Here is a 55825-nt window from a genome sequence, read left to right as displayed (position 1 = left end):
AGGAGCCGACCACCGAACCGTCGACCGAGCTTTCTGAGGAACCGTCTACCGAACCGTCGACCGAGCCTTCTGAAGAGCCGACCACCGAGCCGAGCGAACCGGAAGAGTCCACCGAGCCGAACAAGCCGTCCGAGCCGGCTGAGACTACGAAGCCAGCTGAGCCGACCGAGCCGGGTAAGCCGGGCGAGACTGAAGAGCCTTCGAAGCCGAGCAAGCCGTCTGAACCGGCGAAGCCGAGCAAGGAACCGAACAAGGAAGGCAGCAGCGGCAGCAGCAATGGCAGCTCCGGTAGCTCGAGCAGCAGCAACGGTAGCTCCGCTAGCTCGCAGGGCTCTTCCAACGTCTTCTGGGGCTTTAGCCTGGTCGCGGCCGTGCTGGGTGCGCTTGGCTTGGGCAGCTGGGCAGTCTGGAAGTATGTACCGCACCTGATGATGAAGCCGGTCAAGAACTTCTTCGACCGTATCTTTGGCTAGGCCCTTAACTAGCCGGCACGCCAAGAGCCGCGCGGCGCTGAGATGTTCAGCGTTCGCGCGGCTCTTGTTCTGTGCTTCAGGTAGGTCGGGAACCAGGCTTACTTGTTGCGGTTGTCGACCAGGCGCTTGGCCTTGCCGTCGCCGGAATCGAAGTGCTCGACCAGCTGGATTTCGACGGTGACGCCAATCCGGTCCTTGATCTGCTTGCGCAGCTGGCGCTCGGAGGCGTCGAGGTCGTCGCGGCTCAGGTTTTCGGCGTGCTGGACGACCAGGGTCAGGTGGTCCATGCGGCCGCGCTTGCTCAGCACGCACTGGTAACGGGGGCGCAGGTTGCGGTCTTCGGTGATGATTTCCTCGAACTGCGACGGGAAGCAGTTCACGCCGCGCAGGATGATCATGTCGTCGTTGCGGGCGGAGATGCGGTCCAGGCGGCGCATCGAACGCGCCGTGCCCGGCAGGATGCGGGTCAGATCATGCGTGCGGTAGCGGATGATCGGGAAGGCTTCCTTGGTCAGGGAGGAAATGACCAGCTCGCCGTACTCGCCATCCGGGAGCGGCTGCAGGGTCTCCGGGTCGATGATCTCCGGGTAGAAGTGATCCTCCCAGACGGTCAGACCGTCCTTGGTCTCGATGCACTCCTGCGCCACGCCAGGGCCCATGACCTCGGACAGGCCGTAGATGTCGGTGGCGTCGATGCCGAAGCCTTCCTCCAGCTCGCGGCGCATGCCCTCGGTCCACGGCTCGGAGCCGAAGACGCCGGCGCGCAGGGAGGTCTCCCGCGGGTCGATGCCCTCCTTGCGCATACGGTCCAGGAGGTTGAGGACGTAGGAGGGGGTGCCGAGGATGGCGTCCGGCTCGAAGTCCTTGATGAGCTGGATCTGGCGTTCGGTCTGGCCGCCGGAGGTTGGGATGGCGGTGGCGCCGAGGGCCTCCACGCCGTAATGCGCGCCCAGGCCGCCGGTGAAGAGCCCGTAGCCGAAGGTGATCTGCACCTTGTCGCTCGGGCGCAGACCGCCGGCCCGCAGGGAGCGGGCCATCAGGTCAGACCAGATGCGGATGTCGTTGTCGGTGTAGCCAACCACCGTCGGGCGGCCGGTGGTCCCGGAGGAGGCGTGGATACGAGCGATCTGCTTCTGCCCCACCGCGAACATGCCGAAGGGGTACTCGTTGCGCAGCGTCTCCTTGTCCGTGAACGGGAACTTCGCGAAGTCGGCGAGCTCCTTGAAATCGTCGGGGTGGACGCCGAGTTCATCGAAGGCTCGGCGGTAGTGGGGAACGTTGTAATACGCGTGGCGGAGCTCGTTGCGAGCGCGCTCAGTCTGGAGGGCGATGATTTCGTCTCGCGAGGCGTATTCAATGCCCATTTGGGGGCCATAGTTGTCGGAGAAAATATCAAAAGTTGCAGTCACAGCAGTGCCTTTCGCTTCGGGAAACGTGCAGGCCCACACCTGGCGTCTTCTCGAATGCGCCTATTGGGTTGGAAGTCATGGGTGCCGCGGGAGCGGCGAGCGATTAATTCCTGACTTAACAATCGGTCAGTTAAGTCTTGTGAGGTAGAATACAGGCGATTTTAGTGAGTGGCAACACATTTTGGGGAAATTGTTGTTTCGGTCAATGTTGTTCAACAATCCCCGACCTGGTGTTTTGGCGAGCTTAGCGCGGTGAAAGACCGCCGAAGAGCAGGCGTTCCACGCTGTTGGCGATGTCCTCTGCGCCGAATTTCCCGCCGGGTTCGTACCAGTCGGACACGGAGTTGACCATGCCGAAGGCGAGGCGGGTTAGGGTGGCCGCTTCGAGGTCGTTGCGGATATCCCCGGTCTCTTGGGCCTGCTTGACCATCGGGATGACCGACCGGGTAAGCGCGCGGCGGCGTTCGAGTGCGCGTTCCTCGACTTCGGAGTTACCGCGCAGGCGCAGAAGCAGCGCCACGGATTCGGGATCGCTGCACAGAACGTGCACGGACCCGCGGACCAGCATGGCGATCTGCTCGGCCGGGGTGGCGTCGGCAGCCTGGGCCTCGGCGACCACGTCCTCGAGCTGCCCCATGGCGCGGGAAACGGTCTCCTCGAGAATCTCTTCCTTGGAGGAGATGTGGTGGTACAGGGCGGACTTGGAAATTCCCAGGTCGTTTGCCACAACTCCCATGGACGTCGCCTCGTAGCCGCGGGTGTTGAACGCCTTGATGGCGGCGCGGATTACGTCGGCGCGTGAGTAGCCAGGGCGGCCGCGGTGGGTGTCGGTACTCGTGTCAGTCACGCATTCCATTCAAGCACGACTTAGTCGCAGCGGTTATAGTATGTGTCACCCACACCCGGAAGTTTTCTCTTTGCGCTGGCCAAATAACTCCCAAGGAGAGTAGAAATGTCAGCCAATAACTCCACCCCCTCCCGCTCTACTGCCGCGGAGGAAATGTCGACCGAGGCAGTTGCGCCCGCTCCCGTGCTAGCGCCCGGCGTAGCCGCGAGCCCGGAGTTCGTGCACGTCCGCGAGATGTTCGAAAGCGACCGCGCGACCGCCTTTCTGGGGGTGACCATCACCGAGCTTGACCTGGGGCACTGCGCGGGTGAATTCACCGTGCGCCCCGAGATGTGCAACGGGCATGACACCTGCCAGGGCGGTTTTCTCTACGCCTTCGCCGATTCCCTGTTCGCCGGCGCCTGCAACTCCTACGGCGACGTCGCCGTGGCGGCGCACAATTCCATCCACTACCTCGCGCCGGGCTTTTCCGGACAGCGGGTCGAAGGCGTGGCCACGACGCGTCAGTCCTGGGGCCGAAACGGGATCGTGGACGTCACGCTGCGCGCCGACGGCCGGGACATCGCCGAGTTTCGCGGCACGTACCGGGTCCTCCCTGGCAAGCCGGAGAAGCGGAGCTAGGCCGCGAGGCGATTATCGCGGGGCCACAATGACGGCCCGTTAATTGCCACCTAGATCACACTTGCTATTGACGTAGGTCACATTTTCTCATATACTGACCAACCATTCAGTAGGTAATCCTGCTACTGACACTCTCCCCACCCGAGGAGGAAACCCACCATGACTAACCGTGACCAGGCATTAACCGCAATCGATGGCGCCGCTGACGCGGAATTCGACGTCGCCCAGGCCCAGCAACGCTTCGATGAGATCATCGCGGAGGACTCCCGCATCGAGCCCACCGACTGGATGCCCGAGGCCTACCGCAAGACCCTGACCCGCCAGATCTCCCAGCACGCGCACTCCGAAATCATCGGCATGCAGCCGGAGGCCAACTGGATCACCCGCGCTCCTTCCTTGAAGCGCAAGGCCATCCTGATGGCCAAGGTCCAGGACGAGGCCGGCCACGGCCTCTACCTGTACTCCGCCGCCGAGACCCTCGGTACTCCCCGCGATGAGCTGGTTGACCAGCTGCTAGACGGTCGTGCCAAGTACTCGTCCATCTTCAACTACCCGGCCCGTACCTGGGCGGATATCGGCGCTATCGGCTGGCTGGTCGACGGTGCGGCCATTTGCAACCAGGTGCCGCTGTGCCGCGCTTCGTATGCGCCTTATGGCCGCGCGATGGTGCGTATCTGCAAGGAGGAATCCTTCCACCAGCGCCAAGGCTGGGAGATCCTCTACGAGCTCGCGCACGGCACCGAGGCCCAAAAGCAGATGGCCCAGGAAGCCATCAACCGTTTCTACGGCCCGGCCCTGCAGATGTTCGGCCCGCCGGATGATGACTCCCCCAACAGCAAGCAGTCGATGGCCTGGAACATCAAGCGCTTCTCCAACGACGAGCTGCGCCAGCGCTTCGTGGACATGATCGTCCCGCAGGCAGAAGCCCTGGGGCTGCACTTCGAGGACCCGGACCTGAAGTGGAACGAGGAGCGCGGCCACTACGACTTCGGCGAACTGGACTGGGACGAGTTCAAGTCCGTCATCAAGGGCAACGGGCCCTGCAACGAGCAGCGCCTGCAGCGCCGCAACCAGGCCCACGACGAGGGCGCCTGGGTCCGCGAGGCCGCCGCTGCCTACGCGGAGAAGTACCACCACACCGACTCGGCGCTTTCGGCCTAGCGCCCGGGCGCAGTGAGCAACTAGGAATTAAGGAGTATCCACCCCATGACCGCTAACCAGGGAAACCAGTGGCCCATGTGGGAAGTGTTTGTGCGCTCTTCCCGCGGCCTTTCCCACGTCCACGCCGGCTCTTTGCACGCCCCGGACGCGACGATGGCGCTGCGCAACGCGCGCGACCTCTACACCCGCCGCAACGAGGGCACATCCGTGTGGGTTGTCCCCTCGGAAGCTATCGCCTCGTCGGATCCGGACTCCAAGGGCGGCTATTTCGAGTCGCCGCAGGGCAAGAACTACCGCCACGCCACCTACTACGACAAGTCTGAGGGGGTGCCGCACCTGTGAGTGGATTCGCTGCCGCGGACTCCGCCACCAAGCAATCGCAGGGTGACGGTATTACCGCAGAAGACATTGTGGCCTCCGGCGCTACCGCCGACCAGGACGTGGCCAACTACGCCATCACGCTGGGCGACGACGCTCTCATCCTGGCCCAACGCCTGGGCTGGTGGATCTCCCGCGCCCCGGAGATGGAAGAAGACATTGCGCTGGGCAATATCGCCCTGGACCTTATCGGGCACGCCCGCTTCTTGCTCTCCTACGCCGGAACCGCCTTTGACAAGACCGAGGACGATCTCGCCTACTTCCGCGACGAAGAGGAGTTCTGCTCTTGCCGTCTCGTGGAGCAGGAAAACGGCGACTTCGGCCACACTATCGCTCGCCAGCTCCTCTTTTCCTACTACCAATACGGGCTGTACACCGCCCTGCTGGAGTCGGCCGACCAGACGCTGGCTGCCATCGCGGCGAAGGCGATCAAGGAGGTTGAATACCACGTCGACCACGCCAACCAATGGGTGCTGCGTCTCGGCCTCGGGACTGAAGAGTCCAAGCGCCGACTGACTGCGGGCCTGGAGCACATGTGGCCCTACCTCGACGAGCTCTTCGAGGACTTGCCGGTGCACGAGAAGCTGGCGGAGCGATCCATCGCGGTGCTCCCGTCCAGCCTGCGCCCGCAGTTCGACGAGCGGATCGCGTACGTGCTGGACAAGGCCGGCCTTGAGGTGCCGCAGGTCAAGCAGGCACGCTCCGGCCAGCGAACCGGCTGCTTTTCGGAATACCGCGGCTTCATCCTGGCGGAGATGCAGTCCCTGGCCCGGAAGCACCCGGGCGCTACCTGGTAGCGGGAGGTGACAGTGATGGCTAGCCAGACCCCCACCAACCAGCCGGCGCACCCTCTGCGGCCCGCGGATCCGGAAGCCGCCCGGGTTTGGGACGTGGCTGCCCAGGTCCCGGACCCGGAAATCCCAGTCATTTCTATCGCCGACCTGGGCATCCTGCGGGCAGCGACCTTAGAGGGCGAGACCGCCGTCGTCACTATCACCCCGACCTACTCGGGCTGCCCGGCGATGGAGCACATCACGACCGATATCGTCCGGGCCTTGGAAGAGGCGGGATATAGCTCTTCCCGCGTCGACCTCGTCCTGGATCCGGCGTGGACCACCGACTGGATTACCGAGCGGGGCAAGCAAAACCTCCGCGACTACGGCATCGCCCCGCCCACCGGGCAATCGCGAAAGGCAAATGACGGGCCCATCCCGCTGACCTTGGCCCCGCCGCCGGCCATCGAATGCCCGCACTGCGGTTCGCGCCGCACTCAGAAACTTGCACAATTTGGCTCTACGTCCTGCAAGGCGCTCTACAACTGCCAGGACTGCCTGGAGCCTTTCGACTACTTCAAGGTGCACTAATGACTACTCCCACCACAACTGCCCCGGCCGAGTCGGCCCAGAAGCCGGCCAAGAAGAAGGCGACCTTTCACCCCCTGACGGTCTCTGCGGTGCGGCCGCTGACCGACGACGCGGTGGAGGTCTCCTTCGCAGTCCCGCCGGAACTCCAAGACGACTACGACTACGTGCCCGGCCAGTACGTGGCGCTGCGCGCCACCATCGACGGCAAAGAAGTCCGCCGCTCCTATTCCATCTGCGACGTCCCCCGGGACGGGGTCATCCGCGTGGCCATCAAGCGCGACCGCGGGGGCGTGTTCTCCACCTGGGCGAACACCGAGCTGGAGGCCGGCTATGAGATGGACGTGATGAACCCGCAGGGCGCGTTCACCTCCAAGACCCACCTGACCGGCCTGAACAACCCGGAGGCCGTACGCGAGGAACTAGAAAAACTGGATAACCCCCACCTGGTGGCTATCGCGGCCGGTTCTGGCATCACCCCGATCATGGCTATTGCCCAAACCGTCCTGAACGAGTCGGAGCGGACCACCTTCGAGCTCATCTTCGCCAACAAGGGCGGCGGGGACGTGATGTTCGCCGAGGAGATTGGCGATCTGAAGGACAAATTCCCCAACCGCTTCGCGGTCCACCACGTCCTGTCCCGAGAGCAGCGCGTCAACCCGCTGTTCTCCGGTCGCATTGATGCGGAGAAGCTCCAGACGCTGCTGGACAACGTCATCCAGACCGGTTCGGTCGACGAGTGGTTCCTCTGCGGCCCCTTCGAGCTAGTCCAGCTGGTCCGTGACGAGCTTTCGGGCCGCGACGTCGCGGAAGAGGCGGTGCGCTACGAGCTGTTTACCACCGGTAAGCCTTCCGGCAACCAGGGCCAGACCGGCCGCGAGGTGGAAGCCGACCCCGAGGGCGACAACGTGGACATTGAATTCACCCTGGACGGCCTGTCCGGTTCCGTGCAGTCCCCGGTCTCGGCCAACGAGTCCCTGCTCAATGCCGCGCTGCGGGCGCGCCCGGACGTCCCCTTCGCCTGCGCCGGCGGCGTGTGTGGCACCTGCCGCGCGAAGCTCGTCGACGGCGAGGTCGACATGGCCGAAAACTACGCCCTGGAAAAGGACGAGGTTGAGGCCGGCTACATCCTGACCTGCCAGTCGCGTCCGAAGACCGACAAGATTTCCCTCGATTTCGACGCTTAGTCAACAGCCGGACTACCCACCACCCCAACAGAAAGAGAAGAAAGCAATGTCGATGATCGATTATCACTTTGCCCCGGACACCGGCGTCGCTGAAGTCGTGCTCAACAACCCGCGAGCCCGCAACGCGATGGGGCCAGAGGATTTGGCGGAGCTAAAGGACACCCTCGACAAGGCCGCGCAGGATAAGCCACGCGCGCTGGTGCTGCGGGGTGAGGGCAAGGGCTTTAGCGCCGGCCGGAATATCAAGGGCCTGAACCCGCGCGAGGACGACGCCACCGAGTTCCTCGCCGGGGCGGTTACCCCGGTGCTACGCGCGATTGATGACTTCCCGGCCCCGACGTTCGCGCTGGTGCACGGCGCGTGCCTGGGCGTGGGCCTGGGCCTGGCGCTGGCCTGCGATGTCGTCTACGTGGCCGACGATGCCCTCTTCGGCTCCCCGTTCGCCAACCTCGGCGCCACGCTGGATTCGGGCGGGCACGCCCTCTTCGTCGAGCGGCTTGGTGTCCACCGCGCCATGGACCTCATCATCACCGGCGACCTGATTTCCGGCGCGGACGCGGTGGCCGCCGGCTTGTTCTCCCGCGGGGTCCCGGCGGACGAACTGCTCGAGTTCGGCCGGACCAAGGCCGCCGCCGCAGCGCAGGGCGCGACCCAGGCCTTCCTGGCCAGCCGCGCGTTGGTGGCCAGCATCCGGGACGAGCGCACCGGTTTCTGGGACAGCGTGGACGCCGAAAACCAAGCGCAGGGCCGCCTGTGCGATACCGAAGACTATTACGAAGGCTTTGCCGCGTTCAACGAGAAGCGCCAGCCGGAATTCAAAGGAGCCTAAAATGTCCGATTCTTCTGCATACCTCGTATCCGGTTTCCGCACCCCGGTGGGCCGCTACGGCGGGGCCCTGTCGTCGGTGCGGCCGGATGACCTGATGGCGCTGACCATCAAGAAGACCGTCGAAGAGTCGGGCCTGGATCCGGCCGCCGTCGACGAGGTCATCATCGGCAACGCCAACGGGGCGGGCGAGGAAAACCGCAACGTCGCCCGCATGGCCTGGCTGCTGGCCGAGTTCCCGGACACGGTCCCGGGGATGACCATTAACCGCCTGTGCGCGTCCGGCATGTCGGCTATCGCGCTGGCCACCGCTCTGGTGGAGTCTGGCCAGGCCGAGGTCGTGGTCGCCGGCGGCGTGGAGTCGATGTCGCGCGCCCCGTGGGTGATGGAAAAGCCGACGAAGGCCTTCGCCAAGCCGGGCGCGGCCTTCGATACCGCCATCGGCTGGCGCTTCGTGAATGACAAATTCGCGGCGCAAGAAAAGCTCACCTATTCCATGCCGGAAACGGCCGAGGAGGTCGCCAACACCTTCGGCATCAGCCGCGAGGACGCCGACGCCTTCGCGCTGCGCTCCCACCAACGGGCGCTCAAGGCCATCGCGGACGGCAAGTTCGCCCACGAAATCGTGCCGGTGGAGGTCACCGACCGGAAGGGCAACGTGACCGTGGTGGATACGGACGAAGGCCCGCGCGCTAATACCTCCGCGGAGGCGCTGGCCAAGCTGAAGCCGGTCACCAAGCTCGGCGAGGTCACCACCGCGGGCAACGCCTCCTCGCTTAACGACGGTGCCTCGGCGGTCATCGTGGCCTCGGCCGCAGCGATCCAAAAGTACGGGCTGAAGGCCCGCGCCCGCGTCGTGGCGAACTCTGCCCGCGGCGTGAGCCCGGAAATCATGGGCACCGGCCCGATCCCGGCGACGCGCGACGTGCTGGAGCGCGCCGGGTGGGGCCTGGACTCGGTGGATGCGGTGGAGCTCAACGAGGCCTTTGCCAGCCAGTCGCTGGCCTGCATCCGGGAGCTCGGGCTGGACGAGGACAAGGTCAACGCCTGGGGCGGCGCCATCGCCCTGGGCCACCCGCTGGGCTCGTCCGGCTCCCGCATCACCCTCACCCTGTTGAACCGCTTGGAGCAGGACGGCGGCGCGCGCGGCATCGCCACCATGTGCGTGGGCGTTGGCCAGGGTTCCGCTATCGCGATTGAGAAGGTGTAAAAGACATGCCAGAAGCACTCGAGATCATCCCCGGTGACGGCTTCGTCACCGCCCGCTTAAACCGTCCGGAGGTTCGCAACGCCATCGATGAAACGATGGTCGCGGAGCTTCACGAGCTGTGCCAGCAGCTGGAAAACGATCCGCAAATTCTCATCCTGACCGGCTGCATAGCCGAAACCTCGAAGGGGCCGCGCGGGATCTTCGCCTCCGGGGCGGATATCGCGCAGCTGCGCGAGCGCCGCCGCGCCGACGCGCTGCGCGGCATCAACTCCGGCATCTTCGACCGGATCGCTAAGCTGCCCTCCCCGGTCATCGCGGCCATCGACGGCTTCGCCCTGGGCGGCGGGCTGGAGCTCGCCCTTGCCGCTGATTTCCGGCTGGCCACCCCGCGCGCCAAGTTCGGGCAGCCGGAGGCGGGTCTAGGCATCATCGCCGGCGCCGGCGCGCTCTGGCGACTCAAGGAGACCGTGGGCGCTCCCGTGGCCAAGGAAATCCTCCTGGCGGGACGCATCCTGAGCGGCGAAGAGGCGCACGCGCTGCACCTGGTCACGGAAATTCACGAGCCGGAAGAACTGGACGCGGCGGCCGCGGACTTGGCCGGGCGCATCGCGGCGCTCGACCCGCTGGCAGTGCGCCTAAGCAAGCAGCTCATGGACATGCCGGCGGCGGCCCACCCGGCCGTGGACAACATCGCCCAGGCCGTCCTTTTTGAATCCCCCGCCAAGTTCGACCGCATGCAAGCATTCCTCGACAAGAAGAACAAGAAGAAGGGCAAGTAAATGACTATCCCGAACAAAGTAGGCGTCCTGGGTGGCGGCCGGATGGGCGCGGGAATTGCGCACGCCTTCCTCGCCGCGGGCTCGGAAGTCACCGTCGTCGACATCAATGAAGACGCGGCCCAGGCCGCGCGGGAGCGGGTGGAAAAGGCCATCCGCGGCTCCCTTGACCGTGGCGCTGAAGGAAGCTTTGAATCCTGGGCCGAACGCCTGATCACCAGTACCGAGGTGGGCGACTTTGCCGGCTTTGAGCTGGTGGTCGAGGCGGTCCCGGAGTCCATGGAGCTCAAGCAGGAGGCCTTCGGGAATATCGCGAAGACCGCTCCGAAGGCGGTCATCGCCACCAACACCTCCTCGCTGTCCGTGACTGAGCTCGCCGCCACCGTGGACAACGACGTCATCGGCCTGCACTTTTTCAACCCGGTCCCAGCCTCCAAGCTGGTCGAGGTCGTGGTCGCCGAGTCCACCCCGGAGGTCTTGGTCGCCCAGTCCCGCGAATGGGTCGCAGGCCTGGGCAAGACGGCAGTGGTGGTCAAGGACGCGCCGGGTTTCGCCTCCTCCCGCCTGGGCGTGGCCATTGCCCTGGAAGCCATCCGCATGGTTGAGGAGGGCGTGGCCGAACCGCGCGACATCGACAACGCGATGGTCCTGGGCTACAAGTTCCCCATCGGCCCGCTGGAGCTGACCGACATCGTGGGTCTCGACGTGCGGCTGGGCATCGCGGAGTACCTGGAGTCCACCCTGGGCGAGCGCTTCGCCCCGCCGCAGCTGATGCGGGACATGGTCGCTCGCGGCGAGCTGGGCCGCAAGGCCGGCAAGGGTTTCTACGATTACTCCGAATAAGCCCGCACGGCACTTCGACTTGGTACCGGGTAACGGTGTTAGCGCTTGTCCACTACGGCGTTGGTGATGCGGGCGGTGCACAGCCGGGTGCCGGCTTCGTCCGTGATGACGATTTCGTGGCTGCAGAGCGTGCGGCCTAGCCGGATGGCCGTGGCGGTGGCCGTGACCAGTCCCTCCCGCCCGGAGGCGTGGTGGGTGGCGTTGAGATCCACGCCGACGGCCACTTTTCCCAAGGTAGAGGCGTGGATGACCGCGGCCCAGCTACCTACGGCCTCTGCGAGGCAGGCCATCGCCCCGCCGTGTAGGAGCCCGAAGGACTGGGTATTGCCGCTAACCGGCATGGTCGCCACCACTCGTTCGGGGGACTGTTCGATGACCTCGACGCCCATCTTCTTGTCCAGCTCGCCCAACTCGATTTCCCAAGGCTGGTTTTCCATCCTGACTCCTTCCACTGTGATGTGGGTTATACTACTCTCAAATACTGACCGACCGTTCGGCAACTAATGAAAGGATACTTTCTCCCGTGACTACCGCCAGCAACACTGTCTTTGACGCGACTACCCACAGCCCGGGCGTGGTTCCGAGTTACCTGAATGGTCAGTGGGTCACCCCCACTGATGTCGAAGGGGCCAAGGAGGTGCGCGACTCCTCCACCGGAGAACTCGTCGCCACGGTCTTCGCGGAAGGCCTCGACATCGCCGCCGCGGTTGACTACGCCCGCAGCACCGGCCGCGCCGGGATGCAGGAACTTACCATCCATGAGCGCGCCCTGAAGATTAAAGAGCTGGCGCTCTACCTGCAGGATCACAAGAAGGAGCTGAACGAACTGGCGCATGCCGCCGGCGCCAACAAGCGCGACAACTTCGTCGACATCGACGGCGGTATTTCTACGCTGTTTACCTTCTCTTCCAAGGGGCGCCGGGAGATGCCGAACTCGATGGTCGTCACGGACGGCGAGCCCGAGGTCTTCTCCCCCGACGGCAGCTTCATCGGCCGCCATATCTACACCTCCATTCCCGGCATCGCCGTGCAGATCAACGCCTTCAACTTCCCGGTCTGGGGCATGCTGGAGAAATTCGCACCGGCCTTCATCGCAGGCGTGCCGACCATCGTGAAGCCGGCGACCCCGACGGGTTACATCACCCAGGCCTGCGTCCGCCTGATGGTCGAGTCGGGGGTGCTGCCGGAAGGATCCATTCAGCTCATCTCCGGTTCCGCCCGCGACCTGTTGGACTACCTAGACTACCGCGACCACGTGGCGTTTACCGGCTCGGCGGACACCGCTCACAAGCTGCGCAGCCACGCCAACGTCATCGAGGGCGGGGTGCAGTTCAGCGCCGAGGCGGACTCGCTCAACGCGGCCATCCTCGGCACGGATGCCACCGGGGACTCGCCCGAGTTCACCGCCTACGTCAAGGCCGTCTTCGGGGAGATGACCTCGAAGGCCGGGCAGAAGTGTACGGCCATCCGCCGCGCCATTGTGCCGCACCAGCTGGTCGAGCCTTTCATCGCCGCGCTGTCGCAGCGCTTGGACGATAAGGTCGTCGTGGGTGACCCCCGCGAGGAAGGCTCCACCATGGGCCCGCTGGTCTCCGTGGAGCAGCGCGACGACGTCGCCGCAGCCGTCGGCGCCCTGGAAAACGCCGGCGGCGAAGTGGTCTACGGCGGCGCGGACAAGCTGGAGGGCGCGTTTTTCGCCCCGACCATCCTGAAGTTCGCGGACGCGAAGAATCCCACGGTGCACTCCACTGAGGCCTTCGGCCCGGTCGTTTCCGTCCTGGGCTACGAGACCGTCGACGAGGCCGTCGAGCTGGCAGCACTGGGTGCGGGTTCCCTGGTGGCCTCCGTCGTGACCCACGACCCGGAGCTGGCCACGCAATACGGGCGGGGCATCGCGGCCCACCACGGCCGCCTGCACTTCCTGGACCGCGACGACGCGAAGACCTCCACGGGCCACGGCTCTCCCCTGCCCCACCTCATCCACGGTGGACCGGGTCGCGCGGGCGGCGGCGAGGAGCTCGGCGGCGTGCGCGGCATCAAGCACTTCATGCAGCGCACCGCCGTCCAGGGCACGCCGGATCACCTCACGGCCGTCACGGGCCAGTGGCACCGCGGCGCCCAGGTCAACCGGGTCACCCGTGCGGACGTGGAATCCGGGAAGGGCACCCACCCGTTCCGCAAGGACCTCGCCACGCTGCGCATCGGTGACCAGTTCGCCTCGGATCTACGGAAGGTCACCCTGGAGGACATCACCGCCTTCGCGGAGTCGACCGGGGACACCTTCTACGCGCACACGAACGAGGAGGCCGCCACTGCCAACCCCTTCTTCCCGCGCCGGGTCGCCCACGGCTACCTGCTGGTCTCCTGGGCCGCCGGCCTGTTCGTCGAGCCGGCCCCGGGCCCGGTCCTGGCCAACTACGGCCTGGAGAACCTGCGGTTTATCACCCCGGTCACCTACGACGACTCCATCCGAATCGAGCTGACCGCCAAGCAGATCACCCCGCGCGTGACCGATGACTACGGCGAGGTTCGCTGGGACGCCGCGCTCTACAACCAGGAGGATGAGCTGGTCGCTTCCTACGACGTGCTGACCCTGGTGGAGAAGGAAGAGACCATCTATGCCACGGTTTAACCTAAACTGACACCGCTAACCTGCGGCGACTACACTAAGTGCCTATGACTAACCCGAGTGATTCCACGGATACTACCGCGCACCGCTATACGCCGGAACTGGCTAACCAGATTGAGAAGACCTGGCAGCAGTACTGGGCAGATAATGGCACTTTTAACGCGCCGAACCCGACCGGCGACCTGGCTACGGATGGCGAGTTGCCGGCGGAAAAGCTCAACGTGCAGGACATGTTCCCCTACCCCTCCGGGGCGGGGCTGCACGTGGGCCACCCGCTGGGTTATATCGCTACGGACACCTTCGCCCGCTACAACCGCATGCTGGGCAAGAACGTGCTGCACACTCTGGGTTATGACGCCTTCGGCCTGCCGGCTGAGCAGTACGCCATCCAGACGGGCACGCACCCGCGGACGACCACGATGGCCAACATTGACAACATGCGTCGGCAGCTGGGCGCCCTGGGCCTGGGCCACGACCCGCGCCGCAGCGTGGCCACCACGGATCCGGAGTTTTACAAGTGGACGCAGTGGATCTTCCTGCAGATTTACAACGCCTGGTTCGATGAGGAGCAGGGTAAGGCCCGCCCGATTTCGGAGCTGATCCAGGAGCTGGAGGCGAACAAGCGCACCACCAAGGACGGGCGCTACTACGAGGATCTCACCGCGGCGGAAAAGGCCGAGGCGGTGGACGAGTTCCGCCTGGTCTACCTGTCGAATTCCACGGTGAACTGGTGCCCGGGCCTGGGCACCGTGCTGGCCAACGAGGAGGTGACCGCGGACGGCAAGTCCGAGCGCGGTAACTTCCCGGTCTTCCGCAAGAACCTGAAGCAGTGGATGATGCGCATTACCGCGTACTCGGACCGGCTGCTCGACGACTTGGAGCTGTTGGACTGGCCGGAGAAGGTCAAGTCCATGCAGCGCAACTGGATCGGCCGCTCCCGCGGCGCGGACGTGAACTTCACCGCGGAGGGCCAGGAGATCACCGTCTTCACCACCCGCCCGGACACCCTGTTCGGCGCGGAATACGTGGTGCTGGCGCCGGAGCACGAGCTGGTCGACCACCTGCTGTCCCCCATCCCTTACGACGACGACATCGATGAGCGCTGGACCTACGGCCACGATGACCCGAAGGAGGCCGTGGAGGCCTACCGCGAGGACATCGCCGCGAAGTCCGACCTGGAGCGCCAGGAAAACAAGGACAAGACCGGCGTCTTCCTGGGTACCTATGCCACCAACCCGGTCTCCGGGAAGCAGGTCCCGATCTTCATCGCGGACTACGTCCTGACGGGCTACGGCACCGGCGCCATCATGGCGGTCCCGGCCCACGACATCCGTGACTACGAGTTCGCGCAGACCTTCGGCCTGCCGATCACGGAGGTCGTTAGCGGCGGCGACGTCAGCACCGAGGCGTGGACCGAGGACGGCACCCTGGTCAATTCGGCTAACGATGCCGGGCTGGATCTCAACGGCCTGGACAAGAAGGCCGCCATCGCCCGCACCATTGCCTGGCTGGAAGAGACCGGCAAGGGCGCGGAGAAGATCCAGTACAAGCTGCGCGACTGGCTGTTTGCCCGCCAGCGCTACTGGGGCGAACCGTTCCCGATCGTCTACGACGCGGACGGCCACGCCCACGCCCTGCCGGAGTCCATGCTGCCGGTCGAGCTGCCGGAGGTAGAGGACTACGCGCCGGTCTCCTTCGATCCGGAGGATCGCAACTCGGAGCCGCAGCCGCCGCTGGCCAAGGCCCGCGAGTGGGTCGAGGTCGAGCTGGACCTGGGCGACGGCCCGCAGACTTACTACCGCGACACCAACGTCATGCCGCAGTGGGCCGGGTCCTCCTGGTACCAGCTGCGCTACGTGGATCCGACCAACGACGAGCAGTTCTGCGACCTCGAGAACGAGCGTTACTGGACCGGCCCGCGCCCGCAGGAGCACGGCGCCAACGATCCGGGCGGCGTCGACCTGTACGTCGGCGGCGTGGAGCACGCCGTGCTGCACCTGTTGTACTCCCGTTTCTGGCACAAGGTGCTCTACGACTTGGGCTTTGTCAGCTCCAAGGAGCCGTACCGCCGCCTGTTCAACCAGGGCTATATCCAGGCCTATGCCTACACGGATTCCCGCGGCGTTTACGTCCCGGCCACCGAGGTCGAGGAGAAGGACGGCAAGTTCTACTACAACGGCGAAGAGGTCAACCAGGAATACGGCAAGATGGGCAAGTCCCTGAAGAACGCCGTCGCCCCGGATGACATCTGCCGCGACTTCGGCGCGGACACCCTGCGCGTTTACGAGATGTCGATGGGCCCGCTGGACACCTCCCGCCCGTGGGCGACCAAGGACGTGGTGGGTGCGCAGCGCTTCCTGCAGCGCCTGTGGCGCCTGGCCGTCAACGAGGAGACGGGTGAGCTGGCGGCTACCGATGCCGCCCTGACCGAGGACGATCTGAAGGCCCTGCACCGCACCATCGCGGGCGTGCGCGACGACTACGAGAACCTGCGCCTGAACACCGTCGTGGCCAAGCTGATCGAGTACGTCAACTACCTGACCAAGGCCTACTCGGACGGCGCGCCGCGGCAGGCCGTGGAGCCCATCGCCCAGATGGTCTCCCCGGTCGCCCCGCACATCGCGGAGGAGATCTGGCGCCGCTTCGGCCACGCAGAGACCATCACCTTCGAGCCCTTCCCGGCCTACGAGGACAAGTACCTGGTGGACGATGAGATCGAGGTCCCGGTCCAGATCAACGGCAAGGTCAAGTCCCGCATCCACGTCGCCGCCGATGCCGACCAGGACACCGTTCTGGCCGCCGCCTCCGCCGACGCGAAGATCGCAGATCTGATTAGCGGCAAGAACGTGGTCAAGCAGATCTACGTGCCCGGCCGTATGGTCAACCTCGTCGTGAAGTAGCGGGGAGTCTCCACTAGGGAGACGGGCGGATACTTCCTTTTGGGGTAATCCGCCCGAAAACCCGCGGTGAGGTGGGGTGATCCCGCCGCGGGTGAACTGCGGGGACCGCTCGGAGGGCTTGTTTAGGGCAGGGTCGCCTAAAATATTTTGATGCCCACCCTCAGAGGACTAAGGTTAAGCTGTCCTTGCTTACATGCTTATTACTCTGAAAGGGTTCCAGCACATCATGAAGAAAATCCTGGCCGCTGTCGCGGCGTCTGCGCTGATCTTCGGCGCAGCGGGCTGTTCTAGCGACTCTGCCGACAACGGCTCCACCGGGTCGAATGGCTCGAATGGAGCTTCTCAAGTAAACCAAGACGGCAAGAAGGTGGAGAACGCGGCCCTGACGGTCCACGACGCCGCCGGACGCACCGTCGAATTCGCGGAACAGCCGGAGCGCATCATCCTGGCGGAAGGCCGCAACACCTTCGTCACCTCGATCCTGCAAGACGACCCGTTCAAAAACGTCGTCGCCTTCGGCTCGGACCTGACCAAGGCCGCGCCGAAGTTCGAAGAAAAGCTGTACGAGCTGAACCCGGCGGCCAAGGACCTGCCGGAGATCGGCAACATCGCCAAGGGTGACGTGACCGTGGAAAACCTGCTGGCGCAGGACCCGGACGTCGTCGTCATGTCCCTGGACCACAAGGAGGGCGCGGAAAAGACCGGCTTCCTGGACGACCTGGACAAGGCCGGCATCACCTACGTCTTCACCGACTTCCGCCAGAAGCCGCTGGAGAACACCACCACCTCCGTGAAGCTGCTGGGCGACCTGCTGGGTGAGACCGAGCGCGCCGAGAAGTTCAACGAGTTCTACGACGGCAAGGTCAAGGAAATCACCGACCGGATCGCCGACGTTAAGGACGAGGACCGTCCGGAGGCGCTGGTCTGGACCGCCGCCGGCATGATGGACTGCTGCTCCGTCTCCGCGGACAAGAACTTCGGCGCCCTGCTGGACGCGCTGCACGCCAAGAACCTGGGCGAGGACATCACCTCGGCCGAGAACAACACCCTGACCGCCGAGAAGATGATCGAGATGCAGCCGGAGAACCTCATCGTCACCGGCGGCGAGTGGTCCGACGAGACGGACAAGACTCCGGACGTGCGCCACGTCCAGCTGGGCTATCAGTCCAGCCCGGAAAAGGCGCAGGAGACCCTGGACGGCCCGCTGGAGACCCAGGGCCTGGACCTGCTGGAAGCCCCGAAGAACGACAAGTACTTCGCCGTCTACCACCAGTTCTACGACAACCCGTTCAACGTCTTCGCCCTGGAGGCCTTCGCGAAGTGGCTCTACCCGGAGAAGTTCCAGGACATGGACGCGGCCCAGGACTTTGAGGACTTCCACAAGGACTGGCTGCCGTTCGACTACTCGGGCGCCTTCTTCGCCCAGAACCAGGACAACTAACCTGCGATGGCGTTAATGCAAGCAACAGACGCAACTGGTCACCGCCCGGCCCAGCCTGTCACGAGCGAGGAGAACGCGGGGCTGAAGCAACTGGCCATCAAGGACTACCGCTCGCGGGGGCGCCGGAAGGTGGTGGCCATCGTCGGGCTGTTCTTGCTCGCCTTCGTCGCCTTCGTCGTGGCGACCATCGTCGGCCCCATCGACCTGAGCGTCCACGATCTCTTCCTGGCGCTGACCGGCTCCGACGGGGTGGATCAACGCACGCACACGGTGCTGTGGCAGCTGCGCCTGCCGGCTTCTGTCATGGCGCTGCTGGTCGGCGCGGCCCTCGGCCTGTCCGGGGCCTTCATGCAGACCATCCTGGATAACCCCCTGGCCGAGCCTTTCACCCTGGGCATTTCCGCGGCGGCGGCCTTCGGCGCGGCGTTTTCCATCGTGATGGGCTGGACCATCTTGGCCAACCCGCAGTTCAACCTCGCGCTGCTGACCTCCGTCTCGGCGCTGCTGGCGGTCGTCGTCGTGGCCGCGGCATCCCTCTGGCGGGGCGCCAGCGCGGAGGTCATGATCTTGCTGGGCATCGCTCTGTCCTTCTTCTTCCAGGCCCTGCTGTCGCTGATGCAATACGGCGCCTCCACGGAAGCTTTGCAACAGATCGTCTTCTGGACCATGGGCTCCATGCAGCGGGCCAACTGGACCTCCAATGGCATCATCGGCGTGGTCCTGCTCCTGGCCCTCCCCTACGCGGCCGCCAGCGCGTGGAAGCTCACGGCGCTGCGCCTGGGCGACGACCGGGCGGCATCGTTGGGCGTTAACGTCAAGGCCCTGCGGATTGCGACCCTGGTGGTCGCCTCGGTCTTGGCCGCCGCGGCCGTGGCCTTCGCCGGGATCATCGGCTTCATCGGCCTGGTGGGCCCGCACATCGCCCGCATGCTGGTGGGTGAGGACCAGGCCTTCTTCCTGCCCGCCTCGGTCGCCTCCGGCGCGGTCCTGATGACCGTGGCTTATGCGGTCTCCATCTCGATCGTGCCCGGCGTCGCCATCCCAATCGGCATCATCACTGCCCTGGTGGGCGTGCCCTTCTTCGTTTTCCTCATCTTCTCGCGGCGGAAGGGAAGGAGCTAACCATGGCAATCACGGTTGAAAACCTCACTTTCCGCTACGGCAAGCACACCATCTTGGACGGCATGTCCTTCGGGCCGCTGAAGGAAGGCCGGGTAACCGGGCTGCTGGGCCCGAACGCGGCCGGCAAGTCCACGCTGCTCAACACCATCGCCGGGCTCAAGCAGCCGGCGGACGGCCAGGTGCACCTGACCCGCGGGGAAACCGAGTTGGGCAAGAAAGAGCGCCGCACGGCTATCGGCTACGTGCCCCAGGACATCCTGTCCACCGCCTCTCTCACGGCATTCGAAAGCCTCATGGTCACCGCCCGGCGCAGCCACCGCCCCGGGGTCGAGCCCGTCCAGGCCAGCGCCGACACCCTTGAGCTGCTCGGCATCACCTACCTGGCCGACCGCCTGGTCTCCCAGATGTCCGGCGGCCAGCGCCAGCTGGTCAGCGTCGCGCAGGTCTTGGTGGGCAACCCCGACATCCTGTTGCTGGACGAGCCGACCTCCGCGCTGGACCTGCGCCACCAGATCAAGCTCCTCAAGGTGGTGCGCGGCACCGTGGCCGACGGCGCGCGCCAAGCCGTCGTGGCCATCCACGACGTGAACCTGGCCGCTCGCTACTGCGACGACCTGCTGGTCATCAAGGGCGGCAAGGCCCTGGCCCACGGCACCCCGGCCGAGGTGCTCACGCCGGAGCTCATCGCCGAGGTCTACGGCATCGAGTCCACCATCCTGGATGACGCCGGGACCCCGGTCATCTGCCCGGTGTCGGCCTAGGCCTCCCGGCGGGCCCGCGGGCGCTAGCCAAGACGCGCTTACACTGGAAGGCATACCACTCGTTCAAGGAGGTTTGTATGTCTGAATTGCTCGTCTTGCTGCACCAGAAGGAAGAAATCGTGGCCGTGGATACTGCGACGGGATCCGCGCGCACGGTGGTGGAAAGCACCGGCGGTGGGCCCGACGGTATCGCGTTGGCCGAAGGATATATCTTCTACTCCACGATGGGCACCCCGCGCCCCAACGGCACCCAGGAGGGGGATTATTCCTCCCCGGACGGCGGCATCCACCGCGTCGCCTTCGACGGCACCGCCGCCACCGGCCCGGTCGAAGACCTCGTCGCTACGGATGACGCGCGCTTTACCACCGGCAAGCAACTGATTTACGCCGACGGCGCGCTCTACGTGGGCGACCGCGAAGGCCACAAGGTCTGGCGGGTGACTGACCCGGCGGGCGCTGCCCAGCTGGAGCAGCTAGTGGCCACCGACCCCGCCGGCAGCTGGCGGACCACCCCGGTCGGCGTGGCCGTGCACGACGGCACGCTGTACTGGACGCAAAAGGGCCCGTCGAAGGGCGGCCACGGCAGCATCCACGCCGCCGAACTAACGCAGCTGGGCGCCGACGCCGTCGATCCGGGAAGCACCCTGGTGGACGGCCTGCCCGAGCCCATCGATCTGGCCGTGGTGGGCGACTATATGTACTGGACCGACCGCGGCGCGGAGCCGGACGGCAACTCCCTCAACCGCGCTCCCCTGGCGGATCTGAGCCAGGTCGAGGTCGTGGTGCGCGGCCTGCACGAGGCCATCGGGCTGGCCCTGGACCCGGCAGGCTCCGCGGTCTGGGTCAGCGACCTGTCCGGCACCATCTACCGCGTCGACACCGAAACATCCGAGGCCACGGCCGTCGCCCACCTGGATACCCCGGCCACCGGCATCGTCTTCGTCTAACCAGCCGACCCACGAGGAGGCCGGCTGGGCTACGGGGACGCCGGCTGGCCCGCGAGGGCAGGAAAAATTTTCAATCGATCTTGTTCCTTTTGTAGAAAAGCGCAAACTTAGACAGTTAAGTTTTCGTGTTTTTCGAAAAGGGACAAGATCTCATGCAACAACAGCGGGCTTAGCGAGCCAGGGCGGTCTCCCAGAAGCCGGCAGAAGCCAGCATGCAGGCCGCGCCGAAGAAGACCTGGCCCTCCTCCGGAACCTCGCCGGTCAGTAGCAGTGGGAGGTTGCCCGCCGGGGTGGCCAGGGTAGCGACTACGAATTCGTTGCCGGTCAGCTGGTTGGTGCGCTTCTGCGCGCTGCGGATGACCCCGCCGAGGCGGGCGAAGGGGTTGACATTGCCCGGGTGGAAGTCGCGGTAGAAACGCTCGGTCGACGGCGAATAGAGCATGGACGGCTCGGCGGCATCGTAGGCGTCTTTGGACTCGCGCCAGCTTTCCACCGAGTCGTACAGCGTGTAGTCGGTGCCGGCCGCGGCCATGCGTAGCTCGGTGGCGCGCAGCTTGCGCCCGCCCGCAGGATTGCCGGCGGGCAGGGCGAAGGCCTCGTCCGAGGCGGCGGCGAACTGGTTGAAGACTTCCCCGTCGCCGGCGCGGCGTAGCTCCACCAGCGACAGGTAGGGGCTGACGCGGTAGGTGGACGCGTCGACCGTGTTGTCGGAGCGGAAGCCCGGCAGGGTGGCCCATTCGCCCTCGTACTGCAGCGCGGTCATGCGCGCGCCGGACGGATCCTGGTAGGTCATGGCGGCGTCGAAGCCGTCTACCGGGATGGTCCGCTGCCCCGGGGCCTTTTGGATGAGCTCCAGCAGCTCGTCGAAATCACCGAATTCGAAACCCAGGGCGGCATAGACCTGGGCCATGGCCTCCTCGCCCATTAGAGCTCCACCACCGTGCGGCCGTGGCGGGTGCCTGCCAACAGGGCCTCGCCCGCGTCGGCGACCTTATCGATGCCGATGGTCGCCGTCAGGCTGTCGAGGACCTCGACCGGCAGCTTGTCTGCCAGCAGGTCCCAGGCGCGCTGGCGGTAATCCAGCGGGGCGTCGACCGAGTTCACGCCGGCCAGGATGACGTTGCGCAGAATGAACGGCAGCACGGTGGTCTCCAGCTTGGGGCTGGCGGCCATGCCCGTGGAGGCGACCACGCCGCCCCAGGTGACCTGGGCCAAGACGTTGGCCAGCACGTGGGAGCCGGCGGTATCCACCGCGCCGGCGAACCGGGCCTTCTGCAGCGGCTTGCCGGTCTCCGAAAACTCCGCGCGGTCCAGCACCTCGTCCGCGCCGAGGCGGCGCAGGTAGTCGCCGTGCTCTTCCACGCGGCCGGTCAGGGCGGTGACGGAAAAGCCCAGCTGCTTGAGCAGCACGACCGCAATCGAACCCACGCCGCCGGTAGCGCCCGTGACCAGGATCCGCGGCGAATCCTCCGGAGAAAGACCGTGGTCCAGCAGGGAGTTCACGCAGAGCGCGGCCGTGTAGCCGGCCGTGCCGATGGCCGCGGCCTGGGCCAAGCTGAAGGCCTCCGGGACGGCGACGGTGGCCTCCGCGCGCACGCGCTGGCGGTCGGTGTAACCGCCGTGGCGGAACTCGCCCAGGCCGTCGCCGTTGCAGACGACCTGGTCGCCCGGGTTGAAGCGCTCCGAGTCTGACTCTTCCACGGTGCCGACCACGTCGATGCCGGGAACCAGCGGGTTGGTGCGCATCACGCCCTTGTCCCCGTGAAGCGCCATGGCGTCCTTGTAGTTCAGGGAAGAGTGGCTGACTGCGACTACGACGTCACCTTCGGTGTTGACCGAGCTCTGCTCGGAATCCTGCGAGTGTTGGACGGAGCCGTCATCGTTGCGAGTTACCCAAATAGTCATGTCCGCCATGTTATGCGCCCCACGGCTAAACTGCATTGTTAGAACCGACACCCTCGGGGAGGACTCAGGTTCCTGCCAGTGTCTCCCCTCCCGATTAGCAGGGCGGGTGGCTACGGTAGAGGACATGTCAGCCAACTACCGCCTCGCCGTTGCCGAGCCCACCGCCGCTCGGCCGCGTCGTGCTGGGCGCGGGCGGATGGCCCTCAGCTTCGCTGTCATCCTCGCGATGGTGGGGCTGGTGACCTTGGCCAAGCCGTGGATCGAAATCCCCGGCCTTATTAACGGTTCGGCGCACGCGATCCGCAGCCTGGATCTGCAATTCCTGGATGGCTGGGAGACCCCGCCCATCTGGTACGGGCCGTACACCAATACCTTCGGCAATATCTTGCTGTTCGTGCCGGTGGGCGCCGCCTTCTACACGCTGACGCGCGGCACCGGCCGGGCGGTGCTATTGGGCCTGGCCACCAGCCTGAGCATCGAAATCATCCAGTACATCTTCGCCCTCGGCTACAGCGACGTCGACGACCTGCTGTTCAACACCATCGGCGCAGCACTCGGCGGCATCTGGTTCGCCCGTTGCGACCACGCGGCCCGGACCCGCCTGTTGTGGCGCCTGACGCTGATAGGCGCCATCGTCACCGCGTTGATGCTCGCCGCCTTGGGCTTTACCTTCCTGCGCGGCTAAGCGCGGACGATCTTCTCGACCGCGGCGGCGGTCTGCTTAGCAAACGGCGAGACCCCCGTGATGGTGGCCGAGCCGGGGCCGGTCCAGCTGCCGTAACCCACCAGGAAAAGGCCGGGCACCTGGGCCTTGCCCTCGGCGACCAGGTGCCGGATGGGACCCAGGGCCGGGCGGAAGCCCGTGCACCAGATGAGGTGGTCGTGGTCGAGCTCGTCCAGCCGTCCGAAGATGGGTTGGGCGACCAGGCGCCCGGCATCGCGCGCCGCCTTGACCGGCGGGACCATGACGATATCGCCGAGGGAAGACTCCGAACCCGGATCGGGGCGGCCCTCCTTCTGGGCCAGCAGCCGCGCGCGGCTGTGGTGGAAGAGATCCCGGCCGTCGATGTTGTCCGGCATCCAGCGCGGCGGCCGGTGCGTAAACCAGTCCACTTGGGCCGCAGTGTCCAGCAGGTCCGCAGCAATTTGCGCGCCGGAATTGGCCCCGCCCACCACGGCCACGCGCGCGCCGGCAAAGGGGGAAGCACCCGGGTACCACGCCGAATGCCACTGCTTGCCGCGGAAGTGCCCGGGATAAAAAGGGATAAACGGGCTGGACCACGTGCCGGTCGCGGCCACGACGGTGCGGGCGGCAACCGTCGGGGCATCGCCGCCGCGGAGGGCCACCACGAAATGATCCCTGGCGTCCTCACTGTGGTTATCCCCGTGGCCCTCGCCGTGGTGGTCGACCCGCGTGACGGTGACCGGGCGGATTACCGGCAGGTCGTAGCGCTTTTCGTAGGCGCGCAGGTAGTCCACCACGTGGCTGGCCGGCGGGTAGCCGGGGTAGGCGGGCATCGGCATGCCCGGCAGGTTCGAGGCCGTCGCCGGGCTGAACAGGTGCAGCGAATCCCAGGTGTGCTGCCAGGCCCCGCCCGGGGCGGGCTCGGCGTCGAGGATGCGGAAATCGAGGCCGCGCTTGCGCAGGTAGTAGCCGCAGGCGAGCCCGGATTGCCCGCCGCCGATAACGAGACAGTCCAGCATTAGATGAGCTTCAATTCCTGCGCCCGGTGGATGGCCGCGGTGCGGGTGTCCACGCCTAGCTTCTGATAGATGTGAATCAGGTGCGTTTTCACCGTCGCCACGGAGATAAACAGCTGGCTGGCCAGCTCCTTGTTGGACACGCCCGTGGCCAGCGCGCGCAAGATCTCAATCTCCCGGGCCGACAGCGCCTGCTGCCCGCGGCCCAGCCGGTCGGCGAGCATCCCGGCGACCTCCGGGGACAGCGTGCGGCGCCCGGCGGCCGTGTCCAGCACCGCCTGGTGGAGCTCCTCTTCCGGCGAGTCCTTCAACAGGTAACCGCGGGCGCCGGCCTCCAAGGCGGCGACGATATCGGCCTCCGTGTCATAGGTGGTCAGGATGAGCACCGGCGGCCCGCCGCGCTCCACCACCCGCTGGGTGGCTGTAATACCGTCCACGCCGGGCATCTGGATATCGCAGACGATGACCTCCACCTGCGGGTCTAAGTCATCGACCGCGGAGCCGTCCGCGCCCTCGGCCACGACCTCGATGTCGTCGAAGCTGTCCAAAATGGCGCGCAGGCCCGCGCGGACCACGGGGTGATCATCAATCAGCATCACTGCCACCATGGTGCTCGTCCTCCTCGTCTAATCGTGCGTCCGCGTCCGGAGCGCTCCTACTGTGTGCCCGTTTCTGCCGGGCCGGGGCGCTGGGACTCGGCCGCGTGCTGGCTGGTCAGGGGAATGCAGACTGCCAGGGCGGTGCCGGCGGCGCCGGTGGATTCTAGGCTCAGGCTACCTCCTAAGTCCTCCACGCGGCGGGCCAGCCCGCGCAGCCCGTAGCCGAAGCGCCCGTCGGTCCCGTCGCCGTCATCGACGACGTCGACGGTCACGGCGTCCGCAAACAACCCCAGGGTGACCACGGCGCGGGAGGCGTGGGCGTGCTTGACCACGTTGTTGAGGCCCTCCTGCACGCAGCGCAGGGCGGCGGAGAAGACCGGCTCCGGCAGGGCGGCGGCCTGGCCGTGGGTATGCAGCTCAAAGGTGGTGAGCTCCCCCAGCGCCTGGCCCCGCCGGCGCATCCGCGCCAGCACCTCGGCGGCGGCCTCCGGGAGAGGGCGGGCGGACTCCGGCGCCGTCAGATCCCGCACGAAGCGCCGGGCCTCGGCCAGGTTTTCGCGGGCCACGGACTCGATGGTGGACAGGCCCTCCTGCGCGCTGCCCGGGGCCTGCGCGCGGGTCGCACGGGCCAGCAGCACGATGGAGTTCAGCCCCTGGGCCACGGTGTCGTGGATTTCCCGGGATAGGCGCTCGCGCTCCTCCAGCCGGCCGGCCTGGTGCTCCGCGGCGGCGAGCTCCTCGCGCGTGGCCCGCAGCTGCTCGGCCACCTTCCGGTGGTGATCCGCCTCCCGCGCCAGGGCCCGGTAGGAGTAGTAGATGGCCACGGCGAACAGCGTGCCGATAGCCGGCCCGATGGCCGCGGCCACCGTCCAATCCGCCGGGTGGAGCCAGGCCGGCACGAAGGCCGCCACTGCCCAGGCGCCCGCCACCGCTATCAGGCCGGGCGCGGTGGGCAGCAGGTGCAGGTACAGAAAGGCCAGCGGGAATTCCAGCCACAAAAAGTCCGGCGTGTGGACGACCAACCCGAGCCACAACATGGTCACCAGCACCAACCAGGTATACCGGGTGGCCCGGCGCAGCGGCACGCCCCGCTTTTCCTGCCAGGTGCCGGCGACGTAGACCACGGCCAACACCCCGGCCAACAGGACGGCGCGGTAGTCCAAGCGCCCGTCCACGCCGGCGCGCAGCACGCCGAAGCCCAGCAGGAAGGCGAACATGACGTGCAGGCCCACGCGCAGCCCACTCAATACGGAGTCGAAACCAAACCTCACAGCGATCCAAGCTAGTCGGGCGGGAGGTTGATTTTCATCAACCAGTCGGTTGACTGGCAAATCAACCGCCGCCCCGATTACTTTCTGAGCTGGGCAAACCATGATGAAGGTATGTTCTTAGCACTTCGAGATATCGTTTATGCCCGCGGCCGGTTCGCGCTGATGACCGCCGTCGTCGGGCTCATCACCCTATTGCTCGTCATGCTGAGCGGACTCACCGGCGGCCTCAGTAAGCAAAACACCTCCGCCCTGGAGGCGCTCGATCCGGCCGGCGTGGTCTTCAGCAGCGACGAGCCCTCCTTCAGCGACTCCCAGATCGACCGGGCCTTCGCCGCCGACTACCCCGGCGCCACCGCCCTGGGAGTAAGCCAAACCCGGATCGCCTCCGGTGACGAGGCCGGCACCGTTGCGGTGATGGGCCTGCCCGAAGGCAGCCTCGTCCCCGGCACCGAGACCCCAGTGAAAACCGGGCAGTTGCAACTGTCCGAGACGGCCGCGGAAGATATCGCCGCCTCCGCCGGGGAGATGCTCCAGGTAGGCGGGGAGGACGCCCGGGTCGCCGGGACCGTCCCGGACGAGTTCTACTCCCACTCCCCCGTCGCCTGGACCACCACGCAGACCTGGCGCGAGGTCGCGCACGCCCCGCAGGACGTCGTTGGCACCGTCCTTTTGACTGAGGACGCCGACGCGCCGGGCGCGGTCTCCCTGAAGGAGGCACTCGGCGGGCTGGCCAGCTACCAGTCGGAGCGCGGCTCGCTGCTGACCATGCAGGGATTCCTCTACGCCATCTCCGCGCTGGTGACCGTCGCCTTCCTGACCGTGTGGACCATCCAGCGCACCCGCGACCTGTCCATCCTGCGCGCACTCGGCGCCGACGGTTCCTACCTCCGCCGCGACGCGCTCGGCCAGGCCGCCGTGGTCCTGGGGCTGGGCACCGTCCTCGGCGCCGTCGTGGGCTGGGGCCTGGGCGAAGCCGCCGCCCAAGCGCTGCCGTTCGAACTGTCCATCAACACCGTGCTGGTGCCCGCCGTGGGCATCTGGCTGCTCGGCCTGGCGGGCGCGGCACTGGCTACCCGCAAGGTCTCCCGTACCGATCCGATGCTGGCTCTAGGAGGGGCTGCCTAAGATGACTTACCCACTTGATCTACTCAATATCACCGTCACCTACCCCGATGGTCCCACCGTGACCACCGCCCTCGACGCCGCCGACCTGCAGGTTCCGGCCGGCCAGGTCACCGCGCTCGTCGGCGAGTCTGGCTCTGGCAAGTCCACCCTGCTGTCGGTGGGTGCTGGGCTGGTGGTCCCGGACAGCGGCAGCGTGCGGGTGGCCGGCACCGATCTCACCGATGCCCCGGACAAGCTGCGCTCTCAAACCCGCCGCAACCACATCGGCATCATCTTCCAACAGGCCAACCTGATTGCCTCGCTGACCGTGCGCGAGCAGCTCGAGATCGTCGATCACATCAGTGGGCGCAAGCGCCGCCCGCGCCATGCCGATGAGCTCCTCGAGCAGGTCGGCCTGGGCGGGCTGGGCGGCCGCCGCATGCAGCAGCTGTCCGGCGGCCAGCGCCAGCGCGTCAACATCGCCCGCGCCCTGATGGCCGACCCGGAGGTCCTGCTGGCGGATGAGCCCACCAGTGCGCTGGACTCCAAGCTCAGCCAGCAGATCATGGACCTGTTGATTCGGCTTACCCGGGAGCGCGATCTCGCCACGGTGGTGGTTACCCACGATCGGGGCCTGGCCGCCGAGTGCGACGCCGTAGTGGAGGTCAATGACGGAAAGGTTAAGGAGACGATAGTAACCTAGTTCGGGTCATGTTAAAACGCCCGCGTAAAGCACGTGTAGTCCCCACCGCGTATCCCCGGATGTCGCAGTGGGGATACGCGCATATCACCATGCTGGCCGTCACGGTCGCCGCGTGCGGAGTCTTCATCGTGGCCGCGCGGCGCGTGCGCGGCACCAGCAAGGAATCCTTCCTGCGGAAGATGACCGGCTGGGTCATGCTCGTCGCCGGCACCGCCTGGACGATTATCTCCCTGGACCCGAAGCAGTTCGACGTCCGGGAGTCGTTGCCGCTGCACCTGTGCGACGTCCTGCGGCCGGTGCTGGCCATCGGGCTTATCACGGAAAACGAGCGGGCGCTCAACCTCACGTATTTCTGGGGGATTATCCTCAACCCGCAGGCGATCATCACCCCGGACGTGATCTACTACTTCGAGCCGAAGTGGCTGCGCTTTGCCACCTACTGGTTCTTCCACATCACCGCGCTGGCCACTCCCCTGGCGCTCACCTTCGGCCTGGGCTACCGCCCGACCTGGGCCGGGTACCGCTCGGCCGTGGCCACCACCCCGGTGTGGATGGCCACCGCCATGTTGGTCAACCGTTTTACCGACGGCAATTACGGTTTCTTAAACCACCCGCCGGGCAGCCGCTCCATCATCAACTACCTGGGCCCGTGGCCTTTCTATATCGTCTCCGAGATCCTCGCGGTGGGCGCGGCCTGGGCTGCGATGACCGCGCCGTGGCAGCTGCCCTCCCTGCGCCGCCGCACCCGGCAGATCGGCCCGAAGGGCCTGGTCCGCAAGCTACTGGCGCGCAAGTAGCCGTGCGATAGCCGCGGGGATGGCGGCGGCTATCTGGCTGGCAGTGGCTACCGATACCCCGTACTCCGTCGTCGCCGCGATCTCCGCGGCGTGGATGTGGATGGTCACCGCGTGGACGATGGCGTCCATGGTCATGCCCTCCAGCGCTACTTGCGCGCCGAGGAGCCCGCTGAGTACGTCGCCGGAGCCGGCTGTGGCGGCCAGCGAATGGCCCGCGTTGATGCCGACCGGGGTGGTGCCGGCCCATTCCGGGCCCACGACGGTGGTGATCCGGCCCTTGTGCAGCACCCAGCACATCAGGTTTGCGGCTAGGTCTTCTTGCGCCTCCAGGCGCCCGGCGGGCTTTTCGCCCTGCACGCAGCCGGCGTAGAGGGCGTCGAATTCCGCGGCGTGCGGGGTCAGCAGGACCGCCGGGTGCGCGCGGACCAGGTTCTGGAGGCGCGGGCTGTCGGCCAGCTGGCGCAGGCCGTCGGCGTCGATGACCACCGCGCACTCCGGGCGCTGTAGTACGGCCTCCAGCTCCGCGGCGGCGGCCTCTGCCCTACCGGGGCCGACCACCCAGCTATCGACGCGGGCGTCTGTCCCGGTGGCCGAGACTATCTCCGGGAAGCGCTGCGTGGCGCCGGGGTTGTTGAGGACCTGGACCATGGAAGGCGTCGTGCGCAGGGCGCCGGCGGCGGCGAGCACCCCGGCGCCCGGGTAGCGCTGGCTGCCGGCGCAGATGCCGGTCACCCCGCCGCTGTATTTGTGGGAGTGGATCCCGGGGCGGGGATCCGGGATGGGGCCAGTGGTTTCCGCAGGACGCAGAAATGGCGAGTCCCAAACATAGCAGCTGCCCACGGTGGGTTCGGCCGCCAAATAGGCGTCCGGGATGTGCCGGGCGAGCGCCTCGGCGAAGTTGGGCACGTCTCCCACGATGACCTCGCCGCACTCGGCTGCCACGGCCTGGCCCAGCCGCCCGCCGCCGAAGGTGACGGTGACGTCGGCGGTGACCGCGTTGTCCGCGGCCACTCCCGAGTCGGCGTCCACCCCGGTGGGCATGTCGACGGCCAAGACCTGGGCGCCGGCCAGCAGGCCGTGGACGTCCGGGTCCAGGCCGCGGGCCGAGCCCAGCCCGGCGACCGCGTCGATGACCAGGTCGAACTGTCCCGCCTCCGGGGCCTTGTCGGTGATGGTGACGCCGGCCTGCTCCGCGGCGGCCCGGGCCCGCGGCTGGGCGGAACCGGTAACCAGCAGCGCCTCGACCGAGCGGCCGAGCTGCGCCAACAGCGCGCCGGCGTAGAGGCCGTCGCCACCGTTTCCCCCGGAGCCGGCCAGCACCAGGATGCGCCCGGAGCCCGACATCGCCGCCGCGGTGCGGGCGACGGCCTGGGCGGCGGCGCGCATGACGTGATCCGGCTCGGGCTCGGCGGCGAGCAGCTCCTTTTCGGCGGCGCGGACAGCGGCAGTGCTATAGGTGGCTAACATGCCTCCAGCCTAGGCCGGCTGGCAGGTCGGGCACCAGAAAAGATTGCGGGATTCGAGCGCGCGCTCGGCAATCGGGGTGCCGCACACGTAGCAGCCCAGGCCGGCCCGGCGGTAGACGTAAACCTCTCCCCCGTGATCGTCCTTGCGCGGATCGCGTCCCATCGCCTCTGGGGTGTGCTCGTCGCGGACGGTGTCGATCCGTCCGCGCTCTACGCCCACCTGCATGAGGAAGACCAGGTCCGCCCAGAGGGCATCGAAAGCCGCGCGGTCCAGTTCCTTGCCGGGCAGGAACGGGCTAATGCCCTGCCGGAAAAGGGCCTCCGCGCGGTAGATGTTGCCCACCCCGGCGAACAGGTGCTGATCCATCAACAGGGAGGCGATGCTGCGCCGGGAGCGGTGCACCTTCTCCCATACCACCTCGGGATTCGCGTCCGCGCGCAGGGGGTCCTGGCCCACCTTGGTCAGGCGGGCGGCATAGTCCTCCTCGGTGATCAGCCGGCAGAACTGCGGGCCGCGGAGGTTGGCCGCCAGCTCGTCGGTGGTGATCCGGAGCCGGATCTGGCCCCAGACGTCTTCTGCCGGCTCGAAGCGCAGCGAGCCGATGAGCCCCAGGTGGATGTAGACGATGTGCTCCGGCTGGGGTGCGTCGAAGTGTACGAAGAGGTGCTTGCCGAAGGTCTCGGCCCGGTCGATCTCGCACCCGTCCAACTGCGCGGCCTCGGCGGCGAAGCGGCCCTGCGGGCTGGTGACCTGCAACGCGCGGTGCCGGAAATCGTGGTTGAGGCGGTTGGCTAGACGGTGAATAACATGACCTTCGGGCATACTGATCCAGTCTAGTCGGCGGCGCGCGCGTGGCCCTCGGCGGCAGTGAGTGACGGAAATCATAATACCTATGACATCTTAGGAACCTGTGTATTGCGGTTGCCGTCTTCCCTGCGCACAGCGTTAACATCAGGAAACTCCAAGGTAGACGAGGCAATTGTGGACGAGACAACGATTAAGCAGATTCATAACTTTGGTGCTATCTGCGGTAGGGTGACCACCAGTCGACGCCGTCCGAGAGGGTTGACGTCGGGTACGGGCGTGACGGTTGTTGGGTAAGAGCGGCAACCGTCGGAAACGCCTATTCCTGGAGAGAGGCGAACGGCGCCGCTAACCCATATTCCTTTCCGTGGGTGGCGGCGCCGTTTGACATATCCCGGCCTCCCCCGCGCTTATCTCTTCTCGGGGCCCAGATCACTGCCAACGTAGAGGAAATGACAAATTTTTCGGGCCTCGTTATAGGCTGACTAGGATTTCTATGACTTTTAGGTCGGGGTTGCGTAGACTGTAGCGGCGTACATAAATCGATAAGACGGCAGTAACGCCGCCCATGCTGATGGAGCAAGAAGGGCCATTTATGACGCACGCACTTGGATTTGACCGCGAAAAATACATCCAACTCCAGTCCGAACACATCAGCGCCCGGCGGCGTGACATCGGGGGAAAGCTTTACCTGGAGATGGGCGGCAAGCTTTTTGATGACATGCACGCCTCCCGCGTGCTGCCCGGATTCACCCCGGACAACAAGATTGCCATGCTGGAGCATATCCGGGACGAGGTGGAGATCCTCGTCTGCATCAACGCCAAGGACATCGCCCGACAGAAGGTGCGCGCGGATCTGGGCATCCTCTACGAAGACGACCTGCTGCGCCTGGTCGACGTCTTCCGCGAACGCGGCTTCCTGGTTAACAACGTGGTCATGACCCAGCTGGAGGACGGCAACGGCCCGGCTGAAGCCTTCATCGACAAGCTGGAGCGCCTGGGTCTCAAGGTCGCCCGGCACCGCATTATCCCTGGCTACCCGACCGACACGGATCTGATCGTCTCCGAGGAGGGGCTCGGCCGCAACGAATTCGCCGAGACCACCCGGGACCTCGTCGTGGTTACCGCGCCGGGGCCGGGCTCCGGCAAGCTGGCCACTGCGCTGAGCCAGATTTACCACGAGCACCAGCGCGGCGTGCAGGCCGGTTACGCCAAGTTCGAGACCTTCCCCATCTGGAACCTGCCCCTCGAGCACCCGGTCAACCTGGCCTACGAGGCCGCGACCGTGGACCTGAACGACTCGAATATCATCGACCACTTCCACCTGTCGGCCTACGGGGAATCCACGGTGAATTACAACCGCGACGTGGAGGCCTTCCCGCTGCTCAAGTCGCTGCTGGAGCGCCTGACCGGCCAGACCCCCTACCAGTCCCCCACGGATATGGGTGTCAACATGGCCGGCCTGTGCATTACTGACGACGCCGTCTGCCGCGCCGCCTCCCAGCAGGAGATCATCCGCCGCTACTTCAAGGCGCTAGTCGAAGAAGCCCGCGAGGGCCTGGATTCCACCCAGTCCGACCGCGCCGCGGTCATCATGGCCAAGGCCGGCATCCGCGCTGAGGATCGCCCGGTCGTCGAGCCGGCGCGCCAGCGCGCCCAGGAGACCGGGGATCCGGCCTCCGCACTGGAGCTGGCCGACGGCACTATCATCACCGGCCGTACCTCCGCGCTGCTGGGTTGCTCGGCGGCCATGCTGCTCAACGCACTCAAGCACCTGGCCGGCATCGACGACGAGATCCACCTGCTCTCCCCCGAGGCCATCGAGCCGATCCAAACGCTCAAGACCAAGCACCTGGGCTCCCGCAACCCGCGCCTGCACACCGACGAGGTGCTCATCGCCCTGTCGACGTCCGCGGCGAAGGACGAGAACGCCCGCCGCGCCCTCGAGCACATCAAGGAATTGACCGGCTGCGACGTCCACACCACCACCATCCTGGGCTCGGTAGACGAGGGGATTTTCCGTAACCTGGGCGTGCTGGTGACCTCGGACCCGGTCTTTGCCCGCAAGAAGGGCTTGTACCACAAGCGCTAAACCGCAGGTCAACAATTCGGAATTTGCCGGTGCCCCGCCTAAGATTTTAAGGCGTGAGCATCGGCAAAATTCTCCTGTACTACTGCTTTACCCCGCTCAAGGACCCGCAGGCCATCATGCTGTGGCAGCGGGACCTGTGTGAATCTTTGGGGCTCAAGGGCCGGATCCTGGTGTCCGAGCACGGGATCAACGGCACCGTGGGCGGGGACATGGACGCCTGTAAGCGCTACGTGCGCAAGACCCGCGACTACCCCGGCTTCAAGAAGATGGCCTTCAAGTGGTCGGAGGGCTCCGCGGACGACTTCCCGCGGTTGTCGGTGAAGGTACGCGACGAGATCGTGGCCTTCGGCGCGCCCCAGGAACTGCAGGTCGACGAGGACGGCGTCGTCGGCGGCGGCGTCCACCTGCGCCCCGAGCAGGTCAACGAGCTGGTCGCCGAGCGCGGCGACGACGTCGTCTTCTTCGACGGCCGCAACGCCATGGAGGCCGAGATCGGCAAGTTCAAGGGCGCAGTCGTGCCGGATGTAAATACCACGCACGACTTCATCAAGGAGCTGGAGTCCGGCAAATACGACTGGATGAAGGACCGGCCCGTCGTGTCCTACTGCACCGGCGGGATTCGCTGCGAGGTCCTCTCCGCCCTGATGAAAAACCGCGGTTTCAACGAGGTCTACCAAATCGACGGCGGGATCGTGCGCTACGGGGAGAAATACGGAAACGACGGGCTGTGGGAAGGCTCGATGTACGTCTTCGACAAGCGCATGCACCACGAATTCGGCATCGGCACCGAGGACCCCGGCTTCATCCAGCTGGGCCACTGCGTGCACTGCGGCGCCGGGACGAACACCTTCCATAACTGCATCAATGAGGATACCTGCCGGCGTCAGGTCCTCATCTGCGACGACTGCGCCCAGCACACCGAGACCCAGCACTGCGGCCGGCCCGACTGCGCGGCGGTAGCCGCCGAGGCCGCCGGGAAAAAGGGCAACTAGGGCGAATACCCCGGGGCATGGTTCGGGGGAGGGCGAGGCAAATCCAGTCGGGGAGAGGTGCCCGCTTTTACCCCCGCTGCGTTGGGCTCGGGGGTACAAATCGCCGCCCCTGGTGGATAAGGCCGGGGGAGTTATCCACAGGTAGCTGTAGAATTCCCTCTCACCTTTGCTTTCGTCGTCGAAGTATCCACCGGGCGCTGTGGATAACTCTCTAATTTTCTGACCAGCGGTTTTAATAATTGCAGGTCAGACGGTTTTTAAAGGTGTGAATACTTTAAAGAAAAACGTGAATAACTTTCCTACCTGCGGCGACGGGGCGTCACTTTGAACCTGTATATTTTTCGTAACAGTCGTCCCCGGGTAGAAGTTATCCACAGCTGGAGCCGAGTTATCCACAGTTACTCACAGGCCCGTAGTCCGCGTTCGGGTTCGCGGTCCGACCAGGCGCCAGATCGCGGGGATCTGCGCGATAGGTGCCGGGGATGACCGTGTGGGCATGCAAAAAGGCCCCGGGGCGAAATCCCACCTCACATAGGATTTCGGCCCCAGGGCCTTCAAGCTGCTGTTGTCTTTGGGTCTATGGTTTGACCGTCGAGCGCCTAATTAGGCAGCTACGACCGAGAAGTTCACCTTGCCGAGAACGTCAGCGTGCAGCTGGAGCTCGACCTGGTAGTTGCCGGTCTTCTTGACCAGGCCCTTGGGCATCTTGACGATGCGCTTGTCCAGGTTCGGGCCGCCAGCCTTCTTCACGGCGTTGACGATGTCCTCAGCGTTCACGGAGCCGAAGAGCTTGCCCTTCTCGGAGGTCTTAACCTCGACCGTGACGTCGTTGAGCTGCTCAAGCTGATCGCGGACCTCGCGAGCGTGGTCCAGGTCGCGGATTGCGCGAGCTTCCTGGGCACGCTTGATGCCCTCGATCTGCTTTTCTGCGCCGCGGGTGGCAACGATGGCCAGGCCGCGCGGCAGCAGGTAGTTACGTCCGTAGCCGTTCTTAACCTCAACAATTTCGCCGGGGGCGCCGAGGTTCTCAACGGCAGCGGTGAGGATCAGCTTCATGATCCCTGCCTTTCAATTGAGTCGTTTATTCGATGATTACTGCGCACTTAGTTAGAACGGGGGTTCATCATCAGCGCCGGAGAAGCCTCCGGCCTGCGGTGCAGAATTCCACGGATCGTTGTCCTGCGCGGACTGCTGGTTGCCGCCAAAGCCACCCTGGCTGAAACCGCCCTGGTTGCCCTGGTTACCGCCGAAGCCGCCCTGGTTTCCGCCCTGATTGGAGCCGAAGTTGTTGGAACCCGAGTTGTTTCCGCCCTGGTTGTTGCCAAAGTTGCCGCTGCCGCCCTCACGCGGGTTGCGGTGAACCTGGGCCTTGGCGTACTTCAACGAGGGGCCAACCTCATCAACGTCAATCTCGAAAACGGTGCGGTTGTCACCGTCTCGGGTCTGGAAACTGCGGGCCTTCAGGCGGCCGTTGACAATAACGCGCATGCCCTTGGTCAGGGTCTCTGCGACGTTTTCAGCCATGTTGCGCCAGGCGTTGCAGGTCAAGAACATAGCTTCGCCGTCTTCCCACTGCTGTTGCTGCGCATTGAAGTAACGCGGGGTAGAGGCCACCCGGAAATTAGCTACGGGTGCGCCAGACGGGGTGAAACGCAATTCCGGATCGGCGACGATATTGCCTACTACGGTGATTGGGGTATCTCCCTGTGCCATGTTCTTAAACTCCTTTTCGTGGAAACTGTAGTTTTTACAAACCCCAGTATCCGCTATTTAGCGTCGGTGCGCAGAACCTTGGTACGCAGAATGGCGTCGTTCAGGTTCAAACGGCGATCGAGCTCGAGCACCGAGTGGGACTCGCACTCCAGGTTGACGACGGCGTAGATGCCCTCTTCCTTCTTGTTGATGGGGTAGGCCAAGCGACGCTTGGTCCAGACATCGACGTTTTCAACCTTGCCGCCGTCCTTGCGGACGGAGTCGAGGAACTTGTCTAGGGACGGGGTTACGGTGCGCTCATCCTGGCTAGGATCCAGAATGATCATTACTTCGTAGTGACGCACGGACCTCATCACCTCCTATGGTCTAGTAAATGGTTTTCGGCCACATCACCTTTGCGGATGTGGCAGGAGGGTACGTTGCGTCAAGCAACCCCACCACAGTACCGCACTCGGGGCCCAAAACTGAAATCTAGCCGCCCTGGGTAGCGGCGAAAAACACGGCGCTGCCCGCGGGCACGAGCGTCACGAAAACCAGGGCCAAAAGGCCCAGGACGATTGGCGCGGTGCGCTGGCCCTTTTGCTGGTAGAGGTAGTAGGCCGTGCCCACACAGGCAAAGCCAATGACGATAGAGATAATGCCAATGATGGTGATGAGCATGATTAGTGCAACGGTTGTAGGGGATCGGAATATGGACGGTCGGGGTGGACGCTGCGCACGGCGTCGTGGGCGCTGCCGCGAAGCTGCCGCAGCACCAGCACGACCATGGCGATGATGAGGCCGTCGCGCACCAGGATGGCGGTATCCAGCAGCTCGTGCGGGATGCCGCCGTTTTCGGCGCCCAGCATGTGCCACATCAACAGCGGCCAGACCGCGAACTCGGCGCAGGCCCACGCGGTAATCAGCCGCCATCGCGGCACGGCCAGCACCGCCGGGATAAGCAGCCACAGCGAGTACTGCGGCGACCAGACCTTGTTGACCAACAAGAACGCGGCCACGATGAGGAAGATGAGCTCGCCCACCCGCGGGGTGCGGGCGGCCTTAAGGCCGACGACGAGGATGGCCAGACACAGGGCGGCAAAGAGCCCGAAGGAGATGACGTTGAGAACGCCGGGGGAGACGTTAAACGGTGTGTTGCGGGCCAACACGGCGTAGACGGTGGTCCACTCCCAGGACCGCTCCGAGTTGAGCCGGAAGAATTCTCCCCACGCCGCCGGATAGGCCAGCGCCACCGGCAGGTTGACCGCCAGCCACGTCAGCGTGGTGGTCCCCAGCATCTGGCTGAACGGCCGCCACGACTTCGTGCGGATGGCCAGCACGAGGTAGGCGCCCAGGATATAAAGCGGCCAGAGCTTGACCGCGGTGCCAATGCCAACCCAGAACCCCGCCCAGCCCGGCCGGGAGCGCTGGAAAGCGGAAACGGCGGCGACCATGCAGAAGATGGAAGGGATGTCCCAGTTCGTGAAGGCGTGGACGATAACCAGGGGGCTGGCCGCGATGAGCAGCGTGTCCCAGAAGCGATTGCCCACCAGGCGCATCACGAGGGTGATGGTCGCGACCCAGAGGACGGACATCGCCAGCGCCGTGAGCGCGAAGTACCAGCCGGCGGCCGGGATGCCCGCCCAGACCACCAGGGGGTGGGTCGCGCGCGACACGGCCGCGATCGCGCCTTGGAAGAGCCCGGCCAGCACCGGGTATTCCATGTAGCGGGTGACGCCGTCCTCGACCCAGGAGAAGGCGTAAGGGAAGCCGCCCTGGTCGAGGCCGCGCCCGGCAAAGAGCGGCACGATGTCGTTGTAGCAGGCGGAGGTGTAGTGCCGGTTGCCGGACCAGTCGAGCTGGACCGCGCCGTGCTCGTCCCGGATGCCGCCCGCGCAGTTGGCCTTGGCCAGAAAACCGAGGGCGAGGAAAACCCACGCGACCGCGATGACCGCCCGGGCCGGGGTCATCCAGTGCGGGCGGGGGCGGGCAAAGCGCCCGGCCGGCCCACCCAAGAAGTCGACGATGCCGCGGGCCATGGGCTCCGCGCTCAGCGGCACCCAATTGCGCGGGGCGGTGTCGTGCATATGCGTGTGTACTCCTCCGCCTCGGCGCCTAGCCCAGGATGTCGGCTAAGCCGCCCTGGGGATCTTCGAGGAAGTCCTCGAGCGAGGGGTTGCCCCCGCCGCCACCGCCGCCGTTTCCGCCGCCATTGCCGCCGCCGTTACCGCCGGACGGGGCGTTGCCGCCGCCGTTACCGGAGTTGTCGTTCGGGTTACGGCTCGGCTCGGCCGGGGCCGGCTGCGTGGGCTGTTCGCCCTCGCCCTCGGCCGGGGCTTCTTCGACGCCCTCCGAGTCGCTCGGGGTGTAGGTGTCCTCCGTCGGCGCGTAGTAGGTCGCGCCGCCGCCGGCCCCGCCGGTGCCGTAGCGCACGGGAGCCGCCTGCGGGAAGGTCTCGTAGTCGGCCTCGGCCAGCGAGGTGTCCAGGATGGACTTCCAGATCTGGGTCGGGGCGCCGGCGCCGTACATGTTGCCGCCGTAGGCGTTGAAGATGGCGTCGGTGTTTTCCGCGGTACCGACCCATACGGCGGTGGCCAGCTGCGGGGTCGCGCCGACCATCCAGGTGTCCTTGTTGTAGCCGGTGTCGCCCAGCTGGGCGGTACCGGTCTTGGAGGCGGACTCGCGGCCGCCCGCCAGGGCGCCGTTCGACCAGGCGGCCACGGGGCGCATGGCGTCGATGACGTTGTTGGCTACCTGCTGGCCGACGCGGCGCTCACCCTTATCCGTCGGGTGCTCGTAGAGGACCTCGCCGTTGATGGTCTCGACCTTCTCGACGAAGTGCGGGTTGTGCCAGACGCCCTGGTTGGCCAGGGTGGCCATGGCGATGGCCATGTCCATCGGGCGGGACTGGTACTGGCCCAGAACGATGCCCTCGTAGGGCTGCTTGCCGTTCTCGGTCAGGGTCTTTTCAATCCCCGGCAGGGAGCGGGCCACGCCCAGGGCGTGGGCCATGTCCGCGGTGTCCTGCGTGGTGTTCTTCAGGTCCTCCTGCAGGCGGATGAAGGAGGTGTTGTAGGACTTCTTCGTCGCCTCGCGCAGGGAGCACACGCCACAGCCGCTGCCGTTGACGTTGTTGACCACCTGCGAACCGGGCAGCTGGTACGGGGCGGAGGAGTAGTTGGTATCCAGCGAGATGCCCTGCTGGAGGCCGGCCGCCAGGGCCATGATCTTGAACGTCGAGCCGGTCTGCAGGGGAGCGTTGGCGTAGTCCCAGCCGTGCTCCTCGTGGCCGCCGAAGTAGCCGCGGATAGCGCCGGTGGACGGTTCAATGGTCACGGCCGCCGCGCGGGCGTCTTCCTGCAGCGGAGCCAGGTTGGTATCCACGGCGTCGATGCCGGCGTTCTGGACGTTCATGTCGATGGTTGTGGTGATCCGCAGGCCCCGGGTGTTGACGTCTTCCTCGGTGATGCCGACCTCGCCCAGCTCCCGGATGACCTGGTTCTTGATGTGGCCGTTGGCGCCGGGGGCCTCCGTGTAGGCGGAGTACTCGCCCTGCTCGCGGGTCTGCGGCATCTGCATGCCGGCGCGCTCCGCGGCGTCGAGCTCGCCCATGTCGACCAGGCCGTCCATGACGTAGTTCCAGCGGGCCTCGGCCGCGTTCTCATCCACCGCCGGGTCCAGGGCGCTGGGGGCCTGGATGACGCCGGCCAGCAGGGCGGACTCTTCGACCGTCAGGTCCTCGACGTTCTTGTCGAAGTAGGCGTTGGAGGCGGCCTGGATGCCGTAGGCGTTCCGGCCGAAGTAGACGGTGTTGAGGTAGGCGTTGAGGATGTCTTCCTTGGACCACTCGTTGGTCATCTTGATCGAGTAGATGAGCTCGCGCGCCTTGCGCACGTAGGAGCGCTCGTCACCGACCAGGGTGTTTTTCACGTACTGCTGCGTGATGGTGGAACCGCCGCCGGCGGAAGAGTTGCCGGTGATTTCACCCAGCACGGCGCGGGCGAAACCGCTCAGGGAGAAGCCGGAGTTGGTCCAGAACTCGCGGTCCTCGGCTGCCAGGGCAGCGTTTTCCGTGTGATCCGGGATCTCGTCGAGCTTGACCTGGCTACGGTTGCCCTCCGGGGGCACGATGCGCGCCAGCTGCGTCGACGAGTCGTTGGCGTAGATGTAGGAGATCTGGTTGTTAGTCAGCTCCTCCGGCTCCGGGACGTCGTATTGCGCGTAGGCGTACGCGAAAATCGCCAGGGGAAGGAAGACGATTACGCCGACGACCGCGAGGACGATCCACGGCCAACGGCGCTTGTTTTTCGCCTGGCCAGCGGAGGCTGGTTTAGCCGCGCCCTGGTTATCGCGGGTGCGGGATCCACTATTGTCAGTCACTGCGACCTTAGCCCTTACTTAACTTGTAAACCTAGACTTCAATATTCGCAGCTTACCGGCTAGGTGGGCCCGCAGAAAACTAACACGCACAACTCACAGCTTCGGTCAATCTGTGCGGTGGCGGGCCTCCGCCGTTTCTAGCAGGTAATTCCAGCGGCAGGACGGGCATACCTCCACGGTGTGCACGGTGAACTCCAAGCCTTCGGCCGCGAAGTCGGCGATCTCGCTCAGCCGGCGCGCGCTGCCCGCCCGGCGCCCCAAGCTATCCCCGTAGACCCACCGGGTCAGCCGCATGCTCTCCGCCCCGCAGACCGGGCACGCCTTGGGCAGGTCGACCCCGTGGTGCTGGGCGGCCGCCCGCAGGAGGAAATCGGCGTCGCAGACCTCCTCGCGCAGGATCCGGCCCGCCCGGAGATCGCGGATGCACTGGGCGCGCTCCCACTGGTGGGAGACCGCCTGGGTGAACACGAGTCCGCTCATCAACTGTCCCTTCCTGTCTCAAAGCCCCGGCGTTTGCTCGGAGGTTAAGGTTCCGGCCGCCGGTGGCGCCCCAATCTAGTGGGTTTTGTGCCATCTTGATCGATCCACTTGCTGTCCCGCCCACACCCGTGCCGGGCCGCGGCCTAGGCTCAGCGATGTGAACCGGCGGCGTCCGTGCCGCTTTTAGGTATCAGCCACATATTCAGCCGAACCAAGGAGTTAGACCCGACCGTGTCTGGAAAAGTCAAAGTCGCCATCGTGGGCGTCGGCAACTGCGCCACCTCCCTCATCCAAGGCGTGGAGTACTACCGTAACGCCGCCGAGGACGAGAAAATTCCGGGCCTCATGCACGCGCGGCTCGGCGACTACCATGTCGGCGACATCGAATTCGTCGCTGCCTTCGACGTGGATGCCGCCAAGGTGGGCGCGGATCTGGCCGCCGCCACCCGCGCCTCCCGCAACTGCACCATCACCATCGCCGAGGTCCCGGACCTGGGGGTTAGCGTGCAGCGCGGCCCCACCCTGGACGGGCTGGGCACGCACTACCTGGACAGCATCGAGGAATCCGCCGAGCCGGCCGTCGACGTCGCCCAGGCCCTGCGTGAGGCCGGCGCGGAGGTGCTGGTCAGCTACCTGCCCGTGGGCTCGGAGGAGGCCGACAAGTTCTACGCCCAGGCGGCTATCGATGCCGGCTGTGCCTTCGTCAACGCCCTGCCCGTGTTCATCGCCTCCGACCCGGAGTGGGCTAAGAAGTTCACCGACGCGGGCGTGCCCATCGTCGGCGACGACATCAAGTCGCAGGTGGGCGCCACCATCACCCACCGCGTCATGGCCAAGCTCTTCGAGGACCGCGGCGTGCGCCTGGATCGCACCATGCAGCTCAACGTCGGCGGCAACATGGACTTCAAGAACATGCTGGACCGCAACCGCCTGGAGTCCAAGAAGATCTCCAAGACGCAGGCGGTGACCTCCAACCTGCAGTCCGGGCCGCTGGCCGGCAAGAAGGAGGACCGCAACGTCCACATCGGCCCCTCGGACTACGTGGAGTGGCTGGACGACCGCAAGTGGGCCTACGTCCGCCTGGAGGGCTCCGCCTTCGGCGAGGTCCCGCTCAACCTGGAATACAAGCTGGAGGTCTGGGACTCGCCCAACTCCGCCGGCATCATCATCGACGCCGTGCGCGCGGCCAAGATTGCCCTCGACCGCGGGCTGGGCGGGCCGATCCTGCCGGCCAGCTCCTACCTGATGAAGTCCCCGCCGCAGCAGCTGCCGGACGATATCGCGCGGGCCCAGCTGGAGGAGTTCATCCGCGGCGGGCAGTCCTAGCCGGGCAAGCGGGCCTCCGGCGGGAGCGGGAAGGTGTTAACGTTTGCTGCACAAAACCGCTAAACTTAGGTTTCATGAATGAATCTAGCCCCGCAGAAAGGCCCCAAGAGTCCCCGTCCAGCGCGGAGGAGGCTTTCGCTGTCGCTGCGAAGATTCAACCGGCTCTGAACAAGCTGATGGTGATTTTCCAGCGCACGACCGAAGGATCGAGCCTGACCACCTCGCAGGTCTCCATCATGAACCAGCTCAAGGAGCGGGGTCCGTCCCGCGTCAGCCAGATCGCGCAGGCGGAGCTCATCCGCATGCCCACTGCCTCGAACGCGCTGTACCAGCTGGAGCGGCGCGGGCTGGTCAAGCGCATGCGCGACGAGAACGACCGCCGCGGCGTCCTGGTCGCGCTCACCCCGGAAGGAGACCGGGAGCTCGAGGAGGTCTCGAGCCAGCGCGCGCACGCTCTGGCGGAGATTCTGCGCTGGCTGGACAAGGACGGCCTCCAGACTGCCGAGGAGGTCGGCGACCTGATTAACCAGCTGGCGGAGATCTACCGGCCCAGCCGGGATTAGGTAATAGGGGAGCGACATTTATAAAATGGTCAGACAGCAAGCCCCCGTAATGAATTAGGTTCATGCCCACAGACAACCTCCCTGACGATCTCGCCGAAGTAGCAGAATTGCCGCAGACCATGCGCATTTTGGTCTCGTGGACCCCGAGCTACTCCGGCACTGAGGCGATCGATTTTGCCGCCTGGTTGTCGCGGACCATGCCCGTCAAGGTGCGGGTTTTGTCTACCCTTTTGCAGCCCTGGGCGGCCACGCCTTTGTTCAAGCTGGGCAAGAAATACAAGAAATACTTCCGCAAGGAAGCCGAGGCCTGCCGCGCCGAGGTGGAAAAGGCCCTGTCCGCCGCGGGACTGGATGAGTCCTACTGGGACGACGAGGTCTCGCTGTTGTCGAACGGCTCGTCCAAGCCGCAGCTCATCACGGAGGCGGCGAACGACTTCGCGGCGGACATGATTTTCTTAGGGCCCAACCAAGCCGCGCCGAAGGGCCGTTTCATGGCCGGCTCCACCGCGGATACCCTCCTGCATTATTCGCCCGTGCCGGTCGGGCTGGCGCCGAAGCAAGTCAAGCTGTCCAAGCACGGGGTGACCCGCGTGAACTTCGCCTTCACCGAGGAAGACGGGCAGAAGGACGATCCGGCGCTCGGCCGCGCGGCGGAGATGGCCCACACGTGGGGAGTGCCGCTGCGCATCGTGGCCTTTTCCCCGTCCGGCATCATCCACGCCCCCTTCGACAACCACCGCGATGTCGCGGACGAGCTGACCAACCAGTGGCGCGAGCAATCCCTGGCGCTGCTGGACGTCGCCCGCGACTGGGTGATGGAACGGTACCCGGAGCTGGACGTGCGCACCGACATCGGCATCGGCAGCGGCTGGCGCGGCGCGGTCGACGCCCTGAAGTGGAAAAAGGGCGATTTCATGGTCATGGGCTCGAATCCGCTGGGCCCCATCGCCCGGGTCTTCATCGGTTCGACCGCCACGGAACTACTGCCGCACATGCGCGTGCCGGTCTTGGTCTATCCGGCGGGTCACTAAGCGGCTAGCGGCTGGGCTAGACTAGGCCCCACTATGTCCTATAATTCGCGGTCCCATAATTCGCGCGGCTTCGAGCACCCGGAAAACGATCTGTCTACGGACGCCGATTTCAGCAACGTGCCCCGGCCGGAGCCGCACAGCTTCGACGAGCTCGCGGACGAGCCGGACCCGGCTGTCATCGCCCAGAGAAACGAGCAATCCAGCCGGCAGGCCCGCTGGTACGTCGGCTCGGTGCTGGTGGCCTCGTTCGCAGTCGCTTTCGTCCTCGGCGTCATCATGCGGCTTATCGGCGGCCCGCTGTGCGAGGCCGGGGAGGCCGCCTGGCTGTGCAGCCCCGGCCAGCAGATCTTCTGGGGCTTTGCCGTGCTCGTGGTCCCGGTCTTCGGCATGTTGGGGTGCGGCGCCATCCTGGTGCGCAAGTACCGCGGCTATATCCGCTGGCGGCCGTGGATGGGGGTTATGTGGGTGCTCATCCCCAACTGCATGATCTGGATCTTTACCGGCCTCCAGTACGTCATCGTGGCGACCATGTAGGCGGCGGCCGAGGGCGTCCCGCGAGGGATTCCAGGACAAAGGCAAAAGAGCAGGAAGAGGCCCGGAAGGGGCAGTGCCTGAACCAGTGTCTGCGGTGGCGGTTAAACTGAGTTGACCGCGCTGACAGAGATGACTGAGATTACCGACACTAAAGAGACTACCGAGACTACTGCGGACATTATTTTCTGAAGGGGAGCGAGACGACCATGGCGGCTGAGGCGAACGCGAGTTTCGACAGCTTTGACGACGGGTACATCCCGCCGGAACCGCCGGACGAGGGCGGCTACCGCAGCTATTCCCGTCCGGCCAAGCGTGGCGGCCGGGAGGATTTCAACCAGCTAGCGGAGTACCGGCACCCGCCGGCCAACAAGGACGCCGAGCAGGGCGTTCTGGGCTCCATGCTGCTCAACCCCAGCACGCTCATCGAGGTCATCGAGGAGCTGGACCCGGAGGACTTCTACTACCCGGCGCACAGCATCATCTACCACGCCATGCTGGACCTGTACTCGGAGAACAAGCGGATCGACCCGGTCATTTTGGCCTCCCGGCTAGACCGCTCCCACGATCTGGACCGCGTCGGCGGCGCGCCGTACCTGCACACGCTGCTGTCTAGCGTGCCGACGGCCGCGAACGCGCGTTACTACGCCGAGATCGTGGCGGAGAAGGCGGTGCTGCGCCGCCTGGTGGACGCCGGCACCCGCGTGGTGGAGCTCGGCTTCGAGGGCACGGAAGACCAGGAGCTGGAGGGGCTGCTGGACAGCGCCCAGCAGCAGGTCTTCGCGGTCGCGCAGAAGAAGACCGCGGAGGACTACCACGTCCTGGGCGATCTGATTACGCCTACCATCGATGAGCTCACGGAGCTGCAAAACGGCGGCCAGGAAACCGGCGTGCCGACCGGCTTCTACGATCTGGACAAGCTCACCCACGGCCTGCGCGCCGGGCAGATGATCATCATCGCGGCCCGCCCGGGTGTCGGTAAGTCGACGCTGGCCATGGACTTCATGCGCTCGGCCTCCCTGGCCCACGGCCGCACCTCCGTCATCTTCTCCTTGGAGATGTCCGCGTCCGAGATCGTCATGCGCTTGCTCTCCGCCGAGTCCGAGGTCAAACTGTCGGACATGCGCGGCGGCAACGTCAGCGGCGACGACTGGACCAAGATCAATGACACCCTGAACCGCATCCAGGACGCGCCGCTGTTTATCGATGACTCGCCGAACCTGACGATGATGGAAATCCGCACCAAGGCCCGCCGCCTCAAGCAGCAGCACGGCCTCGACCTCATCGTGCTGGACTACCTGCAGCTGATGTCCTCGGGCAAGAAGGTCGAGTCCCGCCAGCAAGAGGTCAGTGAGTTCTCCCGCTCCCTGAAGCTTCTGGCCAAGGAGCTGGAAGTGCCCGTCATCGCCATCTCCCAGCTGAACCGTGGCCCGGAGGCCCGTACCGACAAGCGCCCGCAGCTGGCCGACCTGCGTGAGTCCGGCTCTCTGGAGCAGGACGCGGATATGGTTATGCTGCTCTACCGCCCAGACTCCCAGGACCGCGACAACGAGCGCGCCGGCGAGGCCGACATCATCCTGGCCAAGCACCGTGGTGGGCCCATCGGCGACGTCGGCGTCGCCCACCAGCTGCACTACTCCCGGTTCGTCAACATGGGGCACGGATAGGCGCCGGCCAGATCGACCACCTTGTCCGCGTCGCCCAGGCGCGGGCCGAGTACCACGAGCACGAGGAAAACCGCGGTCAGGACGAAGGAGAGACCCCGCCAGACGGGGTAGGCCCGGCGGCCGCAGGCGCGCGCAATCAGCGCGCCGATGAGCGCCCCCAGGGTGTTAAACAACAAATCATCGACGTCGGTCCGCCCCAGTGCGCCCAGGTACTGGACCACCTCGACGGCCAGGCTCACCGCGAAGCCCCACGCGGTCACCCGGCTAACGCTGGGCACCAGGATGAAGGCCAGCACCCCGAAGGGGACGAAGAACGCCGTGTTGCCGGCGTACTCAAAGAGCGGGGCAAACCAGGTAGAGCCGGCGAATTCGTCGAAGGGGACCAGGTGCAGCTCCCGGACTCGCTGGCGCGCCGGGTCCCACAGGTAGCCGATCTGGTAGAAGGGCTTCAGGGTGGTGATGGCCACCATCACGGCGAGGTAGCACAGGAGCGATAACCAAGTACGCATGGGCATTATTAAAGCACGCCGGGCGCGGGGTGAGCCCTAATCGGCGAGCTCCTTGTTCGCCTGCTCCGGCAGGGCCCAGGCCGCCGCGGCGGCGATGGCGAAGGAGACCGCGAAAAGGACAAAGAGCCACGGGGTGCCGGCCGCGGCCACGATCGGCGGCACGATGAGCGGGGCGGCGATGGAGGCCAGCCGGCCGAAGCCGGCGGCCGCACCCGTGCCTCGGCCGCGCAGGCGGGTGGGGTAGAGCTCTGGGCCGATGGCGTAGAGAGCGCCCCAGGCGCCCAGGTTGAAAAACGACAGCAGGCAGCCGGCGACGATGATGAGCGCGTCGGTGCTAGCCCAGCCGTAGAGACCGGCGGCCAGCGCGGATCCCACCAGGAAGACGGTGAGGGTGGCCCGCCGCCCCCAGACCTCAATGAGCCAGGCGGCCGCGGCGTAACCGGGCAACTGCGCCAGGGTGATAATCAGCGTGAAGCTGAAGGACTTCACCAGGCCGAAACCGTCCGCGACCAGCAGGGAGGGGATCCAGATGAACGCGCCGTAGTAGGACAGGTTGACGCAGAACCACACGGTCCAGAAGGCCGCGGTGCGGCGGCGCAGGCGCGGCGAGAACAGGGATTCCTTCTCATCCTCCGGGGCGGTTTCCACCGCGGCCGGCGGCTCGGTCTCTACGGTGGCGCCGGATTTTTCGGCGGAGTCTTCGAAGGAGCGGACGATCTTCTCGGCCTCCGAGTGGCGGCCGCGATCCTCCAGGAAGCGCACGGACTCCGGGAGTCCCAGGCGCACGTAGGCGGCGTAGGCGGCGGGCACCATGCCGATGAGGAGCGCCCAGCGCCAGCCCGAGTCGGAGGCGCCGACGACGAAGGTGCCGATGACGGCGGCGGCGATCCACCCCAGCGCCCAGAAGGCCTCCAGGATCACCACCAGCCGGCCGCGGATGCGGCGCGGGGAGAACTCCGAGACGAGTGTGGAGGCCACGGGCAGCTCGGCGCCCAGCCCCAGGCCGACGATGAAGCGCAGGACGATGAGCACCGCCAGGCCCGTCGCCATCGCGGAAGCGCCGGTGGCGAGGCCGTAAACGAGCAGAGTGGCGGCGAAGACCTGGCGGCGGCCCAGCTTGTCGGCGAGTAGCCCGCCGACGGAAGCGCCGATGGCCATGCCGATGAAGCCGGCCGAGGCCAGCCACGAGGTCTGGGTGCTGCTCAGGTCCCAGTGCAGGGCGAGTGCGGCCATGATGAAGGAAATCAGCCCGACGTCCATCGCGTCGAGCGCCCAGCCGAGCCCAGAGCCAAAGATGAGCCGCCGGTGTTTAGGGGTCACCGGCAGGCGGTCCAGGCGTTGGTTGCGGGTCAGGGAAGTAGGAGTGATAGGGGTCATGGAAACCTAACTGTAGGACGTGCCCCCGCCCAAGGCCAGTGTTTTATGCGGCTGCCCAGGACTTTTCTTTTCTCCTACCCCCGAATTGTGCTCTGAAAGCCGCGTAGCCGCAGGGAGTTGCTGACCACGAAGACGGAGCTTAGCGCCATGGCCAGCCCGGCGAAGAGCGGGTTGAGCAGACCGAAGGCGGCCACGGGGATAAGCACCACGTTGTAGGCAAAGGCCCAGAACAGGTTGCCCTTGATCGTGCGCAGCGTGCGGCGGGAGAGGCGGATCGCATCCACCGCGGCGCGCAGGTCGCTGTTCATCAGGGTGATGTCGGAGGCCTCGATGGCCACGTCCGTGCCCGCACCCATGGCCAGGCCCAAGTCGGCCTGCGCCAAGGCGGCGGCGTCGTTGATCCCGTCGCCGACCATCGCCACGTTGTGCCCGCCTTCTTGCAGCCGCCGGATGACCGCGACTTTGTCTTCCGGCATAACACCCGCGGTCACGTCCGCGCTAGCGATGCCGACCTGCTCGGCCACGGCCCGGGCCGCGCCCTCGTTGTCGCCGGTGAGCAGGTGCGGGCGCAGGCCCAGCTTACGGAGTTGGGCGATGGCCTCGGCCGAGGTGTCCTTGACCGTATCGCGCACGTCGATGACCCCGATCGGCTCCTCGTCGCGGGTCACGACCACGGCGGTGCCGCCGGCTTCCTCCGCCCGGGTAAAGGCGCTGGCCAGGCCCTGGGCATCGGAAAGCTGCGCGGCCGGGCGGCCGACGCGGACGGTGCGGCCGTCGACGTGGGCCTGCGCGCCCTGCCCGGCCACGGTGGTGAAGTCGGTGGCGGTCGGGACCGCCGAGTCGCCCTGGGCTTCGGCGCAGATCGCGCGGGCGATGGGGTGCTCGGAGCCGGCCTCCACGGCGGCGGCTAGGCGGAGGACCTCCGCCTGGCTGGCGGTGCCGTCGGCGCTGAAGACCTCGGCCACCCGCATGGCGCCCTCGGTGACGGTGCCGGTCTTGTCCAGCACGATGGTGTCGACCTGCTTGGTCGACTCCAGGATCTCCGGGCCCTTGATGAGCAGCCCCAGCTGGGCGCCGCGCCCGGTGCCCACCAGCATGGCGGTGGGAGTTGCCAGGCCCATGGCGCAGGGGCAGGCGATGATGAGCACGGAGACCGCGGCGACGAATGCCGCTGCCACGCCGCCGAAGAAGAGATGGACCACGAGGGTCAGCGCGGAGATGGCCAGCACCACGGGAACGAAAATCTGCGCGATGCGGTCGACCAGCCGCTGCACCGGGGCCTTGGAGGCCTGGGCGGCGGTGACCAGCTCGGCCATCTGCTGCAGGGTCGTGTCCTTGCCGACGCGCGTGGCCTTGACCTCCAAGCGGCCGGAGGAGTTGATGGTCGCCCCGGTGACCGTGGAGCCCTCGGTGACCTCGACGGGCAGGGACTCGCCGGTGAGCATGGATTCGTCGACGGCGGAATTGCCCGCGATGACCACGCCGTCGGTGGCGATTTTCTCGCCGGGCCGGACGACGAAGACATCGCCCTCGGCGAGCTCCTCGATAGGCACGCGCACCTCCTTACCGTCGCGCAGGACCGTGGCATCCTTGGCCCCCAGGGTCAGCAGCTCGTTGAGGGCCGCGGAGGATTGGCCCTTGGCGCGGGTCTCGAACCAGCGGCCCAGCAGCAGGAAGGTGATGACCATGCCCACCGACTCGAAGTAGATGTGGTCCATTTCGGCGTGGTTGGAGCTAAACGTCATGTGCATGGTCATGCCGGGCATGCCGGCGTTGCCGAAGAACATGACGTAGAGCGACCAGAAATAGGCCGCGGAGGTGCCCAAGGAGATGAGCGTGTCCATGGTGAACGCGCCGTGCTTAAGGTTCGCCCAGGCGGCGGTGTGGAAGGGGGCGCCGCCGACCACGTAGACCACGGTGGCCAGGAGGGCGGCCGCCCACTGCCAGTGCATAAACTGCCAGGCCGGCACCATCGAGACGACCATGATGGGGGCGGAGAGCATCGCCGCCCAAGCGGTGCGGCGGGCCAGCTGCCGGGCCTCGTCGTCGCGGGCCGCGGACAGCGCGTCCGTGGGGGAGTCACCCGCCGCGCCACCGGAACCGTTGTCCCCGGCGCCGGAGAGATCGAAGGCGTCGTAGCCGGCGGCCCGGACGACGTCGATAAGCGATTGCGGCGTGGACAGTTGCGGATCGAAGTCGATCGCCGCGGTCTCGGTGGCGAAGTTGACCTGGGCGTCAACGCCCTCGACCTTGTTGAGCTTGCGCTGCACCCGTGAAGAGCAGGAGGTACAGGTCATCCCCGTGACGCCGAGATCTAGGTGGGCGGTGTCAGCGGAGCGGGCAAGATCGGGGGCGGTCATTTACTTCACCTGGTATCCGGCCTCGGTTACGGCGGCGGCGACCTGCTCGTCGCTGAAGTCCTCGCCCGTGACGGTGAGCGTGCCGGTGGTGTGATCGGCGTTGGCCTCGGTCACGCCGGCGATCTCGCTGACCTCTTCCTGGACGGAGAGTTCGCAGTGCCCGCAGGTCATGCCTTCGACGGTGTAGTTCTTGGTGGCCATGGTGGCTCCTTTCCTCGCGTTGCTTTCTCTCTCATGGTATACCCCCAGGGGGTATAGGGCAAGGGTAGGTTCCCTCCCGATTGGCCCGGGAAAATGCCACACCGGAAGAAACGGAATAAAGGCGAGTCCGGTACCGTTGTGGCCAACGTACCCGTACCGCGAATTTAAGGAGAACGTTACAGATGGCGACCATCGATGTGACCGAAGATAGCTTTGAGAAGACTGTTACCGAGGACGGCATCGTCCTCGTAGACGCCTGGGCCGATTGGTGCGGTCCGTGCAAGCGCTTTGCCCCAATTTACGAGGAGGCTTCGGAAAAGCACACCGATCTCACCTTCGCCAAGCTGGACACCGAGGCCAACCAGGGCCTGGCTGCCGCCCTGCAGATCCAGTCCATCCCGACCCTGATGATCTTCCGCGACTCCATCATGGTCTTTCGCGAGGCGGGCGCCCTGCCGCCGGCCGCCCTGGAGGACCTCATTGAGCAGGTCAAGGGCCTGGACATGGACGAGGTCCGCAAGCAGGTTGCGGAACAGAACGCCCAGGCAGACGCCGAAAACAACTAGGCTTTCCGCAGCTTTCGCCGCACGCTTTCTCGTGAGTAACGCTAAACTCGCGAGAAAGCGATTTTTTATGCTCGATGTACCCGAGGAGTTGACTTAAAAGCTATGGCTAATCCGTTCAGCAAGGGCTGGAAGTACTTGATGAGTTCCTTCGATCAGAAGATCGATGAGAACGCTGATCCCAAGGTCCAGATCCAGCAGGCCGTCGAAGGGGCCAAGAAGCAGCACCAGGAAATCTCCGATCACGCCGCGGAGATCATCGGCAACCGCAACAAGCTGGAAATGCAGCTGAACCGCCTGGTCAAGACCCGGGAGGAGTACCAGAACCAGACCAAGCGCGCGCTGGAGCTGGCGGATAAGGCCACCGCGGAAGGCGATAGCCAGAAGGCCCAGGAGTACAACGACGCCGCTGAGGTCCTGGCCTCCCAGCTGGTCTCCGCAGAAAACGAGCTGGAGAACCTGAAGACCCAGCACGCGGCTGCGGAGCAGGCCGCGGAGCAGGCGCAGCGCCAGCAGAAGGAGTCTTCCGCCCGTCTGAAGGAGCAGCTGGCCCAGGTGGACCAGCTGATGGCTCAGGCGGACCAGGCGGAAATGCAGGAGAAGAACTCCCAGGCGCTCGACTCCATGAACGAGCTGACCCCGGACGGGGATACCCCGACCCTGGACTCGGTGCGGGCCAAGATTGAAAAGCGCTACACCGACGCCCTGGGCGCGCAGGAGCTCTACCAGGACTCCGCCGGGGCCCACATGCAGGAAATCGCCGCGAGCGGCACGGACATGAAGGCGGCCGCCCGCCTGGACGAGATCCGCGCCTCGATGAACAGTGGCAAGCAGGTGGAATCCGGCGCGGATACCACCGCCGAGCTGGAATCCGGCGAGGAGGGCGAGGCCCAGGACGCCGCTGACTCCACCACCTCGGCTGAGTCCGCAGAGTCCACCGACTCCGCGAAGGACTAATCCCTAGCGGAAGCTAGTTATCGCGGCGGACGTTGATGAGGACGCCGCGAATCCCGGAGTGGAAGCCGTCGCGCAGATTGACGCGCTGGCTTTCACTCAACGTGTATTCGTGCAGCGTCTCGCACGCGAACTGCAGCAGCGGGCGGTCGATTTCCGGGGGAAGCCCGCCGCCCGAGAGCAGGTGGGCCTGGTCGCGCTGCTCCGCGTTGGCGGCGTTGTCGAACCACCACGACGCGTACTGCTGGCCCACGTCGAACGGGGTCTGGAAGCCGGCGGAGGTCCACACCTCCTCGGGGAGCGGGACGTAGCGGGAGCGCAGCTTCCGCCGCGGCGCCATCATGGACGGCTTCGGGGCCGGTTTCTTGTTGTCGGGCTTCTTGTTGGCCGGCAGCTGGTCCCCGGGCTTTGGGGCCGGCTTGGGCGCCGGTGCGGCGGCCGACGCCTGGGCCTGGTCCGGCTTGGCGTCCGGCTGCGGCTTGGCTGCGTCGCCGGCGATTTCCTTTTCTACCCGGGAGTCTTCCTCCGGCGGCAGCGGTGCGTCGGCCTGTTCCGGCTCGGCATCCGCGCCCTCGGCGCAAGGATCGCCGGATCCCTCGGCCGAGCTGGTGTCCCGGACGGCGGGAGGCAGCGGCCCCTCGAGGACCTGCAGCTCCATCGCGTCGGCGAAGTCTTCGCGCGGGTCCAGAATGGTGGTCGAGTCGCAGGCGTGGCGCAGGGCGGAGGACATAGAGTCCCAGCCGAAGCCGTAGAGGTGGACGCGCACGCCGTTTTCCGTTGCCTCCTGGACGCCGGGGATCATGTCCGCGTCGCCAGAAACCAACACGAAATCCGTGAACTGGCGGCCATAACCGGCGATGACCATGTCGGCGACCAAGCGGGTGTCAACGGCCTTTTGGGTACGCCGTTCGCCCCACTCGATGAGCTGGCCCGTCCGCAGTTGGACGCCGTCGCAGGTACGCAGCGCGCGCTGGTAGCGGTGGGGGCCGGTGTCCGGGATGCCGTCGTACCAGTTTTGGCGGTGGACGGGGTTGCCAATCTGGTTTTCAATCATGGACCCGAGGGTGGATACCACCTCGGGAAGGTCGATTTCTAGCTGCGCGCGAGCTCCAATTTCCCAGGAGTTGTAAAAGCTCGCCAACAAATACGAGGTGTCGACGAATACAACTGTGCGTTCAAGCATGGCTCCTAAAATCCGTTTCTCTTTGTTCTAACTAAGTTTCGGTACCTCCCAGTCTGCCTCATTCACGTGTGAACGTCGATCTCTTTTTCCAAAACTGCAGGCAGAGAGTTGAAATCTAGAAGTTAACGCCGAAATTTCGCCCGAAGGGTTGTGGAAAACCGGCGCCTGGGTATAGGTTAGTTATGTGAGTAACTAACCGACTAACTAACCAACTACCCTTCACCAACGAAAACACGACAGATCCCGAGGTGGACATGGATAACGCGACCCAACCTTTGTTCCGGCAGATCGCCACATTGGTCGAGGACTCCATCGTGGACGGAACGCTGGCGGAGGGCGCGCAAGCGCCCTCGACCAACGAGCTGGCCGCTTTCCACAACATCAACCCGGCCACCGCCCGCAAGGGCCTGACCGTGCTGGTTGACCTCGGGGTCCTGGAAAAGCACCGCGGGATCGGCATGTTCGTGGCGGACGGAGCAACCGAACTCATTCGCAAGCGGCGCCGCGGGGACTTCGCCGCGGAGTATGTTGCCCCGCTCATCGATGAGGCGGTGCGGCTCGGCTACGAGCGCGAGGGGCTCCTCGACCTCATCGTGCGCGTGGCCGAAAGCCGCGGTCTCTACCACTAGACCCGCAAAACACAAAGGAGTACGACGATGATTACGACCTCCGATTTCGCCTTCGAACCCGGCTTAACCCACGGCTTGGTGGGCCGCAACGGCATTGGCAAGACCACGTTGCTGCGCCGGATAGCAGGCCACCTCCCTGCCGCGGGCGTGCGGGTGGACGGGCAAGAGCCCTTCGATAACCCGGCTGTGCTGGACAAGACCATCCTCATGGGGATTGACACCCCGCTCATCGACGGGTGGAACACGCGCAAACTCATGACCATCGGTAAAGCGCGCTGGCACACCTGGGATGCCCAACGCGCCGAAGAGTTGATTGAACGCTTCGACCTGCCGAGCACGAACTACGCGAGCCTATCGCGCGGCCAGAAGTCGGCCCTCGGCATCGTCTTCGCGGTCGCCTCCGGCTGCGAGAACATGCTTCTCGACGAGCCCTACCTGGGCCTCGATGCGCGCAACCAGGAGGTCTTCTACGAGATCCTGCAGGAAGAGCACGGGCGCACCATCATCGTGGCCACCCACCACCTCGACGACTTGGCGGCCTACCTGGACACCGTCTCCCTGATGGGCGAGAACCCGGTCACGGGCCGGGTCGAGGAGATTTTGGAAGGCGTACTCGAGCTCACCGGCAATCCGGAACAGCTCGACAGGGCCCTGTCGCGCCTGGACGTGCCCGTCCTGGATCGCCACGAAGGAAAGCTCGGTTCCAAGGCGCTTGTCGATGCCCGCCCGAACCTCACCGACGCCGTCTTCGAGCAGGCCCGGGAGCTGGGGCTGCGCGCCAGCGAAGTCACTCTCGCCCGCGCCGTGGCGGCCCTGGCCCAGGTGGGAGGCGAGCACAATGCCTAACCGATTCCGTCTTCTTTGGGCCATAAGTACGAAATGGAAGCTCGTCGCATACGGAGTCTTCTTCCTGATGTGGGGAGCGGCCATACTTCCGGATGCGAGTGCCTGGGAATCGGTGCTCATCAGTGCCTTTATCGCGGTGTCGGCGTGGTTTACGGTCCCCGAATTTGCTCCCTTCCAGTTGTTGGGCTTACCTGCCCGCGAGTGGCAGAAGCTGCGCAAAGTCCATGCCAGTTTATTTCTGCTGCCGGCCGCCATCTCCGCGCTAGTCGCCCAGTGGTGGATTGCCCTGCCGACCGTCGCGGTTGTCGCGTTGATTTGGTTCAGGCCGGGCGAACCGGAACGCCAGTCCCTGTCGGAACGTCTACCGGAAACCGACGGACGGACCGACAACGGGATTTTCCCGCCGATGCCGGCGGCGCAGATTGTTTACCGACCCCTGGTTCGCAGCTGGCTAGCGCTTTGGGCGGTAGTAGGCCTGGTGGCGATCATTCTTGGCATCACTAACTACTTCTGGGGCTGGGCGAACCCCGTCGTGGCGGCGTCAGGGGTCGCGGGCGTGCTGGTGCCGGGCGTGCTGGTGCCGTTCGCGATGGATACCGTCCGCCAGTCCTGGCGGGACAACCTCGTCTTCGGTGGCACGCGCCGGGCGTGGGCAAATGCCGCGTGGCTGACCGGCTGGTTGAACGTCGCGTGCGCGTTGTTGTCGGGAGCGCTGGGCTTTCTCTTCGGCTACGGCGATATCTGGCAGGTCGTCTTTGTAGCCTTCTGGATTGCGCCCATTGCCGTTACGCTAGAGCTCATCTCCATAAAAAATTGGTGGGCGTTCGCCGCGGTGCTGGTCATGCTTGCCATAAGCATTAGCGCGTGGGTGAAGTTCCCGGGATGGGGAGTGGCGCTGCTCGGCTTCCCCTTCGCCGCCTACTTCATTTCGTGGGGCCTGTTCCGGGTCTCCGCCGGCGGTGCGAACCTGGGCGGCGGAATAGTGCGCAAACTCGGCCTCGAATAAGCGCGTTAAAAAGTGGTCCTGCCAGGCGATTTGTGGAATGTAATACCGGTGTGTAAATTCATATGGGTCAGCGCGACCGACAGCGCCCCTCCTTGAGACAGAGTCCAAGGAAGAGAGGCGGCAGGAAAACAGGCCCTGACAAAAATCTTTTCAAAGCTCTTAAATGAGCACGTACTTTTTGTGTGTGTTCGTTTGGGTGG

At 65.7% G+C, this 55825-nt stretch carries 55 protein-coding genes (1 of these 55 cut by a window edge); 33 read left to right on the top strand and 22 right to left on the bottom strand.

From position 1 onward, the window contains the following. Positions 1-473, top strand: partial view of a fibronectin type III domain-containing protein gene (locus tag VVS03_RS09620; protein ID WP_368521430.1) — the 3' end only. The gene continues 1411 nt to the left of window position 1, outside the view; only the last 473 of its 1884 coding nucleotides appear in the window; the start codon falls outside the window, past its left edge; it ends in the stop codon at positions 471-473. A 98-nt stretch (positions 474-571) separates the two neighbouring features. Here the strand turns inward: VVS03_RS09620 and VVS03_RS09615 are convergent, their stop codons facing one another. Continuing rightward, positions 572-1837 (bottom strand): AMP-binding protein, encoded by a 1266-nt coding sequence (locus tag VVS03_RS09615; RefSeq protein ID WP_409338213.1) that lies wholly within the window; start codon positions 1835-1837, stop codon positions 572-574. 289 nt (positions 1838-2126) lie between these two features. Further along, the gene (locus tag VVS03_RS09610; RefSeq protein WP_368520683.1) at positions 2127-2738 is read right to left on the bottom strand and encodes a TetR/AcrR family transcriptional regulator; all 612 of its coding nucleotides are present in this window, start codon (positions 2736-2738) and stop codon (positions 2127-2129) included. Positions 2739-2834: 96 nt separating this feature from the next. On the opposite strand from VVS03_RS09610, the gene paaI reads away from it, so the two are divergent. From paaI to VVS03_RS09560, 10 genes are all read left to right on the top strand, one after another. Further along, positions 2835-3350: a hydroxyphenylacetyl-CoA thioesterase PaaI gene (gene paaI, locus VVS03_RS09605; RefSeq protein WP_409338204.1), complete on the top strand. Its 516-nt coding sequence runs from the start codon at positions 2835-2837 to the stop codon at positions 3348-3350. A 159-nt stretch (positions 3351-3509) separates the two neighbouring features. Next, positions 3510-4511 (top strand): 1,2-phenylacetyl-CoA epoxidase subunit PaaA, encoded by a 1002-nt coding sequence (gene paaA / locus VVS03_RS09600; RefSeq protein WP_368520684.1) that lies wholly within the window; start codon positions 3510-3512, stop codon positions 4509-4511. Between the two features lie 45 nt (positions 4512-4556). Beyond that, the gene (gene paaB / locus VVS03_RS09595) at positions 4557-4853 is read left to right on the top strand and encodes a 1,2-phenylacetyl-CoA epoxidase subunit PaaB (RefSeq protein WP_368534455.1); all 297 of its coding nucleotides are present in this window, start codon (positions 4557-4559) and stop codon (positions 4851-4853) included. Continuing rightward, entirely contained in the window at positions 4850-5686 is an 837-nt protein-coding gene (paaC, locus tag VVS03_RS09590; protein WP_368520686.1) for a 1,2-phenylacetyl-CoA epoxidase subunit PaaC, read from the top strand. Before paaB ends, paaC begins: the two co-directional genes overlap by 4 nt. Before the next feature lie 15 nt (positions 5687-5701). Continuing rightward, on the top strand, positions 5702-6253 hold the full coding sequence (paaD, locus tag VVS03_RS09585) for a 1,2-phenylacetyl-CoA epoxidase subunit PaaD (RefSeq protein WP_368520687.1): 552 nt from the start codon (positions 5702-5704) through the stop codon (positions 6251-6253). After that, positions 6253-7437 (top strand): 1,2-phenylacetyl-CoA epoxidase subunit PaaE, encoded by a 1185-nt coding sequence (paaE, locus tag VVS03_RS09580; protein ID WP_368520688.1) that lies wholly within the window; start codon positions 6253-6255, stop codon positions 7435-7437. The genes paaD and paaE overlap by 1 nt, the downstream gene beginning before the upstream one ends. 52 nt (positions 7438-7489) lie before the next feature. Continuing rightward, positions 7490-8266: an enoyl-CoA hydratase/isomerase family protein gene (locus VVS03_RS09575; protein WP_368520732.1), complete on the top strand. Its 777-nt coding sequence runs from the start codon at positions 7490-7492 to the stop codon at positions 8264-8266. A gap of 1 nt (position 8267) precedes the next feature. After that, positions 8268-9473 carry an acetyl-CoA C-acyltransferase gene (locus VVS03_RS09570; protein WP_368520689.1) on the top strand — a complete coding sequence of 402 codons (1206 nt, stop codon included), beginning with the start codon at positions 8268-8270 and terminating at the stop codon, positions 9471-9473. Positions 9474-9478: 5 nt separating this feature from the next. After that, positions 9479-10252 carry an enoyl-CoA hydratase/isomerase family protein gene (locus VVS03_RS09565; RefSeq protein WP_368520690.1) on the top strand — a complete coding sequence of 258 codons (774 nt, stop codon included), beginning with the start codon at positions 9479-9481 and terminating at the stop codon, positions 10250-10252. After that, positions 10253-11092: a 3-hydroxyacyl-CoA dehydrogenase family protein gene (locus tag VVS03_RS09560; RefSeq protein ID WP_368520691.1), complete on the top strand. Its 840-nt coding sequence runs from the start codon at positions 10253-10255 to the stop codon at positions 11090-11092. A gap of 38 nt (positions 11093-11130) precedes the next feature. On the opposite strand, the gene VVS03_RS09555 is transcribed toward VVS03_RS09560, so the two are convergent. Then, on the bottom strand, positions 11131-11529 hold the full coding sequence (locus tag VVS03_RS09555) for a PaaI family thioesterase (RefSeq protein WP_368520692.1): 399 nt from the start codon (positions 11527-11529) through the stop codon (positions 11131-11133). An 86-nt stretch (positions 11530-11615) separates the two neighbouring features. On the opposite strand from VVS03_RS09555, the gene paaZ reads away from it, so the two are divergent. The 6 genes from paaZ (at position 11616) to VVS03_RS09525 (ending at position 20892) form a co-directional block, all read left to right on the top strand. Then, on the top strand, positions 11616-13724 hold the full coding sequence (gene paaZ, locus VVS03_RS09550) for a phenylacetic acid degradation bifunctional protein PaaZ (RefSeq protein WP_368520693.1): 2109 nt from the start codon (positions 11616-11618) through the stop codon (positions 13722-13724). Positions 13725-13768: 44 nt separating this feature from the next. Then, on the top strand, positions 13769-16621 hold the full coding sequence (gene leuS, locus VVS03_RS09545) for a leucine--tRNA ligase (protein ID WP_368520694.1): 2853 nt from the start codon (positions 13769-13771) through the stop codon (positions 16619-16621). A 226-nt stretch (positions 16622-16847) separates the two neighbouring features. Then, positions 16848-18062, top strand: coding sequence for an ABC transporter substrate-binding protein (locus tag VVS03_RS09540; RefSeq protein ID WP_368520695.1), 1215 nt, complete (start codon positions 16848-16850; stop codon positions 18060-18062). Between the two features lie 15 nt (positions 18063-18077). Then, entirely contained in the window at positions 18078-19184 is a 1107-nt protein-coding gene (locus tag VVS03_RS09535; RefSeq protein ID WP_368520696.1) for a FecCD family ABC transporter permease, read from the top strand. Positions 19185-19186: 2 nt separating this feature from the next. Continuing rightward, a complete protein-coding gene (locus VVS03_RS09530; protein WP_368520697.1) occupies positions 19187-19945 on the top strand; it encodes an ABC transporter ATP-binding protein in 759 nt (252 codons plus the stop codon). Between the two features lie 77 nt (positions 19946-20022). Further along, a complete protein-coding gene (locus VVS03_RS09525) occupies positions 20023-20892 on the top strand; it encodes a hypothetical protein (RefSeq protein ID WP_368520698.1) in 870 nt (289 codons plus the stop codon). Positions 20893-21061: 169 nt separating this feature from the next. Here the strand turns inward: VVS03_RS09525 and VVS03_RS09520 are convergent, their stop codons facing one another. Both VVS03_RS09520 and VVS03_RS09515 read right to left on the bottom strand, forming a co-directional pair. Beyond that, positions 21062-21817 carry a hypothetical protein gene (locus VVS03_RS09520; RefSeq protein WP_368534454.1) on the bottom strand — a complete coding sequence of 252 codons (756 nt, stop codon included), beginning with the start codon at positions 21815-21817 and terminating at the stop codon, positions 21062-21064. After that, positions 21817-22797, bottom strand: coding sequence for an MDR family oxidoreductase (locus tag VVS03_RS09515; protein ID WP_409338338.1), 981 nt, complete (start codon positions 22795-22797; stop codon positions 21817-21819). The genes VVS03_RS09520 and VVS03_RS09515 overlap by 1 nt, the downstream gene beginning before the upstream one ends. 124 nt (positions 22798-22921) lie before the next feature. Between VVS03_RS09515 and VVS03_RS09510 the strand changes: the two genes are divergently transcribed. Beyond that, positions 22922-23482, top strand: a complete 561-nt coding sequence (locus tag VVS03_RS09510; protein ID WP_368520701.1) for a VanZ family protein — start codon at positions 22922-22924, stop codon at positions 23480-23482. Here the strand turns inward: VVS03_RS09510 and VVS03_RS09505 are convergent. Genes VVS03_RS09505 through VVS03_RS09495 form a run of 3 tightly spaced genes read right to left on the bottom strand, consistent with a single transcriptional unit; the run spans position 23479 to position 26314 of the window. After that, positions 23479-24501 (bottom strand): FAD-dependent oxidoreductase, encoded by a 1023-nt coding sequence (locus tag VVS03_RS09505; RefSeq protein ID WP_368520702.1) that lies wholly within the window; start codon positions 24499-24501, stop codon positions 23479-23481. The two genes, VVS03_RS09510 and VVS03_RS09505, sit on opposite strands and share 4 nt — an antisense overlap. Further along, on the bottom strand, positions 24501-25106 hold the full coding sequence (locus tag VVS03_RS09500; RefSeq protein ID WP_368520703.1) for a response regulator: 606 nt from the start codon (positions 25104-25106) through the stop codon (positions 24501-24503). The genes VVS03_RS09505 and VVS03_RS09500 overlap by 1 nt, the downstream gene beginning before the upstream one ends. Before the next feature lie 47 nt (positions 25107-25153). Then, entirely contained in the window at positions 25154-26314 is a 1161-nt protein-coding gene (locus VVS03_RS09495) for a sensor histidine kinase (RefSeq protein WP_368520733.1), read from the bottom strand. 165 nt (positions 26315-26479) lie between these two features. On the opposite strand from VVS03_RS09495, the gene VVS03_RS09490 reads away from it, so the two are divergent. Genes VVS03_RS09490 through VVS03_RS09480 form a run of 3 tightly spaced genes read left to right on the top strand, consistent with a single transcriptional unit; the run spans position 26480 to position 28972 of the window. Continuing rightward, complete coding sequence (locus VVS03_RS09490; protein WP_368520704.1) at positions 26480-27493, top strand: ABC transporter permease; 1014 nt, start codon at positions 26480-26482, stop codon at positions 27491-27493. Position 27494: 1 nt separating this feature from the next. After that, positions 27495-28175: an ABC transporter ATP-binding protein gene (locus tag VVS03_RS09485; protein ID WP_368520705.1), complete on the top strand. Its 681-nt coding sequence runs from the start codon at positions 27495-27497 to the stop codon at positions 28173-28175. Between the two features lie 59 nt (positions 28176-28234). Then, the gene (locus VVS03_RS09480) at positions 28235-28972 is read left to right on the top strand and encodes a TIGR02206 family membrane protein (RefSeq protein WP_368534453.1); all 738 of its coding nucleotides are present in this window, start codon (positions 28235-28237) and stop codon (positions 28970-28972) included. Here the strand turns inward: VVS03_RS09480 and VVS03_RS09475 are convergent. Continuing rightward, the gene (locus tag VVS03_RS09475; RefSeq protein ID WP_368520707.1) at positions 28955-30439 is read right to left on the bottom strand and encodes a bifunctional ADP-dependent NAD(P)H-hydrate dehydratase/NAD(P)H-hydrate epimerase; all 1485 of its coding nucleotides are present in this window, start codon (positions 30437-30439) and stop codon (positions 28955-28957) included. The genes VVS03_RS09480 and VVS03_RS09475 overlap by 18 nt on opposite strands. Positions 30440-30448: 9 nt before the next feature. Further along, positions 30449-31261, bottom strand: coding sequence for an Fpg/Nei family DNA glycosylase (locus VVS03_RS09470; RefSeq protein WP_368520708.1), 813 nt, complete (start codon positions 31259-31261; stop codon positions 30449-30451). 577 nt (positions 31262-31838) lie between these two features. Here VVS03_RS09470 and VVS03_RS09465 point away from each other — a divergent pair. Both VVS03_RS09465 and VVS03_RS09460 read left to right on the top strand, forming a co-directional pair. Then, the gene (locus VVS03_RS09465) at positions 31839-33335 is read left to right on the top strand and encodes a DUF1846 domain-containing protein (RefSeq protein WP_368520709.1); all 1497 of its coding nucleotides are present in this window, start codon (positions 31839-31841) and stop codon (positions 33333-33335) included. 53 nt (positions 33336-33388) lie between these two features. Further along, the gene (locus VVS03_RS09460) at positions 33389-34327 is read left to right on the top strand and encodes a rhodanese-related sulfurtransferase (RefSeq protein ID WP_368520710.1); all 939 of its coding nucleotides are present in this window, start codon (positions 33389-33391) and stop codon (positions 34325-34327) included. Between the two features lie 603 nt (positions 34328-34930). On the opposite strand, the gene rplI is transcribed toward VVS03_RS09460, so the two are convergent. The 7 genes from rplI to VVS03_RS09425 form a co-directional block, all read right to left on the bottom strand. Then, positions 34931-35383, bottom strand: a complete 453-nt coding sequence (gene rplI / locus VVS03_RS09455) for a 50S ribosomal protein L9 (protein WP_368520711.1) — start codon at positions 35381-35383, stop codon at positions 34931-34933. Between the two features lie 51 nt (positions 35384-35434). Next, positions 35435-36040: a single-stranded DNA-binding protein gene (locus VVS03_RS09450; protein WP_368520712.1), complete on the bottom strand. Its 606-nt coding sequence runs from the start codon at positions 36038-36040 to the stop codon at positions 35435-35437. A gap of 53 nt (positions 36041-36093) precedes the next feature. Further along, the gene (gene rpsF / locus VVS03_RS09445) at positions 36094-36384 is read right to left on the bottom strand and encodes a 30S ribosomal protein S6 (protein WP_210400092.1); all 291 of its coding nucleotides are present in this window, start codon (positions 36382-36384) and stop codon (positions 36094-36096) included. Between the two features lie 127 nt (positions 36385-36511). Next, positions 36512-36700: a hypothetical protein gene (locus VVS03_RS09440; protein ID WP_368534452.1), complete on the bottom strand. Its 189-nt coding sequence runs from the start codon at positions 36698-36700 to the stop codon at positions 36512-36514. Positions 36701-36702: 2 nt separating this feature from the next. Then, positions 36703-38106, bottom strand: coding sequence for a glycosyltransferase family 87 protein (locus VVS03_RS09435; protein WP_368520714.1), 1404 nt, complete (start codon positions 38104-38106; stop codon positions 36703-36705). 28 nt (positions 38107-38134) lie between these two features. Beyond that, a complete protein-coding gene (locus tag VVS03_RS09430; protein ID WP_409338206.1) occupies positions 38135-40399 on the bottom strand; it encodes a transglycosylase domain-containing protein in 2265 nt (754 codons plus the stop codon). Positions 40400-40504: 105 nt separating this feature from the next. Next, positions 40505-40879 (bottom strand): DUF5318 family protein, encoded by a 375-nt coding sequence (locus tag VVS03_RS09425; protein ID WP_368520715.1) that lies wholly within the window; start codon positions 40877-40879, stop codon positions 40505-40507. Between the two features lie 231 nt (positions 40880-41110). On the opposite strand from VVS03_RS09425, the gene VVS03_RS09420 reads away from it, so the two are divergent. From VVS03_RS09420 to dnaB, 5 genes are all read left to right on the top strand, one after another. Beyond that, on the top strand, positions 41111-42205 hold the full coding sequence (locus VVS03_RS09420) for an inositol-3-phosphate synthase (protein WP_368520716.1): 1095 nt from the start codon (positions 41111-41113) through the stop codon (positions 42203-42205). 74 nt (positions 42206-42279) lie between these two features. After that, a complete protein-coding gene (locus VVS03_RS09415) occupies positions 42280-42768 on the top strand; it encodes a MarR family winged helix-turn-helix transcriptional regulator (RefSeq protein ID WP_368520717.1) in 489 nt (162 codons plus the stop codon). A gap of 62 nt (positions 42769-42830) precedes the next feature. Beyond that, positions 42831-43799 carry a universal stress protein gene (locus VVS03_RS09410; RefSeq protein ID WP_368521435.1) on the top strand — a complete coding sequence of 323 codons (969 nt, stop codon included), beginning with the start codon at positions 42831-42833 and terminating at the stop codon, positions 43797-43799. Positions 43800-43832: 33 nt separating this feature from the next. After that, on the top strand, positions 43833-44333 hold the full coding sequence (locus tag VVS03_RS09405; protein WP_368521436.1) for a hypothetical protein: 501 nt from the start codon (positions 43833-43835) through the stop codon (positions 44331-44333). A 206-nt stretch (positions 44334-44539) separates the two neighbouring features. Further along, on the top strand, positions 44540-45997 hold the full coding sequence (gene dnaB, locus VVS03_RS09400) for a replicative DNA helicase (protein WP_368520720.1): 1458 nt from the start codon (positions 44540-44542) through the stop codon (positions 45995-45997). On the opposite strand, the gene VVS03_RS09395 is transcribed toward dnaB, so the two are convergent. The 4 genes from VVS03_RS09395 to VVS03_RS09380 all read right to left on the bottom strand — a co-directional run bounded on the left by VVS03_RS09395 (position 45964) and on the right by VVS03_RS09380 (position 50444). Further along, positions 45964-46506 (bottom strand): VanZ family protein, encoded by a 543-nt coding sequence (locus tag VVS03_RS09395; protein WP_368520721.1) that lies wholly within the window; start codon positions 46504-46506, stop codon positions 45964-45966. The two genes, dnaB and VVS03_RS09395, sit on opposite strands and share 34 nt — an antisense overlap. 36 nt (positions 46507-46542) lie before the next feature. Then, entirely contained in the window at positions 46543-47883 is a 1341-nt protein-coding gene (locus VVS03_RS09390; protein WP_368521438.1) for an MFS transporter, read from the bottom strand. 74 nt (positions 47884-47957) lie between these two features. Beyond that, positions 47958-50243: a heavy metal translocating P-type ATPase gene (locus tag VVS03_RS09385; protein ID WP_368520722.1), complete on the bottom strand. Its 2286-nt coding sequence runs from the start codon at positions 50241-50243 to the stop codon at positions 47958-47960. Beyond that, entirely contained in the window at positions 50244-50444 is a 201-nt protein-coding gene (locus VVS03_RS09380) for a heavy-metal-associated domain-containing protein (protein WP_070768798.1), read from the bottom strand. A 182-nt stretch (positions 50445-50626) separates the two neighbouring features. Between VVS03_RS09380 and trxA the strand changes: the two genes are divergently transcribed. Both trxA and VVS03_RS09370 read left to right on the top strand, forming a co-directional pair. Next, positions 50627-51010, top strand: coding sequence for a thioredoxin (gene trxA / locus VVS03_RS09375; RefSeq protein WP_368520723.1), 384 nt, complete (start codon positions 50627-50629; stop codon positions 51008-51010). A 102-nt stretch (positions 51011-51112) separates the two neighbouring features. Beyond that, the gene (locus VVS03_RS09370) at positions 51113-51964 is read left to right on the top strand and encodes a PspA/IM30 family protein (protein ID WP_368520724.1); all 852 of its coding nucleotides are present in this window, start codon (positions 51113-51115) and stop codon (positions 51962-51964) included. 13 nt (positions 51965-51977) lie between these two features. Here VVS03_RS09370 and VVS03_RS09365 read toward each other — a convergent pair whose 3' ends face one another. Continuing rightward, positions 51978-53144 (bottom strand): NYN domain-containing protein, encoded by a 1167-nt coding sequence (locus tag VVS03_RS09365; protein WP_368520725.1) that lies wholly within the window; start codon positions 53142-53144, stop codon positions 51978-51980. 254 nt (positions 53145-53398) lie between these two features. Between VVS03_RS09365 and VVS03_RS09360 the strand changes: the two genes are divergently transcribed. The 3 genes from VVS03_RS09360 to VVS03_RS09350 are packed head-to-tail and all read left to right on the top strand — an operon-like array spanning position 53399 to position 55625. After that, entirely contained in the window at positions 53399-53773 is a 375-nt protein-coding gene (locus VVS03_RS09360; protein WP_368520726.1) for a GntR family transcriptional regulator, read from the top strand. A gap of 27 nt (positions 53774-53800) precedes the next feature. Next, a complete protein-coding gene (locus VVS03_RS09355; RefSeq protein ID WP_368520727.1) occupies positions 53801-54619 on the top strand; it encodes an ATP-binding cassette domain-containing protein in 819 nt (272 codons plus the stop codon). Further along, positions 54612-55625, top strand: a complete 1014-nt coding sequence (locus VVS03_RS09350; RefSeq protein WP_368520728.1) for a hypothetical protein — start codon at positions 54612-54614, stop codon at positions 55623-55625. The genes VVS03_RS09355 and VVS03_RS09350 overlap by 8 nt, the downstream gene beginning before the upstream one ends. Positions 55626-55825 lie beyond the last annotated feature (200 nt).

The organism is Corynebacterium sp. LK2537, assembly GCF_040946485.1.
Taxonomy (GTDB): domain Bacteria; phylum Actinomycetota; class Actinomycetes; order Mycobacteriales; family Mycobacteriaceae; genus Corynebacterium.
Note: the sequence above shows the minus strand (reverse complement) of the source record. Positions and strands in the feature narration are given on the sequence as shown.

What these genes read in the sequence shown, in the direction of transcription:
- VVS03_RS09465 (WP_368520709.1), top strand. Translation starts at nt 31,839, where the DNA reads ATGACGCACGCACTTGGATTTGACCGCGAAAAATACATCCAACTCCAG.
- VVS03_RS09555 (WP_368520692.1), bottom strand. Translation starts at nt 11,529, where the DNA reads ATGGAAAACCAGCCTTGGGAAATCGAGTTGGGCGAGCTGGACAAGAAG.
- VVS03_RS09435 (WP_368520714.1), bottom strand. Translation starts at nt 38,106, where the DNA reads ATGCACGACACCGCCCCGCGCAATTGGGTGCCGCTGAGCGCGGAGCCC.
- VVS03_RS09510 (WP_368520701.1), top strand. Translation starts at nt 22,922, where the DNA reads ATGTCAGCCAACTACCGCCTCGCCGTTGCCGAGCCCACCGCCGCTCGG.
- VVS03_RS09490 (WP_368520704.1), top strand. Translation starts at nt 26,480, where the DNA reads ATGTTCTTAGCACTTCGAGATATCGTTTATGCCCGCGGCCGGTTCGCG.
- VVS03_RS09440 (WP_368534452.1), bottom strand. Translation starts at nt 36,700, where the DNA reads ATGCTCATCACCATCATTGGCATTATCTCTATCGTCATTGGCTTTGCC.
- VVS03_RS09565 (WP_368520690.1), top strand. Translation starts at nt 9,479, where the DNA reads ATGCCAGAAGCACTCGAGATCATCCCCGGTGACGGCTTCGTCACCGCC.
- VVS03_RS09355 (WP_368520727.1), top strand. Translation starts at nt 53,801, where the DNA reads ATGATTACGACCTCCGATTTCGCCTTCGAACCCGGCTTAACCCACGGC.
- VVS03_RS09525 (WP_368520698.1), top strand. Translation starts at nt 20,023, where the DNA reads ATGTCTGAATTGCTCGTCTTGCTGCACCAGAAGGAAGAAATCGTGGCC.
- VVS03_RS09350 (WP_368520728.1), top strand. Translation starts at nt 54,612, where the DNA reads ATGCCTAACCGATTCCGTCTTCTTTGGGCCATAAGTACGAAATGGAAG.
- paaB (WP_368534455.1), top strand. Translation starts at nt 4,557, where the DNA reads ATGACCGCTAACCAGGGAAACCAGTGGCCCATGTGGGAAGTGTTTGTG.
- paaI (WP_409338204.1), top strand. Translation starts at nt 2,835, where the DNA reads ATGTCAGCCAATAACTCCACCCCCTCCCGCTCTACTGCCGCGGAGGAA.
- VVS03_RS09405 (WP_368521436.1), top strand. Translation starts at nt 43,833, where the DNA reads ATGTCCTATAATTCGCGGTCCCATAATTCGCGCGGCTTCGAGCACCCG.
- VVS03_RS09535 (WP_368520696.1), top strand. Translation starts at nt 18,078, where the DNA reads ATGCAAGCAACAGACGCAACTGGTCACCGCCCGGCCCAGCCTGTCACG.
- VVS03_RS09370 (WP_368520724.1), top strand. Translation starts at nt 51,113, where the DNA reads ATGGCTAATCCGTTCAGCAAGGGCTGGAAGTACTTGATGAGTTCCTTC.
- VVS03_RS09485 (WP_368520705.1), top strand. Translation starts at nt 27,495, where the DNA reads ATGACTTACCCACTTGATCTACTCAATATCACCGTCACCTACCCCGAT.
- VVS03_RS09425 (WP_368520715.1), bottom strand. Translation starts at nt 40,879, where the DNA reads ATGAGCGGACTCGTGTTCACCCAGGCGGTCTCCCACCAGTGGGAGCGC.
- VVS03_RS09380 (WP_070768798.1), bottom strand. Translation starts at nt 50,444, where the DNA reads ATGGCCACCAAGAACTACACCGTCGAAGGCATGACCTGCGGGCACTGC.
- VVS03_RS09480 (WP_368534453.1), top strand. Translation starts at nt 28,235, where the DNA reads ATGTCGCAGTGGGGATACGCGCATATCACCATGCTGGCCGTCACGGTC.
- VVS03_RS09540 (WP_368520695.1), top strand. Translation starts at nt 16,848, where the DNA reads ATGAAGAAAATCCTGGCCGCTGTCGCGGCGTCTGCGCTGATCTTCGGC.
- dnaB (WP_368520720.1), top strand. Translation starts at nt 44,540, where the DNA reads ATGGCGGCTGAGGCGAACGCGAGTTTCGACAGCTTTGACGACGGGTAC.
- VVS03_RS09615 (WP_409338213.1), bottom strand. Translation starts at nt 1,837, where the DNA reads ATGGGCATTGAATACGCCTCGCGAGACGAAATCATCGCCCTCCAGACT.
- VVS03_RS09390 (WP_368521438.1), bottom strand. Translation starts at nt 47,883, where the DNA reads ATGACCCCTATCACTCCTACTTCCCTGACCCGCAACCAACGCCTGGAC.
- VVS03_RS09520 (WP_368534454.1), bottom strand. Translation starts at nt 21,817, where the DNA reads ATGGGCGAGGAGGCCATGGCCCAGGTCTATGCCGCCCTGGGTTTCGAA.
- rplI (WP_368520711.1), bottom strand. Translation starts at nt 35,383, where the DNA reads ATGAAGCTGATCCTCACCGCTGCCGTTGAGAACCTCGGCGCCCCCGGC.
- VVS03_RS09505 (WP_368520702.1), bottom strand. Translation starts at nt 24,501, where the DNA reads ATGCTGGACTGTCTCGTTATCGGCGGCGGGCAATCCGGGCTCGCCTGC.
- paaE (WP_368520688.1), top strand. Translation starts at nt 6,253, where the DNA reads ATGACTACTCCCACCACAACTGCCCCGGCCGAGTCGGCCCAGAAGCCG.
- VVS03_RS09385 (WP_368520722.1), bottom strand. Translation starts at nt 50,243, where the DNA reads ATGACCGCCCCCGATCTTGCCCGCTCCGCTGACACCGCCCACCTAGAT.
- VVS03_RS09560 (WP_368520691.1), top strand. Translation starts at nt 10,253, where the DNA reads ATGACTATCCCGAACAAAGTAGGCGTCCTGGGTGGCGGCCGGATGGGC.
- VVS03_RS09365 (WP_368520725.1), bottom strand. Translation starts at nt 53,144, where the DNA reads ATGCTTGAACGCACAGTTGTATTCGTCGACACCTCGTATTTGTTGGCG.
- VVS03_RS09415 (WP_368520717.1), top strand. Translation starts at nt 42,280, where the DNA reads ATGAATGAATCTAGCCCCGCAGAAAGGCCCCAAGAGTCCCCGTCCAGC.
- VVS03_RS09410 (WP_368521435.1), top strand. Translation starts at nt 42,831, where the DNA reads ATGCCCACAGACAACCTCCCTGACGATCTCGCCGAAGTAGCAGAATTG.
- VVS03_RS09530 (WP_368520697.1), top strand. Translation starts at nt 19,187, where the DNA reads ATGGCAATCACGGTTGAAAACCTCACTTTCCGCTACGGCAAGCACACC.
- VVS03_RS09360 (WP_368520726.1), top strand. Translation starts at nt 53,399, where the DNA reads ATGGATAACGCGACCCAACCTTTGTTCCGGCAGATCGCCACATTGGTC.
- VVS03_RS09575 (WP_368520732.1), top strand. Translation starts at nt 7,490, where the DNA reads ATGATCGATTATCACTTTGCCCCGGACACCGGCGTCGCTGAAGTCGTG.
- VVS03_RS09515 (WP_409338338.1), bottom strand. Translation starts at nt 22,797, where the DNA reads ATGACTATTTGGGTAACTCGCAACGATGACGGCTCCGTCCAACACTCG.
- VVS03_RS09470 (WP_368520708.1), bottom strand. Translation starts at nt 31,261, where the DNA reads ATGCCCGAAGGTCATGTTATTCACCGTCTAGCCAACCGCCTCAACCAC.
- paaA (WP_368520684.1), top strand. Translation starts at nt 3,510, where the DNA reads ATGACTAACCGTGACCAGGCATTAACCGCAATCGATGGCGCCGCTGAC.
- VVS03_RS09475 (WP_368520707.1), bottom strand. Translation starts at nt 30,439, where the DNA reads ATGTTAGCCACCTATAGCACTGCCGCTGTCCGCGCCGCCGAAAAGGAG.
- VVS03_RS09495 (WP_368520733.1), bottom strand. Translation starts at nt 26,314, where the DNA reads ATGTTCGCCTTCCTGCTGGGCTTCGGCGTGCTGCGCGCCGGCGTGGAC.
- VVS03_RS09500 (WP_368520703.1), bottom strand. Translation starts at nt 25,106, where the DNA reads ATGGTGGCAGTGATGCTGATTGATGATCACCCCGTGGTCCGCGCGGGC.
- VVS03_RS09395 (WP_368520721.1), bottom strand. Translation starts at nt 46,506, where the DNA reads ATGCGTACTTGGTTATCGCTCCTGTGCTACCTCGCCGTGATGGTGGCC.
- VVS03_RS09450 (WP_368520712.1), bottom strand. Translation starts at nt 36,040, where the DNA reads ATGGCACAGGGAGATACCCCAATCACCGTAGTAGGCAATATCGTCGCC.
- VVS03_RS09610 (WP_368520683.1), bottom strand. Translation starts at nt 2,738, where the DNA reads ATGGAATGCGTGACTGACACGAGTACCGACACCCACCGCGGCCGCCCT.
- leuS (WP_368520694.1), top strand. Translation starts at nt 13,769, where the DNA reads ATGACTAACCCGAGTGATTCCACGGATACTACCGCGCACCGCTATACG.
- trxA (WP_368520723.1), top strand. Translation starts at nt 50,627, where the DNA reads ATGGCGACCATCGATGTGACCGAAGATAGCTTTGAGAAGACTGTTACC.
- VVS03_RS09570 (WP_368520689.1), top strand. Translation starts at nt 8,268, where the DNA reads ATGTCCGATTCTTCTGCATACCTCGTATCCGGTTTCCGCACCCCGGTG.
- paaD (WP_368520687.1), top strand. Translation starts at nt 5,702, where the DNA reads ATGGCTAGCCAGACCCCCACCAACCAGCCGGCGCACCCTCTGCGGCCC.